This is a genomic window from Methanosarcina sp. 2.H.A.1B.4 (assembly GCF_000979385.1).
GTDB lineage: Archaea > Halobacteriota > Methanosarcinia > Methanosarcinales > Methanosarcinaceae > Methanosarcina.
In genome coordinates, this window is the sequence record NZ_JJOV01000081.1 from 1 (window position 1) to 57,671 (window position 57,671).

General features: G+C 45.4%; 45 protein-coding genes, 4 tRNA genes and 3 rRNA genes (1 of these 52 running past the window's edge). 38 read left to right on the top strand and 14 right to left on the bottom strand.

Annotated elements, in window-relative coordinates; translation table 11 throughout:
• Nucleotides 1-147: 147 nt before the first annotated feature.
• From EO92_RS12815 to tpiA, 9 genes are all read left to right on the top strand, one after another.
• A 16S ribosomal RNA gene (locus EO92_RS12815) occupies nucleotides 148-1,625 on the top strand.
• Nucleotides 1,626-1,814: 189 nt separating this feature from the next.
• Nucleotides 1,815-4,719 (top strand): 23S ribosomal RNA (locus EO92_RS12820).
• Nucleotides 4,720-4,794: 75 nt separating this feature from the next.
• Nucleotides 4,795-4,916, top strand: a 5S ribosomal RNA gene (gene rrf, locus EO92_RS12825).
• Together the 16S, 23S and 5S rRNA genes form the textbook arrangement of a ribosomal RNA operon.
• A gap of 522 nt (nucleotides 4,917-5,438) precedes the next feature.
• Entirely contained in the window at nucleotides 5,439-5,999 is a 561-nt protein-coding gene (locus EO92_RS12830) for a YIP1 family protein (RefSeq protein WP_048172140.1), read from the top strand.
• Nucleotides 6,000-6,174: 175 nt separating this feature from the next.
• Nucleotides 6,175-6,246, top strand: a tRNA-Cys gene (locus EO92_RS12835).
• Nucleotides 6,247-6,318: 72 nt separating this feature from the next.
• Nucleotides 6,319-6,390: transfer RNA gene (locus tag EO92_RS12840), tRNA-Cys, on the top strand.
• A 124-nt stretch (nucleotides 6,391-6,514) separates the two neighbouring features.
• Nucleotides 6,515-7,129 carry an endonuclease III gene (gene nth, locus EO92_RS12845; RefSeq protein ID WP_048172143.1) on the top strand — a complete coding sequence of 205 codons (615 nt, stop codon included), beginning with the start codon at nucleotides 6,515-6,517 and terminating at the stop codon, nucleotides 7,127-7,129.
• A 218-nt stretch (nucleotides 7,130-7,347) separates the two neighbouring features.
• Entirely contained in the window at nucleotides 7,348-8,526 is a 1,179-nt protein-coding gene (locus EO92_RS12850; RefSeq protein ID WP_048172144.1) for a bifunctional 5,6,7,8-tetrahydromethanopterin hydro-lyase/3-hexulose-6-phosphate synthase, read from the top strand.
• Between the two features lie 162 nt (nucleotides 8,527-8,688).
• Nucleotides 8,689-9,357, top strand: coding sequence for a triose-phosphate isomerase (gene tpiA, locus EO92_RS12855; protein WP_048172145.1), 669 nt, complete (start codon nucleotides 8,689-8,691; stop codon nucleotides 9,355-9,357).
• A gap of 158 nt (nucleotides 9,358-9,515) precedes the next feature.
• On the opposite strand, the gene EO92_RS12860 is transcribed toward tpiA, so the two are convergent.
• The 6 genes from EO92_RS12860 to EO92_RS12885 all read right to left on the bottom strand — a co-directional run bounded on the left by EO92_RS12860 (nucleotide 9,516) and on the right by EO92_RS12885 (nucleotide 16,232).
• On the bottom strand, nucleotides 9,516-10,967 hold the full coding sequence (locus EO92_RS12860) for a HEAT repeat domain-containing protein (RefSeq protein ID WP_235283328.1): 1,452 nt from the start codon (nucleotides 10,965-10,967) through the stop codon (nucleotides 9,516-9,518).
• Nucleotides 10,968-11,136: 169 nt separating this feature from the next.
• The gene (locus tag EO92_RS12865) at nucleotides 11,137-12,567 is read right to left on the bottom strand and encodes a prephenate dehydrogenase (protein ID WP_048172150.1); all 1,431 of its coding nucleotides are present in this window, start codon (nucleotides 12,565-12,567) and stop codon (nucleotides 11,137-11,139) included.
• A complete protein-coding gene (locus EO92_RS12870; RefSeq protein ID WP_048161277.1) occupies nucleotides 12,564-13,406 on the bottom strand; it encodes a shikimate dehydrogenase in 843 nt (280 codons plus the stop codon). Before EO92_RS12870 ends, EO92_RS12865 begins: the two co-directional genes overlap by 4 nt.
• Nucleotides 13,403-14,131 (bottom strand): type I 3-dehydroquinate dehydratase, encoded by a 729-nt coding sequence (aroD, locus tag EO92_RS12875; protein WP_048172152.1) that lies wholly within the window; start codon nucleotides 14,129-14,131, stop codon nucleotides 13,403-13,405. The genes EO92_RS12870 and aroD overlap by 4 nt, the downstream gene beginning before the upstream one ends.
• Before the next feature lie 55 nt (nucleotides 14,132-14,186).
• Entirely contained in the window at nucleotides 14,187-15,329 is a 1,143-nt protein-coding gene (locus EO92_RS12880; RefSeq protein ID WP_048172154.1) for a 3-dehydroquinate synthase II, read from the bottom strand.
• A gap of 105 nt (nucleotides 15,330-15,434) precedes the next feature.
• Nucleotides 15,435-16,232, bottom strand: a complete 798-nt coding sequence (locus EO92_RS12885; RefSeq protein ID WP_048132274.1) for a 2-amino-3,7-dideoxy-D-threo-hept-6-ulosonate synthase — start codon at nucleotides 16,230-16,232, stop codon at nucleotides 15,435-15,437.
• A gap of 494 nt (nucleotides 16,233-16,726) precedes the next feature.
• Between EO92_RS12885 and EO92_RS12890 the strand changes: the two genes are divergently transcribed.
• Nucleotides 16,727-17,296, top strand: a complete 570-nt coding sequence (locus tag EO92_RS12890; protein WP_048161274.1) for a GMP synthase subunit A — start codon at nucleotides 16,727-16,729, stop codon at nucleotides 17,294-17,296.
• A gap of 157 nt (nucleotides 17,297-17,453) precedes the next feature.
• On the opposite strand, the gene EO92_RS12895 is transcribed toward EO92_RS12890, so the two are convergent.
• The 3 genes from EO92_RS12895 to EO92_RS12905 all read right to left on the bottom strand — a co-directional run bounded on the left by EO92_RS12895 (nucleotide 17,454) and on the right by EO92_RS12905 (nucleotide 19,380).
• Nucleotides 17,454-18,785, bottom strand: a complete 1,332-nt coding sequence (locus tag EO92_RS12895; protein WP_048172155.1) for a signal recognition particle protein Srp54 — start codon at nucleotides 18,783-18,785, stop codon at nucleotides 17,454-17,456.
• 377 nt (nucleotides 18,786-19,162) lie between these two features.
• A tRNA-Met gene (locus EO92_RS12900) sits at nucleotides 19,163-19,237 on the bottom strand.
• Between the two features lie 68 nt (nucleotides 19,238-19,305).
• Nucleotides 19,306-19,380, bottom strand: a tRNA-Met gene (locus EO92_RS12905).
• Nucleotides 19,381-19,704: 324 nt separating this feature from the next.
• On the opposite strand from EO92_RS12905, the gene EO92_RS17245 reads away from it, so the two are divergent.
• Nucleotides 19,705-19,896, top strand: a complete 192-nt coding sequence (locus tag EO92_RS17245; RefSeq protein WP_048125054.1) for a hypothetical protein — start codon at nucleotides 19,705-19,707, stop codon at nucleotides 19,894-19,896.
• Between the two features lie 111 nt (nucleotides 19,897-20,007).
• Here the strand turns inward: EO92_RS17245 and EO92_RS12910 are convergent, their stop codons facing one another.
• Nucleotides 20,008-20,853 (bottom strand): protease inhibitor I42 family protein, encoded by an 846-nt coding sequence (locus EO92_RS12910; protein ID WP_048172156.1) that lies wholly within the window; start codon nucleotides 20,851-20,853, stop codon nucleotides 20,008-20,010.
• Nucleotides 20,854-21,429: 576 nt separating this feature from the next.
• On the opposite strand from EO92_RS12910, the gene EO92_RS12920 reads away from it, so the two are divergent.
• Nucleotides 21,430-22,377, top strand: a complete 948-nt coding sequence (locus EO92_RS12920) for a formyltransferase family protein (RefSeq protein ID WP_235283331.1) — start codon at nucleotides 21,430-21,432, stop codon at nucleotides 22,375-22,377.
• On the opposite strand, the gene EO92_RS12925 is transcribed toward EO92_RS12920, so the two are convergent.
• Nucleotides 22,359-23,141, bottom strand: coding sequence for a winged helix-turn-helix domain-containing protein (locus tag EO92_RS12925; protein ID WP_048172162.1), 783 nt, complete (start codon nucleotides 23,139-23,141; stop codon nucleotides 22,359-22,361). The genes EO92_RS12920 and EO92_RS12925 overlap by 19 nt on opposite strands.
• Complete coding sequence (locus EO92_RS12930) at nucleotides 23,134-23,328, bottom strand: hypothetical protein (protein WP_048172164.1); 195 nt, start codon at nucleotides 23,326-23,328, stop codon at nucleotides 23,134-23,136. The genes EO92_RS12925 and EO92_RS12930 overlap by 8 nt, the downstream gene beginning before the upstream one ends.
• Before the next feature lie 169 nt (nucleotides 23,329-23,497).
• Here EO92_RS12930 and EO92_RS12935 point away from each other — a divergent pair, with 169 nt between their 5' ends.
• From EO92_RS12935 to EO92_RS12950, 4 genes are all read left to right on the top strand, one after another.
• Complete coding sequence (locus tag EO92_RS12935) at nucleotides 23,498-24,223, top strand: phosphoribosyltransferase (protein ID WP_048172166.1); 726 nt, start codon at nucleotides 23,498-23,500, stop codon at nucleotides 24,221-24,223.
• Nucleotides 24,224-24,655: 432 nt separating this feature from the next.
• Nucleotides 24,656-25,114: a Zn-ribbon domain-containing protein gene (locus tag EO92_RS12940; RefSeq protein ID WP_048132260.1), complete on the top strand. Its 459-nt coding sequence runs from the start codon at nucleotides 24,656-24,658 to the stop codon at nucleotides 25,112-25,114.
• A 262-nt stretch (nucleotides 25,115-25,376) separates the two neighbouring features.
• The gene (locus EO92_RS12945; RefSeq protein WP_052734362.1) at nucleotides 25,377-26,135 is read left to right on the top strand and encodes a hypothetical protein; all 759 of its coding nucleotides are present in this window, start codon (nucleotides 25,377-25,379) and stop codon (nucleotides 26,133-26,135) included.
• Nucleotides 26,136-26,150: 15 nt separating this feature from the next.
• On the top strand, nucleotides 26,151-26,804 hold the full coding sequence (locus tag EO92_RS12950) for a hypothetical protein (RefSeq protein WP_048132258.1): 654 nt from the start codon (nucleotides 26,151-26,153) through the stop codon (nucleotides 26,802-26,804).
• 73 nt (nucleotides 26,805-26,877) lie between these two features.
• Here the strand turns inward: EO92_RS12950 and EO92_RS12955 are convergent, their stop codons facing one another.
• On the bottom strand, nucleotides 26,878-28,287 hold the full coding sequence (locus tag EO92_RS12955) for a nitrous oxide reductase family maturation protein NosD (RefSeq protein WP_156165826.1): 1,410 nt from the start codon (nucleotides 28,285-28,287) through the stop codon (nucleotides 26,878-26,880).
• A gap of 538 nt (nucleotides 28,288-28,825) precedes the next feature.
• Between EO92_RS12955 and EO92_RS12960 the strand changes: the two genes are divergently transcribed.
• The 16 genes from EO92_RS12960 to EO92_RS13045 all read left to right on the top strand — a co-directional run bounded on the left by EO92_RS12960 (nucleotide 28,826) and on the right by EO92_RS13045 (nucleotide 49,786).
• The gene (locus tag EO92_RS12960; protein ID WP_048172169.1) at nucleotides 28,826-29,518 is read left to right on the top strand and encodes an ArsR family transcriptional regulator; all 693 of its coding nucleotides are present in this window, start codon (nucleotides 28,826-28,828) and stop codon (nucleotides 29,516-29,518) included.
• On the top strand, nucleotides 29,515-31,779 hold the full coding sequence (locus tag EO92_RS12965; protein WP_048172171.1) for a CDC48 family AAA ATPase: 2,265 nt from the start codon (nucleotides 29,515-29,517) through the stop codon (nucleotides 31,777-31,779). The genes EO92_RS12960 and EO92_RS12965 overlap by 4 nt, the downstream gene beginning before the upstream one ends.
• Before the next feature lie 138 nt (nucleotides 31,780-31,917).
• Nucleotides 31,918-32,442, top strand: coding sequence for an archaeal heat shock protein Hsp20 (gene hsp20, locus EO92_RS12970; protein ID WP_048132251.1), 525 nt, complete (start codon nucleotides 31,918-31,920; stop codon nucleotides 32,440-32,442).
• Between the two features lie 34 nt (nucleotides 32,443-32,476).
• Entirely contained in the window at nucleotides 32,477-32,974 is a 498-nt protein-coding gene (locus tag EO92_RS12975) for an Hsp20/alpha crystallin family protein (RefSeq protein WP_048132249.1), read from the top strand.
• A 1,344-nt stretch (nucleotides 32,975-34,318) separates the two neighbouring features.
• Nucleotides 34,319-36,730, top strand: coding sequence for a hydrogen gas-evolving membrane-bound hydrogenase subunit E (mbhE, locus tag EO92_RS12985; protein WP_048172177.1), 2,412 nt, complete (start codon nucleotides 34,319-34,321; stop codon nucleotides 36,728-36,730).
• Entirely contained in the window at nucleotides 36,727-37,173 is a 447-nt protein-coding gene (locus EO92_RS12990) for a monovalent cation/H+ antiporter subunit B (protein ID WP_048132125.1), read from the top strand. Before mbhE ends, EO92_RS12990 begins: the two co-directional genes overlap by 4 nt.
• A complete protein-coding gene (locus EO92_RS12995; protein WP_048132127.1) occupies nucleotides 37,170-37,595 on the top strand; it encodes an NADH-quinone oxidoreductase subunit K in 426 nt (141 codons plus the stop codon). The genes EO92_RS12990 and EO92_RS12995 overlap by 4 nt, the downstream gene beginning before the upstream one ends.
• Nucleotides 37,592-39,160 (top strand): proton-conducting transporter membrane subunit, encoded by a 1,569-nt coding sequence (locus EO92_RS13000; protein WP_048172178.1) that lies wholly within the window; start codon nucleotides 37,592-37,594, stop codon nucleotides 39,158-39,160. The genes EO92_RS12995 and EO92_RS13000 overlap by 4 nt, the downstream gene beginning before the upstream one ends.
• A complete protein-coding gene (locus EO92_RS13005) occupies nucleotides 39,157-39,654 on the top strand; it encodes a Na+/H+ antiporter subunit E (protein ID WP_048172179.1) in 498 nt (165 codons plus the stop codon). The genes EO92_RS13000 and EO92_RS13005 overlap by 4 nt, the downstream gene beginning before the upstream one ends.
• The gene (locus tag EO92_RS13010; RefSeq protein ID WP_048141799.1) at nucleotides 39,651-39,926 is read left to right on the top strand and encodes a cation:proton antiporter; all 276 of its coding nucleotides are present in this window, start codon (nucleotides 39,651-39,653) and stop codon (nucleotides 39,924-39,926) included. The genes EO92_RS13005 and EO92_RS13010 overlap by 4 nt, the downstream gene beginning before the upstream one ends.
• Nucleotides 39,926-40,276: a monovalent cation/H(+) antiporter subunit G gene (gene mnhG / locus EO92_RS13015; RefSeq protein ID WP_048172181.1), complete on the top strand. Its 351-nt coding sequence runs from the start codon at nucleotides 39,926-39,928 to the stop codon at nucleotides 40,274-40,276. Before EO92_RS13010 ends, mnhG begins: the two co-directional genes overlap by 1 nt.
• A gap of 962 nt (nucleotides 40,277-41,238) precedes the next feature.
• Nucleotides 41,239-43,197, top strand: a complete 1,959-nt coding sequence (locus EO92_RS13020; protein ID WP_048172183.1) for a hydantoinase/oxoprolinase family protein — start codon at nucleotides 41,239-41,241, stop codon at nucleotides 43,195-43,197.
• Between the two features lie 273 nt (nucleotides 43,198-43,470).
• Nucleotides 43,471-44,784, top strand: coding sequence for a type III ribulose-bisphosphate carboxylase (gene rbcL, locus EO92_RS13030; RefSeq protein ID WP_255350349.1), 1,314 nt, complete (start codon nucleotides 43,471-43,473; stop codon nucleotides 44,782-44,784).
• Between the two features lie 81 nt (nucleotides 44,785-44,865).
• The gene (locus EO92_RS13035) at nucleotides 44,866-45,957 is read left to right on the top strand and encodes an L-threonylcarbamoyladenylate synthase (RefSeq protein ID WP_048172190.1); all 1,092 of its coding nucleotides are present in this window, start codon (nucleotides 44,866-44,868) and stop codon (nucleotides 45,955-45,957) included.
• A gap of 94 nt (nucleotides 45,958-46,051) precedes the next feature.
• Nucleotides 46,052-46,297 carry a hypothetical protein gene (locus EO92_RS13040; protein ID WP_048172192.1) on the top strand — a complete coding sequence of 82 codons (246 nt, stop codon included), beginning with the start codon at nucleotides 46,052-46,054 and terminating at the stop codon, nucleotides 46,295-46,297.
• A gap of 36 nt (nucleotides 46,298-46,333) precedes the next feature.
• On the top strand, nucleotides 46,334-49,786 hold the full coding sequence (locus tag EO92_RS13045) for a DNA polymerase II large subunit (protein WP_048172194.1): 3,453 nt from the start codon (nucleotides 46,334-46,336) through the stop codon (nucleotides 49,784-49,786).
• 229 nt (nucleotides 49,787-50,015) lie between these two features.
• Here EO92_RS13045 and mmp10 read toward each other — a convergent pair whose 3' ends face one another.
• Complete coding sequence (gene mmp10, locus EO92_RS13050; protein WP_048172197.1) at nucleotides 50,016-51,251, bottom strand: methyl coenzyme M reductase-arginine methyltransferase Mmp10; 1,236 nt, start codon at nucleotides 51,249-51,251, stop codon at nucleotides 50,016-50,018.
• 419 nt (nucleotides 51,252-51,670) lie between these two features.
• Between mmp10 and mcrB the strand changes: the two genes are divergently transcribed.
• The 6 genes from mcrB to EO92_RS13080 all read left to right on the top strand — a co-directional run.
• Complete coding sequence (gene mcrB, locus EO92_RS13055) at nucleotides 51,671-52,975, top strand: coenzyme-B sulfoethylthiotransferase subunit beta (protein WP_048172199.1); 1,305 nt, start codon at nucleotides 51,671-51,673, stop codon at nucleotides 52,973-52,975.
• Between the two features lie 24 nt (nucleotides 52,976-52,999).
• On the top strand, nucleotides 53,000-53,509 hold the full coding sequence (gene mcrD, locus EO92_RS13060; RefSeq protein ID WP_048172202.1) for a methyl-coenzyme M reductase operon protein D: 510 nt from the start codon (nucleotides 53,000-53,002) through the stop codon (nucleotides 53,507-53,509).
• Between the two features lie 6 nt (nucleotides 53,510-53,515).
• Nucleotides 53,516-54,136, top strand: a complete 621-nt coding sequence (mcrC, locus tag EO92_RS13065) for a methyl-coenzyme M reductase I operon protein C (protein WP_048172205.1) — start codon at nucleotides 53,516-53,518, stop codon at nucleotides 54,134-54,136.
• 1 nt (nucleotide 54,137) lies between these two features.
• Nucleotides 54,138-54,884 carry a coenzyme-B sulfoethylthiotransferase subunit gamma gene (mcrG, locus tag EO92_RS13070; RefSeq protein WP_048172207.1) on the top strand — a complete coding sequence of 249 codons (747 nt, stop codon included), beginning with the start codon at nucleotides 54,138-54,140 and terminating at the stop codon, nucleotides 54,882-54,884.
• A gap of 10 nt (nucleotides 54,885-54,894) precedes the next feature.
• On the top strand, nucleotides 54,895-56,610 hold the full coding sequence (gene mcrA / locus EO92_RS13075; protein ID WP_048172209.1) for a coenzyme-B sulfoethylthiotransferase subunit alpha: 1,716 nt from the start codon (nucleotides 54,895-54,897) through the stop codon (nucleotides 56,608-56,610).
• Between the two features lie 285 nt (nucleotides 56,611-56,895).
• A protein-coding gene (locus tag EO92_RS13080; protein ID WP_156165827.1) for a type IV pilin N-terminal domain-containing protein crosses the window boundary here: on the top strand, nucleotides 56,896-57,671 show its 5' portion. 193 nt of this gene lie beyond the right edge of the window; only the first 776 of its 969 coding nucleotides appear in the window; the start codon lies at nucleotides 56,896-56,898; its stop codon lies beyond the right edge, outside the window.

The following is a 57,671-nucleotide window of genomic DNA, read 5'->3' on the forward strand; positions in this document are numbered from 1 at the left end:
TTTTTCTGTCTGACGAGGATTTGTCGGTTCGGTTAATTCTGGGTGATAGATGTTTCAACATCTATCGCGAAATGAACTAACTGAATTGCTAGTTGTTAGTGCAAGTTTCTGCGACCAAGACCTTTAAGGAACAAAGTGTGTATAACAATTCTGGTTGATCCTGCCAGAGGTTACTGCTATCGGTGTTCGCCTAAGCCATGCGAGTCATATGTTCTTCGTGAACATGGCGTACTGCTCAGTAACACGTGGATAACCTGCCCTTGGGACCGGCATAACCCCGGGAAACTGGGGATAATTCCGGATACCGCATATATGCTGGAATGCTTTATGCGTAAAATGGATTCGTCTGCCCAAGGATGGGTCTGCGGCCTATCAGGTAGTAGTGGGTGTAATGTACCTACTAGCCAACGACGGGTACGGGTTGTGAGAGCAAGAGCCCGGAGATGGATTCTGAGACATGAATCCAGGCCCTACGGGGCGCAGCAGGCGCGAAAACTTTACAATGCGGGAAACCGTGATAAGGGGACACCGAGTGCCAGCAACATTTGCTGGCTGTCCAGGTGTGTAAACTACACCTGTTAGCAAGGGCCGGGCAAGACCGGTGCCAGCCGCCGCGGTAACACCGGCGGCCCGAGTGGTGATCGTGATTATTGGGTCTAAAGGGTCCGTAGCCGGTTTGGTCAGTCCTCCGGGAAATCTGACGGCTTAACCGTTAGGCTTTCGGGGGATACTGCCAGGCTTGGAACCGGGAGAGGTAAGAGGTACTACAGGGGTAGGAGTGAAATCTTGTAATCCCTGTGGGACCACCTGTGGCGAAGGCGTCTTACCAGAACGGGTTCGACGGTGAGGGACGAAAGCTGGGGGCACGAACCGGATTAGATACCCGGGTAGTCCCAGCCGTAAACGATGCTCGCTAGGTGTCAGGCATGGCGCGACCGTGTCTGGTGCCGCAGGGAAGCCGTGAAGCGAGCCACCTGGGAAGTACGGCCGCAAGGCTGAAACTTAAAGGAATTGGCGGGGGAGCACAACAACGGGTGGAGCCTGCGGTTTAATTGGACTCAACGCCGGACAACTCACCGGGGGCGACAGCAATATGTAGGCCAAGCTGAAGACTTTGCCTGAATCGCTGAGAGGAGGTGCATGGCCGTCGCCAGTTCGTACTGTGAAGCATCCTGTTAAGTCAGGCAACGAGCGAGACCCGTGCCCACTGTTACCAGCATGTCCTCCGGGACGATGGGTACTCTGTGGGGACCGCCGGTGTTAAATCGGAGGAAGGTGCGGGCCACGGTAGGTCAGTATGCCCCGAATCTCCCGGGCTACACGCGGGCTACAATGGATGGGACAATGGGTCCCTACCCCGAAAGGGGTTGGCAATCTCACAAACCCATTCGTAGTTCGGATCGAGGGCTGTAACTCGCCCTCGTGAAGCTGGAATCCGTAGTAATCGCGTTTCAATATAGCGCGGTGAATACGTCCCTGCTCCTTGCACACACCGCCCGTCAAACCACCCGAGTGAGGTATGGGTGAGGGCACGGACTCTGTGCCGTGTTCGAACCTGAATTTCGCAAGGGGGGTTAAGTCGTAACAAGGTAGCCGTAGGGGAATCTGCGGCTGGATCACCTCCTAAGCATAAAAACACTATCACCCAGATGCCGATAAACCGAACAAATCCTCAACCCATTAATCTCATAAATCATCAAATGCACCCGGTAAGTAGCTTACCGGGGAAGGATGGATAGCCTGCGCGGAACCGCAGGCATATGAAGTCGTGTATAGGTGCTGTATATTGAACGCTAACTGGACCTGGTTAGGTGTAACAGGAGTTATGCTATCAGGTGGATGGCTCGGCTCAAGAGCTGATGAAGGACGTGCCAAGCTGCGATAAGCCCGGGGTAGGTGCATGGATCCAATGAACCCGGGATCTCCGAATGGGACCTCTCCATAGTGATCAGTAATGATCGGGAACGCTCCGAATTGAAACATCTCAGTAGGAGCTGGAAAAGAAATCAAACGAGATGCCGCTAGTAACGGCGAGTGAACACGGCACAGTTCAAACCGAATCCCTTCGGGGAAATGTGGTGTTGTAGGGCTGTTCAAACGTTTGGCGGCGAAACCGAACTTGCCTGGAACGGCAGACCATAGAGTGTGACAGTCACTTAGGTGCAAGCCAATAAACCGGAACATGTCCCTGAGTACCGTGCGTTGGATATCGTGCGGGAATCTGGGGGGCACCAACCTCCAAAACTAAATACTACTTGAGACCGATAGCGAAATAGTAGGGTGACCGAACGCTGAAAAGTACCCCGAGAAGGGAGGTGCAAAGTGCCTGAAACCTGATAGTGATGGAACGATACGGCATGAAAGGATCTTTGACATGAAGGAATCATTCGCGAGGATGTAGTACGAATGTCACTGCCAGTGTCGTATCTTACGTTTTGAAGAACGGGCCAGGGAGTGTATCTTGGTGGCGATGGCTAACCTTTTATCTGGGCAGCCGAAGCGAAAGCAACATGTGCGCAGCCTTCGGGCGAGGCACGACGTATACAAGTGCGTGGAGTCACCGGGGTACGACCCGAAGCCGGGTGATCTAGGCGTGGGCAGGTTGAAGCGTGGCGAAAGCTACGTGGAGGACCGCAAGCGGTTTTGATCTGCAAATCATTCGTGTGACCTGCGTCTCGTAGTGAAATGCTAATCTAACCCGGCATCCGCTGGTTCCTTCCGAAACATGTCGTAGCATGACCTGACTGGAGATCGTCGGTGGAGTAGAGCACTGATTGGCGGTTCCGGGGGAGAAATCCCTCGCCCGCCTGTCAAACTCCAAACCCACTGTCATCTGAGAAAGTCGGAGTCCGGACTACTGGGGTAAGCTTGTAGTCCGTAAGGGAGACAACCCAGCCCGTGGTTAAGGTCCCCAAGTGTCGACTAAGTGTTAACACTAAAGGGCGTCCCAAGCCCAAGACAGCTGGAAGGTTAGCTTAGAAGCAGCTACCCTTTAAAGAGTGCGTAACAGCTCACCAGTCGAGGTTTGGGGCCCCGAAAATTGACGGGGCTCAAGTCGACCACCGATACCACGGAGTACCGCAAGGTAATCTCGTAGGAAGGCGTTGTGTTCGGGCTGAAGCAGGGCTGTAAAGTCCTGTGGACCGTTCACAAACGAAAATCCTGGTAATAGTAGCAGCAAAGCAGGGTGAGAATCCCTGCCGCCGAAGGGGCCAGGTTTCCTCGGCAATGATCGTCAGCCGAGGGTTAGTCGGTCCTAAGACGTACCGTAATTCGAGTACGCCAAAAGGGAAACAGGTTAATATTCCTGTACCATTTAGCACTAAAGTCTGACGTTTTCGGGCAGGCCGAGCGGCGTTGTCGCGCCGTCTAAGCAGCGAAACCTGTGGAGAGCCGTAATGGCGAGAAGCGGGCGAATCTGTAATGGCGTAAGTCGGCTGCACCCAGGAACCCGTGAAAAGGACAGCTAAATGTCCGTACCGAGAACTGACACTGGTGCCCCTAGCTGAAAAGGCTAAGGCGTGTCGGAGTAATTCAGTTAAGGGAATTCGGCAAATTAGCTCCGTAACTTCGGGAGAAGGAGTGCCTGCTGTGTAGACAGCAGGTCGCAGTGACCAGGGGGCTCTAACTGTCTAATATCAACATAGGAGATTGCAAACCCGTAAGGGCTAGTACAATCTCTGAATCCTGCTCAGTGCAGGTACCTGAAACCCCGGTTCAACGGGAAGAAGGGCCTGTAAACAGCGGGGGTAACTATGACCCTCTTAAGGTAGCGTAGTACCTTGTCGCTTAATTGGCGACTTGCATGAATGGATCAATGAGAGCCCTACTGTCCCTAACTGGAGTCCGGTGAAGCTTACATTCTAGTGCACAGTCTAGAGACCTCTAGGGGGAAGTGAAGACCCCGTGGAGCTTTACTGCAGCCTGTCGTTGGGTTGTGGTTCTGGATGTACAGTGTAGGTAGGAGACGTCGAAGCGGGTGCGCCAGCATTCGTGGAGTCGCAATTGGGACACTACCCTTCTGGAACTACGACCCTAACTCTGCGAAGAGGACCCCGATAGGTGGGCAGTTTGCCTGGGGCGGGACGCCCTTGAAAAGATATCAAGGGCGCGCAATGGTTGACTCAAGCGGGTCGGAAACTCGCTGAAGAGTGCAAGAGTATAAGTCAGCCTGACGTTATTCAGCAAAGCAGTGGATGACGAGACGAAAGTCGGTTCTAGCGAACTTTTGAGCCTCCTTGGTGGGGGCCAAAAATGACAGAAAAGTTACCCCGGGGATAATTGAGTCGTTGCCGGCAAGAGTACATATCGACCCGGCAGCTTGCTACCTCGATGTCGGTTCTTTCCATCCTGGCCGTGCAGCAGCGGCCAAGGGTGAGGTTGTTCGCCTATTAAAGGAGATCGTGAGCTGGGTTTAGACCGTCGTGAGACAGGTCGGTTACTATCTACTAGAGGTGCCAGAGGTCTGCGGGTAAGCTGCTTTTAGTACGAGAGGAACCAAGCAGCGGCGCCACTGGTGTACCGGTTGTCTGACAAGGCATCGCCGGGCAGCTACGCGCTAAGGAATAAGAGCTGAATGCATCTAAGCTCGAAATCTGACCTAAAAAGAGACCTCTTTAAGGATTCCGGTAAAAGACCGGTTTGATAGAAACGGGATGTAAGCACCAAGGCAACGAGGTGTTCAGTCCGCGTTCACTAACTATCCGTTCCTTTCACCTAATTCAGGTCCAGGCGAAATTCAATATGCAGCACCCCTATACATGACTTCTTTCATATCCCATTTATAAGGTAGAGCTTGGCGGCCATAGCGGCAGGGCAACTCCTGTACCCATTCCGAACACAGAAGATAAGCCTGTCCACGTTCCTTACTGTACTGAAGTGTGCGAGCCTTCGGGAACTCTGGATCGCTGCCAAACTCACCCTATATTACTTTAAATCTATTCTGAATATTGTTTTTTCTAAAATTGTTTTTCGATACTGATTTTTTTATATTACTGTTGTTTTACTTCTTTGAAGCTGCTATTCTTCTTGATCTTGTTACTTTATTCTCTTCTGGATTATTTTGTCTGTTTATCTGGTTCTTTTACACGGCTTTCCACTATCTTTTGATATGTTTATTCTTTTGAAACCGTTTTCTAAGTTTTATTATTCTTACCTTTTTTCATCCCGTTATTTTCATCTGTTATTTTTATTACTTGATTTTTATGTTCCGGCTCTCTTTTAGCTCTGCTTCTCTAAAAGCGAGTTCGAATCCATTTGAATTGCTGGATTTCTATTCCGGCACCCTGTCTAAGTTCCGAAGGGTGCGCTCACCTTTAATAACTGAAGCCGGACTCTTGCTGTAAGACAGAGTTATTTTAACGGAACTTCAGACTTTCACTTTTTTCCTCACAAATCTCTTTAAATAAGGCTCGTGCATATTTTTAATGGGGGAAACTATGGATTACATCGAAACATGGAAAGAAGTTATACAAAGGCCGTCTGATTTTTACAGGAAAATGCCAACGACCGGAGGATATAATGAACCGCTTACCTTTGCAGCAATCAGTTATATCATATACGGGCTTTTAACTGGACTTTTTGGCCGCGGAATGATGAGAGGTATGTATGGGTACGGTGGTATCACTGAATTTGGCTTTTCCACTGTACTTATGACTGTGATTATGGCACCTATTGTAGGTATCATCTCTATCTTTATCGGAGCCGGAATATTCTATATTATTTATAAAGTGCTTGGAGGAACTGGAAGTTACGAAGGCACTGTCAGGTTCATATCTTATGCATCTGCCGTGATGGCGCTTTCCTGGATTCCTTTAATCGGCTGGTTCTTCGGGCTTTATGAGATATATCTCTATATTGTGGGCGGCATGATTGTACATGATGTAAGCATGGTGAAATCGGCGATAGCTGTACTCCTGCCTACTTTCGTAGTCATCTTACTGGCTATAGTTGCGGCAATGTTTGTTTTATCCAGTGTTTTTTCCAACATTTTTATCTAACTCGGTTTAATCTAACTCGGTTTAATCTAACTCGGTTATCTCTTTCGGGGGATAACATAACACATTTTTTACCAAACAGTTGTAATATTCTTTCAGAACTGTTGCATCCAGCTAAATATTTATATATTAGAAATTACTTTAATTGCATCTACACGACTAATCCGTGTTCAATAATGCCAAGATGGCGGAGCGGCTACGCAATCGCCTGCAGAGCGATACCATTCCGGTTCGAATCCGGATCTTGGCTTTTTCTCTTTTAATAATCGATTTAACCTAAAACTATATATTCAATAAAGTGCTTTAAGAAAATCCACTTTGTGCCAAGGTGGCGGAGCGGCTACGCAATCGCCTGCAGAGCGATACCATTCCGGTTCGAATCCGGACCTTGGCTTTTTAAATTACTTTTAAAATCTCTTCTCAAAGCTTTTTAATTTCCCATTTTTTACCTTTTTTAGCCTGTAATTTAGAATCTGGATTTTTATAATTTTTATATTAAGAGAATACTAACTCTGGGCATGGACATTGATGAACTCATGCGGAGGCTTTTCGAACTTTATCCGGAGGGCTATGCTGATGGCTCGAGAGACCCCTTTTTTGTGTTAATCTCCACTGTCATGTCTCACAGGACCCGGGACGATGTAACCTATCCTGCAGCAAAGAGGCTTTTTGAGAGATTCTCTACTCCTGAGGAAATGGTTGAGACTGATGTTGAAGAGATTGAAGCGCTTATAAGAGATGTGGGCTTCTACAGGGTCAAAGCCGGAAGGATAAAGGAAATCTCCGGAATTTTACTGGAAGAATACAATGGCAGGGTTCCGGATGAGATGGAAACTCTCCTTAAACTACCCGGAGTCGGCCGAAAGACAGCTAACTGTGTACTTGCGCATGCATTCCTTAAAGATGCCCTTGCAGTTGATACACACGTTCACAGGATTTCTAACAGGCTCGGTCTAGTTGAAACAAAAGCCCCTGAAGAGACTGAAATAGAATTAAAAAAGATATTTCCTCAGAGGTACTGGAAACATATAAATCTCTTGCTTGTAAAATTAGGGCAAAATATTTGCCGGCCTATTTCTCCCAGGTGCGGAGTTTGCGTCCTGAACGACACGTGTCCTAAAATTCTCCTTTGATAGGGAGTTTTTGGAAACTCCGTAATTATGAAATCAAAGTGCAGAGAACCTGCAGGCTGTCGAAAAACTGTTTGGGATGATACAAGATTATTTATATCAGGCTGGCGTTTAGCAGGCAAAAGGGTTATGCTATCCCTCGGTTTAATGACAAATTCATTCTCAAGCAACTAACTATCAAACATTCTAATATTACTTTCATAGCATTTACGAGGTTAAACATGTTTCAGATAGGAGAAGCATTAATGGGGCAAGGCGCAGAACTTGCCCATGTTGATTTGATGATAGGAGACAAGGAGGGTCCTGTAGGACAGGCTTTCGCAAACGGCCTGACCCAGCTTTCAGCCGGGCACACCCCTCTCCTGTCCGTTATAAGGCCAAACCTGCCGGCTAAACCTTCAACCCTTATTATCCCGAAGGTTACTGTAAAGAATATGGAGCAGGCATCAAGAATTTTCGGACCTGCCCAGTCAGCAGTTGCAAAGGCAGTAGCAGACTCCGTAGAAGAAGGCGTAATCTCAAAGGCCCAGGCTGAAGACCTTGTCATTGTAGCTAGCGTCTTTATTCACCCTGATGCCCAGGACTATAACAAGATCTACAGGTACAACTACGGCGCCACAAAACTTGCGCTCAAGAGAGCACTTGAAGGCTTCCCGGACATCGACACTGTGCTTGCAGAGAGCAACAAGTCCACTCATGCTATTATGGGCTTTAAAGTAATCAGGCTCTGGGACCCACCCTACCTGCAGGTTGCCTTTGATAACCCGAACCTCGAGTTCGTGCTTTCAGCTATTTCCCAGATCCCTAACAGCGACCACGTAATTATCGAGGCAGGGACACCCCTTATCAAGCGCTACGGCATAGATGTGATTTCCAAGATCAGAGAGGTCAGGCCAGATGCCTTCATTGTTGCTGACTTAAAGACTCTGGACACAGGGAACCTTGAAGCTAGAATGGTTGCAGATGCTGCAGGTGATGCAGTTGTGGTCTCAGCTCTTGCTCCTATCAGCACCATTGACAAACTCATTGAGGAAGCCCACAAGACAGGTATCTATGCGGTCATGGACACCCTCAACCAGCCTGATCCAATTTCTGTCTTAAAGCAGCTTAAGGTCATGCCTGATATCATTGAGCTCCACCGCGGAATTGACATCGAAGGTACAGAACACGCCTGGGGCAATATCGCCGAAATCAAGAAGATCGCTCCAAAGACTCTGGTTGCAGTTGCAGGTGGAGTCCGCCTCGACAAGGTGCCTGTAGCCCTTGGCCAGGGAGCCGATATCCTTGTGGTCGGAAGAGCTATTGCAGGTGCAAAGGACATCAGGGAAATGGCTGAGCAGTTTATCAACAGCCTTAACAAGCCGGAAATTGACCAGTTCAGGGTCATGACCGACTTCTGAGCAGTCCTTGAAAACTTCCCTAAAAAAGCTGCCGGAAAACTGCTAATAAACCGTTATAGCAAAATTACGGCGAAACCTCCGGCAGAAACCATCGGAGAAAGTGTGGATTTTCCATGCTTTTTCCCTTCCATTTTCTTTTCACTTTTCAGGAGGGTATCTTCCTTGAATTCACCATTCATTTTACTGAACTATAAGACCTATACACAGGGCACAGGCCAGGGAGCAGTTGAGATTGCGAAAGCCTGCAAAGCCGTGTCCGAAGAGTCAGGTATTGAGATTGCAGTAGCTCCCCAGCTTCCGGATATTTACAGGGTAGCCTCTGAGGTTGAACTTCCAGTTTTTTCCCAGCATCTGGATGGGGTAGGAGCAGGAAGTTTTACGGGGCATGTTTTTGGAAAATGTATAAAAGAAGCGGGAGCTGTTGGGACTCTTATTAATCACTCTGAAAGGCGTCTGACCCTTGCAGAAATTGAGGCCTCTTTGAAGGCGGCAAAAGAATTCGGACTCAGGGCAGTTATCTGTACTAACAACGTTCCCACAACTGCAGCAGCCGCAGCCCTTGGACCCGATTATGTAGCAATCGAACCGCCGGAGCTTATAGGCAGCGGAATTCCGGTCTCAAAAGCCGACCCTGAAGTTGTTAGCGGTTCGGTTGAAGCAGTTGCAAAAATCAATCCCGGAGTAAAAGTGCTTTGCGGCGCCGGAATTTCAAAAGGCGAAGACCTCAGGGCAGCCCTTGACCTTGGCTCGCAGGGTGTACTCCTGGCTTCGGGAATTGTTAAAGCGGCAGATCCCCGGGCGGCGCTGGAAGATCTTATCAGCTTGATTTAATTTATCTTCTTATATTTTTTTCTTCTTATATTTATTCCCAAACAAAAGAACATTTAAATCAAACACTGATTCTCCATAAAATAAGTACATCTGAATAAAAAAGAATGCGGCTTTTTCAGCCGCTTTTTTCTTTGCAATTTCTTTTCAAGATTTTTGAATCACTGATAAGCCAGAATAAGAGGTTCAACTGCCCGCGGATCCCCAATTTCAATAAGAATCAGGGCGGTCTCACCCTTAACTTTCTTATCTTCAGTTTTCAGGTTTTCTATAAGAGGATTAACTGCCGTTTCTCCCATATCTACAAGGGCTTCTCTGGCACTAACTCCAAAGTCTTTATCTCCCAGTTTTTCTACAAAAAACCCTGCAGTTTCCTGGTTTTCGGTTTTGCCAAGACCAAGGAGGGCTCCGTTTCTGATGCCCATATCCATGCCCGGGTTGTCAAATACCGTTCTAAGGGTACTTACAGCTTCAGGGCTTCCTATGTTCCCAAGAGCTGAGGCTGCAGCTATCCTTACCTCAAGAGTTTCCTTATTATCGTTTAGTACGCCGGTTAATGCTTCCGTAGCCTCAGCGCCTCCTATTCCTCCAAGGGCAAGGACAACGCTTTTTCGGACATCTGCATTTGTGTTCACGGTATCTTTTCTTCTTCCTTCAGCTTCTTTTCCGCTTTCCAGGACGTCTATCAGGGGTCCTACCGCTGATTCGGTTCCCATTTTACCTAGTGTGAGGGCGGCAGTACTTCTTACCGAAGCCTTTGTGTCTCTCAGTCTCTCGATAAGATAGGGTACAGCTTCTTCTGATCCTATTTTCCCAAGGGCGACTGCAGTGCTGCTCCTGATGTAATCTTTCTCATTATTTTTCAATTCCATCATCAGGTTATCTACAGCTCTTTCATCTCCGAGTTCTCCAAGTGCCATAGCTGCACTGTGTCTCGCCAGAGGATAATCCTGAGTAAGCATCTTCAGTAAGGGATCTGTTGCGGCTTTTTCCTCCTTTTGTCCAAGAGCCATCGCAGCTGCAACTCTTACGTATCCTTTTTCGCTTTTAAGAGCCTTAAGAAGTATTTCGGTTTCGTTTCCGTTTTCTCCAGATTCGAAATTTGAAAGTGCAAAGGAAGTATAAAGAGTGGAATTCTGTTCTTCTGCCTTAAGGGCTTCTTCGAGAATATCCGTGTCGTTTCCATATTCACTGGTTAAGGATCTTGCAAGGCTCTCTCGCATGGCTTTATCTTTTGCTTCTATAGCCCGTACAATATCTTCTGAAACTTCTTCCGGTCTCTGCCCGTCGACTGCATTTTCGGCTGCAGTCATACTTGAAGCCTCTTTTTCCCCAAGGTTTCCTGAAAGAACAGTTTCCGCTCTTTCATCTCCGGTTTCAAGAAGTGCAAGAAGCAGATAACTTTTTATTTCTCCTGAACTCGAATTTCCGGGTTCAATCTTTTCAATAAGAGCACTTGCTGCAGGTTCTCCGAATTTTCCAAGTTCGGTTACTGCGTTTAATCTTGTTTCATGGTCACCAGTTTCCAGCTTATTTATGAAATTTATGATCATATTTTCGCGTGAAACTCCAGCTAGGGCTGTGGGGTTTGTTGCATTCCCACTGCTTTCCATGAACTTATCACCGCTTAAAAGAAGCGAAACAAATATCGAAAGAGTGATAAGTGCAAATAAAAGAGAAATTTTCCATTTGACCTGAGACATTATATTCCGTATCTATTTATTTATTGTTTATATTAATTTCTCTGCGATCAATATACAACTCTAAGGTAAAAGTTCTTTTTCATTCCTTCAGCCTCAGGTTTTTTTCCCTTACCCGGCATCCTAGTCCACAGAGAAGGGTTGTCACCTCAGTTTCGACAGAATCTGCATTACAATCTCCAAAAATAGTTATCCTATAAGTTACTCCGAGTCGTTCCGTCCCTCTTTTCTCATTTTCAGTTTCTGTCCCCTTAGTCCCATTGTAGGTATCACTGATCTGACAGGCTACAAGATGGTTGTTTGTGGTTACTGCGCCCAGGATGACTTCAGGATCGGCGTCTTCAGGGATCAGGACTGAAATATCCCTTATCGCATGCTTCAGGTTTTCTTTTCTCCACTCCCTCAATTCAGATTCTGAAAGAAGGCGAAGGTTTTCAAGCTTGAGTCTTATGAATTTGTTCTTTATATGGGGAGCTGTGCCTTTTGAGGCAAGTTTTGTAATTATTATCTCATTCGGTCCCACTTTTTCCAGTGTACCTACATGGACCTTTCCGGAATAAAAGTGAGAAAAGCCGCAGACTTTTCCTACCGAGTTCATGATAGTCTCATACTCGGTTATTCTGGAATTAATCAGCTTATCCGATCTGCGCAGGGCATGGGCTGTATCATCATATTTTCGGGCAGCAGCTTTCATTTTCCTTACAAAGCCTTCCTCATCATGAGCCCGCACAAGGCTGGAAAGTTCCTCACATTCCTTTATAAATGCCTCATGCACCTCCGGAACACCCGGGTTTTCCATCTGGATAAGGGCGTAGAGGTAGGGGTTCTGGCCCAGAATCCTGCCCACAAAGTCAAGCATTATACTGTAAACCGGACTTACGAATTTCCTGGATTTCTTGATATCAAAGTCAAGCCTGTCAATGGTCGTCCCTATTGCGATATAAGCAAAATGAGTAAGCCCCTGTACTACTGAGACCAGACGGTCGTGTTCGGCGGCTGTCGTGATTTCAACATGTGCGCCGCTTTCCTCAAAAAGTTGCCTGATTCCTGGAAACCATTTTTCCGAGCGCCCGTTTACCGGGACAAGGATTACTGTTTGCCCCCTGATGGTGGGGATCGTGGGCCCGAACATTGGGTGTGTCCCAAGAATCTCAACATTCGCAGGTGCAAATCTCCGCATGGCTTCAACAGGCTTTACTTTGGTGGAGGTGAAATCCATAAGGAGGCTTCCTGCTTTCATCTTCGGGGCGACTTCTGCAATAGTTTCTTCCGTTGCGTTGATTGGAACGGATACTATTACTATATCATTTTCAGGGATAGCTGCCTCAAGGTCCGAAGCAAAAGGTACATTCAGTTTCCGGGCGACTTCCACCTTGCCCCCCCTTCCCCAGACTGTAACCTCATAGTCCCTTTCTTTAAAAAAATGAGTGAACCACTGTCCCATCTCTCCGGTTCCGCCAAGGATCAGAACCTTTGTTTTTCCGGAACTATGTTTCTCAGGGTCTGTGTTCAAGTCTGTAGAGCCTCCAGTACGGTTTTTTTCATGATTTCTACTGGAGGTTCAACACCTGTCCAGAGTTTGAAAGCTTCTGCTCCCTGATAGACAAGCATTAAAACTCCACTTACGGTTTTTGCTCCTGCAGCCTTTGCTTCCTTTAAAAGCCTGGTTTCAAGTGGGTTATAGACTATGTCAAAAACAGTAAGGTCGCTGTGAAGTTCTTTTGCTGTTGCAATAGTTGCATCTGTGTTCGGGTGCATCCCGAGAGTTGTGGTATTGATCAGGATATCTGCATCCTGCAACAGTTCTTTTAATCCTGAAAGCCCGGTCCCGCTTATTTTTCCCGGAAGGGCTGCAGCTGAAATCTCTTTTGCAAGTTCTACTGCCCTTTCTTCTGTCCGGTTTATTATGGTGATTTCAGCTCCGTCGGCTGCAAGCTGAAAAGCAACTGCCCTTGCTGCTCCTCCTGCCCCTGCAACCACCACTTTAGACCCCTCCATTTCCACTGCAGCCTCTCGAAGGGCCTGCCTTGCTCCCAGTCCGTCAGTGTTGTACCCCCGGATTTCTCCTGTTTTTCCGAAGACAACAGTATTCACTGCTCCAATTCTCTCTGCAAGGGGGTCAGGCTTGATGAATTCCAGTTTCAGGGCTTCTTCTTTTAATGGGACTGTCAGGTTAAGCCCTCCAAATCCCATAGCTTCAGCTCCAAGGATTGCTTTTTCCAGTTTTTCCGGCCTGACCCTGAAAGCGTGATAGACGCAGTCCATGCCAAGGGCTGAAAACGCTGCATTATGCATGGCAGGGGAAAGGGAATGACCTATAGGGTCTCCAAATACACCAAAAACTCGCTTCATTTTAGCATTTCCATTATCTTCTTTACTTCGTCTACCGGAAGCTGACCAGGGGCTGCGGCTGCACCGCTTTCTACTGAACCGTATGTCAGGACCGAACCATAAAGAGGGGCAACTACCCTTGTATGTTTTCCGGGTTTGCCCATTGAGATGGTGCATACTGATTTTCCTTCTTTCCTGAGGTCCAGTGTAATTCTCAGCAGATTAAGAACGTCTTCCATTGACTGAGGCATCACTGCAAGTTTGGCAATATCTGCCCCTGCAAGAAACATTTCTGTAAGAATTGCTTTCATTTCCTGAGGAGAAGGAGTTTTTGAAAAGTCGTGGGAAGAAACGATTACGGTTTTTCCGTGATCTTTAGCCGCTTTTATAACTTTATCTCTCTCTTCCCTGCTGGCAGAGAGTTCGATATCAACAGCATCCGGCCCGTCTTTAAGGGAAAGGGAATCTGTAAGAAGCCCTGTTCGGTCTTCCTCGGTCCCCTCCCATTTTCCTCCTTCTGCCCTGGAGCGGTTGGTAGCGATTACAGGAAGCCCGGCTTCGGATTTTATTTCCCTTATTATTTCTGCGGCTCTCTCCAGATCCCTGATTCCCAGCAAATCCAGCCGGATTTCAAGGATATCAGCTCCTTTTTCGGCTGCCTTTTTTGAAGTTTCAAGAGGCTTTTCAAGGATTACTGCAACAACTGCAGTTTTTTTTTCAAGGTCAAATGGGCCTATTTGCGTCATTGCTCGCTCCGGGTTGGGAGTTAGGGAATCTGGTTATTATTCTTTTTTCCCTGGTTCACTTCTCTATAATCGTTTCTTCTATTTTTTTGCCGAAATGTCTGGCTCCTTCCTCGAGGCGGACCAGGACCTCATCTCCTTTCTTGAGTTTTGCAACTGAGATAGGGTTTCCATCTTTTCCTACCAGTTTGATGGTTTCGGCATTTTGCAGGATTGCAGTTAAAGTTCTGTCTCTGGCTTTTGCTTCTATTAGCATGAGAGGGCGGCTTTCTATCTTGACTCTGCCAACTATACCTTCCCGCTGTTTCCCTTTTGAGTCTACAATAGTTACGGCATCTCCGGTCTGGAGTTCCGAAAGATAGCGGGTTTTATCCCCGATTTTGATGTAAGAGTGAACCGCACCTGCATTTACCCTGAAGGGACGGGCTGCCACGTAAGGGCTTTCATCGGACTCCGAGTTTACCAGGAACATCCCGCCTGCCTGCGAACCTATGAGCATGCCTTCTCCGCGCTGCATGAGGTTGCATGTATCCACGCAGACCCGGTCTCCCATCCCAAGGGGTTCTACCCTGGTTACAACCGCAGCCTCAAGTTTGGCACTTTCGCTTTCCAGTTCTCTTGCAGCCTTGATCGTATCTTTTATTTCCTGCGGATTTCCACTATCCAGAAGGACTCCATCAGCTCCTGTTTCAAGAGTCTGGAAGGCGAGTCTTGCTTCCTCTGCACTTTTTACTCCGAAAATGATCTTTACTTTCTCTCGCTGGAGATCAGCTATAAGGTTCTCGAGAGGGATGACTTTCCAGTCAGTGCCTGTAACAAGCAGATAATTGCAGATTTTTCCCATTTCGGCTGCGAAGCGTTCATAATGTTTATCCTTTATGATTACGTATCCGCCTACGGTTAAGCCTTTGTCCATGAGCAGGGTTGCTGCGTTTACGTCTAAAGAACCCGGAATTTCCAGGGGCAGGGGTTTTGTCCCGTCACCTTCTCCTCTCTTTCCCACGACTACGATGTCAGCTCCTGACTTATTGTCGCGGGCAAAGGCTGCTACTGTAATGTTTCCCAGTTCCCGGACTTTTTCTACCACTTCCGGGTTTACCAGTATACAGTCGGCTCCGGATTCCAGGCCTGTCGTGATCCTCTCTTTCTGTTCTTCCCATCCGCCTTCATCGGCTTTTATCCAGACGCTTTTCTTTTTCAAAGGCTTTCAACCCCGTTCATAAATCTGTTTTTTACTCCGGCCTTTAATCCGGCATTTTTTTTTGTTTTTTACTTCGGGCTTGATTTTTGCTTCTCAATATCCTTTTTACTTTAACTGCTCCAGAGCTTCTTCCACAGGCCTTCTATGGTGTACGATTTCGCAGATAGCCCGGGTCAGCCTGACAGGGTCCCGGTGCTGGAATACATTCCTTCCTATTGCAGCTCCTCTTGCACCCGCTTCCATTGCCCCGTCAATCATTTCAAGAAGTTCCAGGTCGGTTGAGGTCTTCGGTCCGCCTGCAATTACTACAGGCACAGGGCAGCCCCTTACCACGTCTCTGAAACTGTCAGGATCTCCGGTGTATACGGTTTTTACAACGTCAGCTCCCAGTTCAGCTCCAATCCTTGCAGCATGTGCCACATTTACAGGGTCGTGGGGGTTTGTGATCTTTTTACCTCTGGGGTACATCATAGCAAGAAGAGGCATCCCCCATTCCGTGCAGTCCCTGGAGATTGTTCCGAGCTTTTCGAGCTGGTCGGTTTCTGTATCAGACCCTATGTTGATATGCATGGAAACTGCATCAGCTCCCATCTTTATCACTTCTTCAACAGTACATACCTGCACCTTGGCGTTGGGGTCAGGGCTCAGAACGGAAGAGGCACTGATATGCACAACAAGCCCGATGTCATGACCGTATCCTCTATGCCCGTACTTGACCATGCCTTTCTGCATGAGAACTGCGTTTGCTCCTCCTTCGGCAACCTTATTAACTGTATCTGTAACGTTGATAAGCCCTTCAATAGGTCCGTCGGAGAGCCCATGATCCATGGGAATAATGACCATGTTTCTGCTCTCCCGATTCATCAGCCTTTCTATGCGTATTTTTTTGCCAATTTCTGACATCGTGGTTCCCCTAAATTCTGAATTGATTTACTTCATTTGTAAATTTTATTGATTTTTATTAATTGATTCTTTCTAGCGTGCTAGTATGTCACATACTAACACGCATCTTATATTTAAACCTATTCAAGCCCTGATTCTGATCCAGTTTTCCAGTCACTATGGATTTTGATAATGTCAATTGAACTACTTTGTACATCTATGTACTAGAATGTTCAGTTCTTAAAGTTTTCTCTTATTTGACAGTTTATTATGGTTAGATGTTTATTCCTTATTTCAATTCCTGCGATAGTTGCTCTGGCATATCTTCTCTTTTTGAGGTAGCTGTATGAGTCTGAAAACTGTGGATTTGAAAAGTATGAAATAGCTGAAGCAAAGCCAAAAGGATACAAGAATTAAAATAGGATAACATGGGCTAAAATAGGATAACATGGGCGAAGAGAATAAGCCCAGAGCTAAGAATCATTTCATATTTGTAAAAAGGAACGGAAGACACTATGAATGAATTAAAAATCCTTGTTGTAAATAATTACGGACAATTTTGTCACCTTATTCACAGGGCTGTCCGGGATCTTGACATGGATACAAAAATTATTCCCAATATAACCCCAATCGAGGATATTCTGGCAGAAGAGCCTGATGGGCTGATCCTGAGCGGAGGGCCGGATATGGAAAGGGCAGGCCTTTGTTTTGACTATGCCCGGGAAATCGATATCCCTATTCTTGGAATCTGCCTTGGGCACCAGGCAATTGCCCTGGCTTACGGGGGGCATGTCCACGCAGGGAAAAAAGGCGGGTATGCCGAGATTGAAATAGAGGTCCTCGAAGAAGACGACATCCTCAGGGGACTTGGCCCAAAAACAACTGTATGGGCTTCCCATGCTGATGAGGTTGCTATTCTTCCTGAAGGCTTTATCCATCTTGCCCGCTCAGATGTCTGTGAGATTGAAGCCATGCGTCACCCAACAAAACCGATTTATGGCGTTCAATGGCATCCTGAGGTTTCCCACACCAGGCAGGGAGAAGAGTTACTGATGAACTTCTTTGAGGTTTGTGATCAGTACTGAAATGTGGTCAGTACGGAAGGGTTTCTCATTTTTTTAAATAATGTGTTAAAAGAATCAGGTTTCTCTAAAAGAATCCTGCAAGTTTTTAGAATCACAGAAAAAAATGAGATGTAAAGATAATAAAAGTATAAAACGACAGAAAAGAGTCCCGGGATTATTACATCCCGAGTTTTTTCTTCATCATTTTCTGAATATTGAATTTCCCGCCTCTAAAGCCTTTCAAAGCCGTTTGCATGGTTTTGTGGTACTTCAGAAGCTCTCTTATATCTTCGGGGCTGCAGCCTGAACCCCTTGAGATTCTCTTGATCCTTGAACCACCTATGAGTTTGGGGTCTGTCATTTCCTCTTCTGTCATTGAGTCCATGATGACCTTGTAGTTTTTCATCTTGTCACTGGTAGCCTGGAACATCTCGTCTGATAACTTCATGCCTCCCATTCCTCCCATGCCCATCGGGAGCATTGACATGATTTGTTTCAGAGGCCCCATCTTATTCATTGCTTCGAGCTGCTTGTACATATCCTTCAGGGTGAAGCGTCCCTGCATCAGGGCTTCAACATTTACGTCTTCTTCACTCAGGCTTTCCTCTGCCTTTTCCATCAGGCTCTTAAGGTCTCCCATTCCGAGAAGCCTTGAAATGAACCTGTCAGCTTCGAACTTTTCAAAGTCTTCCGGGGTTTCCCCAACCCCGATAAAAGCAATCGGAGCTTTTGTTTCGGAAACTGCTGAAAGGGCTCCACCACCTTTTGCCGTTCCGTCCAGTTTTGTGATAATAACTCCTGTGATCCCCACAGAGTTATTGAAAGCATGAGCCTGCTGGCTTGCCTGCTGCCCTATGCCTGCGTCCAGGACCATGAACTTGTGGTCGGGTTTTGCAACAGCATGGATCTGTTCCATTTCTTCTATCAGGTCGGCTTCAAGGGCGTGCCGTCCTGCAGTGTCCACTATTTTTATATCGTATTTTTCAAGCGCTTTAAGCCCATGTATGGTAATCTCAACAGCATCGGGATTTCCTTCTTCTCCGTAAAAACCAACATTGAGCTTTTCACAGAGGGTCTTGAGCTGGTGGTAAGCCCCGGGTCGGAAGGTATCTGCGGCAACAACACCTGTTTTGAGCCCTTTTCTCTGGAAATAGCGGGCAAGTTTTGCAGCGCTTGTAGTTTTTCCGCTCCCCTGCAGCCCCACCATCATGATGGTCTGGGGTTTGAGCTGTATCTCCGCTCCCTTCCCGATGATTTCCATCAGTTCCTGATACACAATGCGGATTACATGCTCCCTCGGATTCACACCCGCAGGAGGTTCTTCTTTCATTGCACGTTCTTTGATTCTCTGGGACATCCCCATGACAAGTTTTACGTTAACGTCGGCCTGGAGCAGAGCCCGCTGAATATCCTTTACTACTTCGTTGACCGTGCGCTCATCAATTCTCCCTGCGCCGATCAGCTTCTTGAGTGCCCCCTGTAAGGAGTCTCCGAGTTTTTCCATTACCATATGAGAATCGTCCTGCTTAATTTTGAGAATGGATAAAAAGATAGTTTAAGTTCCGTTTATTAACCTGTGCAAGAAGGTTACTTTTTCTTGCGTTTATTTTTACCTTATATAAGAAGGTGATCTTTTTTGAATTTATTTTAATCCTGTTAATCCTGTATAAGAAAGTGATCTTTACTTAATAAGCCTTTGAGTTTTCGACGCTTTAAAAAGGTACGATAGAACGCATAAGATAGGATTGATTAATCAAGATAGGATTGATTAATCTGGATATTAATGAGTGCCCGGATATAAAAAATAGAGGTACGGTACAAAACCTGAGCTAATGCAAAATTATTAAGTACAAAAAAATGAAACCAATTCCTAAAAAAATTGTTTGATAGCGGGGGATGGATTCGAACCATCGGTCTACGGGTTATGAGCCCGTCGGGATCTCCTGGCTACCCCACCCCGCTACGGGGCTTTTCGCTTTTTTGATCAAAAAGATATACTTCAGGATAAGAGTTATCTGATAGTTTTCCGATAGCGGGGGATGGATTCGAACCATCGGTCTACGGGTTATGAGCCCGTCGGGATCTCCTGGCTACCCCACCCCGCTACGGGGCTTTATAGGTCAGGCATCTTGCCTGAGACAACTACCTGAACATACTAACGATTACTTATATACTTTTCGCTTGACCCCCCGGTCTTTCCGTATAGTCTGGAAAATTTATCTCTGCAGGTGGGAAGACTCCTTCCTCAAAAATCTGAGCCGTTAGGCAAAGATTTTAGGGAGGGGTAGTTCACTTTTCTGTTTTAGAAGCTTTACGGTTTCAACCCAACTTTACCAGGTTTTAGTTCAAATTTCATCTCTGGTAGCTCTTCGGGGTTTTTAGGGTCTTTTCGGGAAAGATATTTGAAAGCCTGAGTCCCATATTATATTATGACCAGGTGTTTGTTTTGCGGAGCCTATTGTGAGGTAAAATGCGGGGTCTATTGCGAAAGCTATTCCGGAAACCCGGAAGAAATAGAACACAAGGAAGATGTAAATATACTTGGGTGTACCCAGATAGGCACGTCGCATGTCTGCGATAGTTGTCTCAAAGACTTAAAACAAGCTCTGGGACTCCTGTGAGGTCGCTGGAAAAAGAGGCTGCATCTTACCTAAAATATTTTTTTTCATGCCCCGGCTCTCTTACATGAATGAAAAAAAGGTGGGGGGAGGCATGAAAAGCGAGACTGCAGTTCAGACCACTTTGACATTAAGTGTAAATTTGTCTTCCGTGCCAGTTTCATTTTCCCAGGATCTTTTATATACCGCTGTTATCTGCTGGTTTCCCTCTGAATCGGCTTTGATTTCCCACTGACGAACCCCTCCGGCCCCAACAAGAGGCTCTTCGCCTTCTTTAGATTCCGGGGGATAGTATTTGTCCGAAATCCGACTGAGTCCCTGGCTCAGGTTGAGTTCCCAGGAATAGCCTGTAGTCGGGTTTTCCTTAAGTTTCAGGTAAAAAGTCTCTCCTTTTTTGAGACTTATGGTCGTTCCGTTGCCAGACTCGGTTATTTCCTGCTGTCCAGATGGCGCAGGACCTGGCAATTCATCTAACGTGTTATCAACCGCAAGTTCGAATGACCCGTTTACTCCGTTAACGTTTACAGTATAGTTTCCGGCGCTGAGGTCCTGTACATCAAGAGGAATCGTTGTTGTAAAGTTCTCTATAGCCTGGGTACACATTGCATCTTTTGGACGCTTTGTAGTGATATTGATATTGAAATTATTTCCTTCCCTTTCAGTATTTATTTCGTCAATCTCAGTGCATCCGTCAGGCAGATAGCCTTCTGATATCACTTTTATCTGCACGGGGAAAGATTCCAGAGTCAGAATTTCAATACTTTCTACGTTTGCCATACCATATATGTATTCTTCATTACTTGTATTCTGACCCTCGTTTGCTGGACCTTCTGTCTGGTTATCCGTCGTATTATTCTGCTCGTCCTCAACACAGCCGGAAAGAGCAACTGTAAATATCATGAACAGGACTGCAATCAGTCTAATAGTTTTTACAGAACTGCTATTTATCCTTCTTTTCATTTATCTCCCTCTTGTTTCTTCGAATTTATATATGGAAGGATAAGACTGTTTGGATTTATCCTTTGCTTAAACTTCAGTTCTGTTCGCAGCTTTAAAAGTAAGTTTATTTTTTCTTTTGAATAGCAATAGTCCTGCCACTTTTTCGAGTATACATAGTCCTGTAAAGATTCTAATAATCGATAGCAACAGATAATGTTATAGAACTCCACTCATTTTTTCACCTTAATAAATAGGGAAATTGAAACACCCGGGTTTACAGCATTAAGTTTTCTCATATTTTTTATTGTATTAACTACATTCCTCTCTTTAAGATGAATTGTTTTTGTAATAATCTAAAATAATATACGGAACTGGCTCAGGCAGGCTTTTAATTTGAGTCCACAAAACATAGATAGCTAAAATCTGCTTAAATAATCTGCTTAAATAATCTGCTTAAATAATCTGCTTAAGTAATCAGCTTACGGTTCGAGTTGGCTTAAGGTGGGAATTAAAGGAGGAGTTAAAAAAAGTGCCTTTAGCAAGCTTTACTTTTTTCCGGTGTCAAATGAAATTTTTGGTGGGATTTGATTGAGGGTTGTGGTTATCACACAGGGCATCACGCAAGTTTTACAATCAGTTATAGACTCGAAACACGAAGTGGTGGGAATTGTTGATTGTGCCCCAACAAACGAACCAAATAAATATCTCAGAGCAACAGGAAGGTTTCTTACAGGTATTCACTATTCGTTTACCTCAAATCCTTTAAGCTTAGAACTGTTCTCCAGAAAACTGCAGATCCCTTATTATTATCTCAGAAAAGGGGACAGAAAGAATCTGGAAAAATGGGTCCGGTGTGTGGAACCTGATCTTATCGTTATATATTCTATGTCTTACCTGTTGAAGGAGAATATCTTCAATATTCCTTTATATGGTACTATTAACCTTCATTATTCGTACCTTCCGGAGTACAGGGGACCAAATCCGCTGTTCTGGGAATATTATGATTATATACTTGATCCCGGTATAACCCTCCACTATGTGGATAAGGGAGAAGATACAGGGGATATCATCTGCCAGGAACGTGTCTTTATAAGTTCTGGGGAGAAACTCGAAGAAACCGGTCAAAAGTTAGTCTCTACCGGAATTAAACTGCTCTCAGAGGCGATGGAGGCTCTTGAAAACGGGAGTGTTGGGATTAAACAGCAGCCAGTTGACACTCCAACACGAAGAGCCAGAAAAATCAAACCCGAAGAATATAATAAGCTAATAAAGTGGGAGGATTGGAGTGTCGAGAGGGTCTTTCATTTTTTAAACGGCACTCCGAAGTATCATTCTACTCTGTTGAAGAAAAACAGCCTGTACAGGCTGGGGTTCAGTATCAGGGTTCTTGATTACGAAAATTGCAATACTTCCGGATATAATGTCGGTGACCTCTATAAAGAAAAATCAGGATCTTTTTTCGTCTGTAGAGACGGAAAAATATATGTTGAGATAAAGCCTTCTCTTGATAACCTTTTTACCAAAATTTATCCCTTTATCTCCTGAGCCTGATCTTTATAATGGAGAATCAGATCTTCAGCCCATTTCAAAGGAGCAGGTTCAAAGCTTATGACACTCTCTTGATCATAGGCTCCTTTCCATGTAAGGAAATCAGCCATCATGAAATGTTCGGTTTTTGTCAGCATGGCTATTTTTACTTCGTCAGCGCAGACAAAAAGTCGCTTCTTTTCCTGGTTCAGATAAAGTTTTAGTTCTTTTTCAAAGTCGTTTTTTAGCCGTTCATAAATTCTTTTTGTTACTATAAGGGTAATTTCAGCATCGTTATTCTCAGTCCGCAGAAACGTCTCCAGAAATACCGGATGGAATATCGAAGATAGAGATAGTATGTTTGTTGATTTTTCCATATTTTCCAGAAACACTGCAGGAGTCTCGAAAATTTTGTCGGGATCGGGTTTTACAAGAGAATAAGGTTTTAATTCGTTAAGCCTCTTAAGAAAGGCTGGTGACAAACCAGTCAGATCACGCTCCTGCCAGAAATCCTTATGTTCCTCAATAACCTCCAGAATGTCAAGCAGGGGTTGCATTTTTTCGACCAGAACTTCTGCCAGAGGGGTGAGCCTGTATTCCCTATCCTCCTGCAAAACTAGAAACTCCTCCTTTAATTTTTTGATCTGGGGAAGCATCCCTGTCGGGGTAACATTAAGAATATCTACGATCTCTTCTAGTGTTTTCCCTCCGTCTCTTAGAAGGAGTAAAAGGTCCTTTCTTTTCTGGGACATAAAGAGCAGTTCTATCAGCATTTTATCCATTGGTCTCACTTTCCAGATTCCTTTTTCTACTGGAGAATTTATTTTTTACTCCTCCTGAACTCATAAAGTTTTCTAAAAGGAGTCTGTTCTTTCCGGAAATAGTATTAAGGGTCTTTAATTTAAGGGTCTTTAATTTAAGGGTCTTTAATTTAAAGACTTCTTTAAAATAATAGTTTAACTGCGTCATATTAAACAGACAAGGCTTTTAAATTTGTTTTTAAAGCATTTCTTTTTTAGTCTTTTTCTGAACTATTTTTTTAACAAGATAAGAAAACTTAAAGTCTATGGTCTGAATTATATAATCTCGAAGGTAGAGTCTGGAAACAAGTGCTCCTTGATCAGTAAATTTCCTTACAATGTACCGGGTTCCGGATCCGGGAGGGTTTTACATAGAATCGTTTAGATGTGTGCTTACTAACTGGGATTACATTTACAACCTGTGCCGAAACATTTCAAGAGAAATCAAAAGTTCGGGGTATGAGCCGGACGTCATTATCGCGCTTGCCAGAGGAGGCTGGTTTGCAGGACGTGTGCTGTGTGATTTCCTGGGGCTTGATGACCTGTCCAGTCTGAAAATCGAGCACTACATCGGGACTGCAGCTATTGACACTGGTGAACCCTATATACGGTACCCCCTCTCAAACAATGTAATGGAAGGCAAAAAAGTGCTTATCGTAGATGACATTGTAGATACCGGGGAAAGTATGATCAGTGCTAAGGCTTACGTAGAATGCAGGAACCCAAAAGAGGTCCGAACCGCTTCCTTACAATACCTGGGAAGCTCGAAAATCGAGCCTGATTATGTAGGGGAGCGGCTTGAAGACTGGGCCTGGATTGTCTATCCCTGGAATTTTATGGAAGACATGATAAGTATTCTGGCAAAAAGCATGAGAAAAAATCCTCAAAAACTCTGGAGTCTTGAAGAGCTTAAACACAGCCTCTACGTAAACCATGCCCTTGACCCCGTAGTTTTTGAAATCACTCAACCTGGCAGGCTTCCGGAAGTTCTGGAAGAAATGGTTCGAATCCATAGAACCAGTTCTGAGGTTATTGATGGGAAGGAGTACTGGAAACTTCTATAAAAAGGTCTACTATTTGTTTGTGCATAGTTAGTTTGGGTATCATCAATTTGCATATTAATGGCTTACATTAGATACCAGGAAAACTAAGAATTATGCCTTCTACTGAAAAAAGGAGGTTTGCAGCCGGTAAGGGTAAAACGCCCCCCTTTTCAAAAGCAAATCTTTCGTTTAAAACTACTACTAAAAAAGTCGTAAATACAAATATACATATTTATTAAAGGTATTTATTCAAGAGACCATTTAAGGTATACTGATATAAGTGCCAATCTCGTATAAAGAGTAAATCTCATATTTCGTTAAGGCACCCATTTAAGTCACTCATTTAATATAAATTTAAGACATGTACCTAAGACATGTACCAAGTAAGCTATTTACTGTACGGTTATAAGACTTGCAGCAATTAAGTTCATATTATTGATTACCGGTGAACTCATGCCCCATAGATGTACCAGATGCGGAACCATTTTTGAAGACGGGGATTCTGTAATCCTCAGCGGCTGCCCGAGCTGCGGCTGGAATAAGTTCCTCTATGTGAAAATAGAACCAGAAGGTTTGGAAAACCAGGGAAGGCCCGCTCTGGAAGAACAAAAATTGGATCTGGAAGCCTCTCTGGACGAGGCTGTCAGGAATATTGATGAGGCCCTTGCATCTGGAGAAATAGACAGGGGGCAGCAGTCCGAAAATGAAAACAAAACTGAGGAAGAGAGGGTGGAATCTGTCAGGATTCTCGGGCCTGGCTCTTATGAACTTAATCTGGATTCCCTTTTAGAGCGAAAAGAACTTGTTATGGCAATCAGGGAAGAAGGTTCATATGCCCTCCACCTGCCCTCTGTTTTTAACCAGCAGAAGGAAAGACAAAAAGATAAATCAAAAGCAAAAAAGCATAGATAATTCTGATCATTTTCTTTTTTGTCAACCTTTCCATTTTAATCTCATCTTCAAAACTTTTTCACGTTCTTTAATGCTCGATCTTTTCAGTCTCACTTTTTATACTTATTTCTCTTGTCCTGAAGTGTTTTTATTTCTTTTATTGGCGTCATAGTGCCAATGTACAAAAGTATGAACTAAAAGAACAAAGTTCTTCTAGGAAGAGCGCAGATCTATTCTTGGTTGGAGTGTTTGTTATTTATTATCTCCAAGTTGGGGGATTCGAATGAAATTAAGTAGTACAATAGTACTTACAGCCTTCCTTACTCTGGCTGCTTTTTCAGTATTTCTGGTTTTAGCTGATGACAATAGCAAAGCTAAAACTTCTGAATATTCTGGAACGCAGCTTGATGAAATTGTTTTTAATGAAAGCTCCTTCAAGGAATTTTCAGGAATCCCTGGAGACAATATCGTTCAGAAGATCGAGATTCAGGATAGTTCGCTTGAGTTCCAGGGACACTGGGATGGGTTTGAAACTGTTACAATAGATGTTCAGGAATTCGAGAATGCCGCTGCAAATGGGGATGTTAATCTCAGGTTATTGGAGAGAGATTTTGAAGTAAAAATCGAGGAGATTTCCAGACTTAACGGAGGGAATTCATATCGTTATTCGGGGTATGTTAAAGGAATCCCTCAAAGTAAGGCAACTTTCTATGTATACGGTGAGCTATTTAGCGGTTCCATAGAGTTTGAAGACCTGATGTATAATATTGCAGTCACCTCTGAGCAATATAATGGGAAAACTGTTCATTCTGTATTTATAATTGACTGGAAACAAGATCATGAGAGGCTCATACACTCGTTGAATCCCATCAGGCTCATTTTTATCTCTGGTTCAGCAGGAAGTTTTTCTGAGATTGAAAAATGTATGGTCGATGAAGACTGCATATTCGAAGAAATAGCGCCCGGCTCATCTAAAATACTGCATATCGACCTAATAGACCACCCGGAATCTCCGATGGCAACCGGGATTGAATCTGCCTGAGGAGGTTTAATACATATGCAGGAAAAAGCAAAAAGTGTAATTGCAATCATCATTGGCATGGCAGTATTATACTGTGCTCTTCCTCTATTCTATGAGACTTTTAATTATTATCCTCCTATGAAAGAGGATACGCCTTACAGAAGGACTGTACAGATATGGAACACTCTTACAAATCAAAGAGTAACCCTTGACACTGAAATTCCTTCAATACCTGTAAATCAGCTTCCGGTGTATCAGGGGAAATCTTCCTCAAGCACCCTGAATGTCAGTTTTATTAGCTCCAGCGAGTCTTATAATAACAGATCTACCGGGGAAATCTATTTCCTCGTCACGAATAATGAGATTGCGGAAAGCAGGTTTAACTTAACCGATAGTGCTACTGATCTGGAATCCATACAAATAGCCAGTTTTCAAACAATGGGTTTCAATGACTCCGGTAAATACATAATCCAGCAGGTAAGAAACAGAAACTTCGTCACTCAGAAGGGTAATCTGCCGATGTTTTCACTGGGAAGGATCAGGATCACAGATGTCAAATTTGTTTATTTCAACGGTTTTGACACTTATCCCTACAGATATGACGGGCAAACTACATATTACCCGACCTGGAAAGTCACGGCTGAAACCTCAAATTACGGGGATGAAGTTTTGATGATTAAGGCATTTTAACGACCGGGTAATAAATGTTGCCCGGTATCTCATACCTTATAGCCATTTATCCTGCTTTTCCAGATCAGGTATCTTATCCCTGTTTTCTTTTCATGATGATTGATGCCATACCAACAGTGGCTATTGTCATAAAGCAACCGATGAATGGCATCTCTCTTAACCGCGTCCCCGGCTCTTTCCCCATTTCCTGTGAACTGCCTTCGGGTGTGCTGAGTTCACTGGAGCCAATAAGAGTATCATCGGAACTGACCAGAACCTTTCCCACCTGGTTTGAATCTATACTATTATCTTCAAGCTCATTATTGCGGCTTGCTTCCGCAAGAAAAATTCCGTATTTTCCGTTTGAGTATATCGAATTATTCTTCAGCATATTGTTGTCACTTGAAATGCCGATGTAGATGCCGTAAGCCGTGTTATTTGAAGCGGTGTTGTTGCTCAGGATATTGTCACCTGACCCTCCCCATTCAAAAATAGCATCATCATCAATTTCAGTTCCCTCATTCCAGAGATGAATGCCGTTTGCATTATTCCGGTTCACGAAGTTGTTATTGAGAATATTATAGTCACAGTCCATCAGGCCAATCCCGTGGTTTACGTTATTCGAAGCATTATTGCCGTCCACTGTGTTATTATTAGAGTAAAGTAAAAAGATACCATCCATGCCATTAAAGTTTATAGTGTTGTTTTTCAGGGCGTTGTTCTTCGAAAATCCAATCAAGATGCCGTTTCTTTTGTTCAAGTTTACTTTGTTATTGCTTATTGCATTGTCAGCAGAAGATTCAATGCCTATTCCGCATTTCTCATTATCCAGTATGGTATTGTTCCTTATGGTGTTGTTATTTCCCTGGATTTCAATGCCTATTGTGTTTTCAGAGACTGTATTTCCGTCTATCGTGTTATTGGCGGAAGAATAAATTATTAAAATTCCTGCGATATTGCCTGACGCATGATTGCTCCTGACCGTGTTGTGGTCCGAAGAGCTGAGTATAATGCCAGCGTCGTTGTTCTTCGGAAGCTTGTTGTTAATAAGGGTGTTGTTGCTGGAATCAATTAAAAGAATACCTTCCCTGTTGTTTGAGATGTAGTTGCTATCAATTATGCAGTTCTTTGTCCCGTCAAGATAAATCCCATATTTATAGTTCCCCGGAACTCCCGAGGCATCTTTTATTTTAAATCCTCTAATTGTCACATTATCCGAAGCAACTTTGAAAACATGCTCTTTTTGAGTGGCAGCCAGGACGATGGTATCTTCCGGATTTCCGGATTTTGATATGATTCTTAATTCCCTGTCGACGACAATATTCTCTTTGTAAGTGCCGGGATAAACGAGAACTGTGTCTCCTGGATTTGCATTATTTATTGCTTTCTGTATTGATTTGTAATCCCCTTCCCCACCGTTGTCCACTGCAATGGTATCTGCTGATGCTGGGCCTGTCAATAACAGAAAAATGAGTCCGATGAAGATGCAAATTTTGATTTTCACATTCCGGTTTAGATACAACAGAATCCTTCCAACCAAGCTCCCTTTTTCAGTCAAAATAAGTTTCTTATGTTATTTGTTTATTGTGGTTTTTTGCTCTTCGCAGTTTTTTTCTATCTTCTTTTTAGCGATTTTCATACAAAGCGCGGGTCTCAATAACATCTATATACTATGCATGCTAACTAAAGGTTACTAACTAATCATTACTACTTCACGGTTAGTTCAAATTCATTATTAAGATAAGATCTCCCTTAAAGGGGGTTTTCAGTAAAATTCTACTTTGGGGAATTTACTCAATCTCCGAGCCCGGGGATCAACGTATACAGGAATGCAACTGAAAAACGGGCAAGGAAAAAAAAGCACTGCAGGAACGTAGCCGAAAATCGTTGTTAAAGGTGTGATGGCTGTAATGATTATACCTCATAAACATCATAATCATTTATCAGAAAGACGCAGAATAATTTAAAAGCCAGAACCTGTTGCTTTGGCATTCGTTGCTGGAATACATCATAACATTTCAGGAATCACAAGAGGGAAAAACATGGACCCGGCAAAATTACTTGACATCCTGGGGAATGAAAACCGCAGGAAGATAATTCAGCTTCTTGCAAACCGCCCCTGCTATGTCAGTGAAATTTCAGGCAGGCTGGGGGTAGGACCAAAGGCGATTATCAGTCATCTGAGCCTGTTAGAACAGGCAGGGCTGATCGAGTTCAGTGTGGATGAGCAGAGGCGCAAGTACTTCAATATTGCAAATAACATGAGGCTTGAGGTTTCCGTATCACCTTATGCATATACAATGTCTCTTCAGGACATTCATTTTGACAGGGAGAATAAGGGGGAAAGATCTGCTGTCGAGAAGAATGAAACTGTTGCTAGAGATGAATCATCCTGCTTCTTTCTGAAACTGAGCGACAAGCTTCGGGAACTTAAAGCAAGGCAGGAAGAGCTTGTGCAAATGCAGAAACATCTACAGGTTGAATATACGGAACTGATGGACAGATGCCTGGACTCAATTGAAGAGGTTGCCAGAAACCCTGTAGAATGTGAGCTCCTGTTCGAGCTTCTGAAAAATGAGGCTACATCGGCTGTCCTCTGCTATAACCTGCGTCTTCACCCTAGCATTATAATGTCTAACCTTACGGACCTTGCAGAAAGGGGTTTTGTTGAATATACGATTAAAAATAACCAGCAGTACTGGAAAGTATGTGAGACCGGGGTTGAAAATAAATGACTGAAGAAATGAATCTGAGAGTAGCTGAGGCGTATCATAAAGATGTGGGCAGGGGAATTGCAAGAATCGATATCCTTCTGATGCAGCAAATGGATCTTGTGAGCGGAGATATAATTGAAATCTCAGGTAAATCCAGGACTTATGCAATTGTCTGGCCTAACGTCGAGCGCGGTCAGGAGAACAGGATCAGAATAGACGGAAACCTGCGCAGCAATGCAAAGGTTGGAATTGATGACAGAGTTACGATCCAGAAGATCCAGGCAAAGCATGCGCAAAGGGTCACACTTGCTCCATCCCAGCCTGTCAGGCTTGTGGGCGGTGCCCATTACATCCTGAGAATAATTGAGGGCAGACCTCTGAACAAAGGTCAGCAGATCAGGGTTGAAACTGTAAATAACCCCCTTACTTTCATTGTAGCATCTACAAGACCCGCAGGACCGGTTGTTGTCACTAAAGACACTGAAATTGTTATCAAGGAAAAATCATTTGAGGAAATCAAGGCTCCGGAAGGCATCTCATACGAGGATATCGGAGGGCTCAGGCGGGAAATCCAGCTTGTCAGGGAAATGATTGAGCTGCCAATGAGGCACCCTGAACTCTTCCAGAAGCTGGGAATCGAGCCTCCTAAAGGGGTTCTTCTTCATGGGGCCCCCGGAACGGGAAAGACCATGATTGCAAAGGCAGTCGCAAGTGAAACTGATGCCAATTTCATTACCATAAGCGGTCCTGAAATCGTTTCCAAATATTATGGGGAAAGTGAACAAAAGCTCCGTGAGATCTTCGAAGAGGCCGAGAAGGATGCACCTTCTATTATCTTCATAGACGAAATTGATTCCATTGCTCCCAAACGCAGTGAAGTCACCGGAGAAATGGAACGAAGAGTAGTTGCTCAGTTGCTCTCCCTGATGGACGGGCTCAAGTCCAGGGGGGAAGTTGTGGTCATAGCTGCCACAAACCGCCCGAATTCCATTGATGAAGCTCTCCGCCGCGGCGGAAGGTTTGACCGGGAAATTGAAATTGGAGTTCCTGACCGGAACGGCAGAAAGCAGATTCTCCTGATCCACACCAGAGGGATGCCTCTTGAAGATGAAGTGAACCTTGGTGAAATTGCAGATGTGACTCATGGTTTTGTGGGAGCGGACCTGTCCTCTCTCTGCAAGGAAGCTGCGATGCACGCCCTTAGAAGGATCACTCCTGAAATCAATATCGAAGAGGAGATCCCACAGGAAATCATTGACAACCTGGTGGTTACGAAGGAGGACTTTAGGGAAGCCCTGAAGAACATCGAGCCTTCGGCCATGCGAGAAGTCTACGTTGAAGTTCTGCATGTGGGCTGGGATGATATAGGCGGCCTTGAGAAAGCAAAACAGGAACTTATCGAGTCTGTGGAATGGCCCCTTAAGTATCCCGAAATGTTCAGGGCTGTCAGTATAAAGCCTCCGAGAGGTGTACTGCTTTTCGGGCCTCCGGGGACAGGCAAGACTTTGCTCGCAAAAGCTGTTGCAAGCGAGAGTGAAGCCAACTTTATAAGTATAAAAGGCCCCGAACTGCTCAGTAAATATGTGGGTGAATCCGAGCGTGCAATCAGGGAAACATTCCGAAAAGCAAAGCAGTCTGCTCCGACTGTAATTTTCTTTGATGAGATTGACTCCATTGCTCCGGAAAGAAGCTCTGTTTCCGATACCCACGTCTCCGAAAGAGTGGTAAGCCAGATCCTTACAGAACTTGACGGGGTAGAGGAACTCAAGGACGTTATCATAGTTGCTGCTACAAACCGGCCGGATATGGTAGACCCTGCTCTCCTCAGACCTGGCCGTTTTGACAGGCTCATTTACATCAAGCCGCCCGAAAAAAAAGGTAGGGAGAAAATCTTTGAGATCCACACAAAAGAAAAACCTCTTGCAGAAGACGTAAACCTCTCAGAACTTGCTGATCTGACCGAGGGATATGTGGGTGCGGATATCGAAGGAGTCTGCAGGGAAGCAGCAATGCTCGCCCTCAGGGAAATAGTTGCCCCGGGTATCAACCGAAAGGACATCCAGGAGAAGATAGGGGACGTTAGGCTTTCCAAAAAACACTTTGAAAAAGCAATCTGCCGTGTAAAGCCTACAAGATCCAGAGAAAACCTGAGTGCGTATGAGAAGAGTGCCGAACTCTTTTCCAGGTATGCAACTGAGTTTGAGGAAGAATCTTCCGAAGCAAAAGAACAGGAAAAGGAAAGCGAGGGAACAGAAGTTCCGAGTTTTCCGCAGTCCGAATGAGGCTTTGCCTGACATACCGGTTAATACCGGTCTTTTTAATTTTAGTGGAAAATAACCATTTCAATTAATAACCTTACTGATTTGGGTAATACTCACTTAAGAAACTCAAGACGCATAACTTAATAATGATGTGATGAGATGGACAGAGACAGGAGAAAAAGAAGTTTTTTCGATGAAATATTCGGAATTGATCCCCTTAAGGACATGGACGAAATGTTCGAGCGCCTTAGCAGGGCTATGGGCATGAGTATGGATAACTTCGGGCAGCACCCTTTTGTTTACGGTTTTTCCGTAACCCAGCGGGCAGGGGAAGAGCCTGAAATCCGGGAATTTGGGAATATCCCTATGTTTGAACAGATGGAAACCGGAGAAAAACGCTATCTTGACATAAGAAAACCCCTTATTGATGTACTGGAATCCGAGGAAAAAGTCCACGTGGTTGCCGAGATGCCGGGCATCGAGAAAGAAAACATTCAACTGAACGCAACTGATTTAATACTTGACATCGAAACATTAGATGGGAATCCAAAATACTCCGAACGTGTGGAACTGCCCGTAAAGGTGGACCCCCAGAGTGCTAAAGCCACATATAAAAATGGTGTGCTGGAAGTTACCTTTAACCGGCTGGAGTCCAGTTCCCGAACTTCAATCGATATAGAGTGATTTTTCGGGAGCGAGAGGAAAATCAGAGGTAATAATGGTGGGCATAAGAAAAAGAAAGGATTTCTTTGAAGATTTTGGGTCTGAACTTTTTGACAACCTGGAAGAGATGATCGAAGCCCTCCTGGAAGAAATGGGAGAGTCCGTTCCCTTTGTTTACGGATTTTCTATCATTCATCGCCCGGGGGAAGATACTGAACTCCGGGAATTTGGAAACGTTCCGGAATACTCTCAAAAAGAAGAGAACTTCTTTGCCTCAGAAACAAAAGAACCTTTAATTGATATATTTGAAAACGAGGACATGGTGCACGTACTTGCAGAATTTCCGGAGGTTGAAAAGAAAGATCTCCTGCTGCACGCTACCGCTCAGCACCTTGAAATTAAAGTCATTGGGCTTTCTGAATATTCGGAAGATGTGGAACTCCCTGTCCTTGTGGATCCGAAGAGTGCAAAAGCAAGTTACAAAAATGGAGTGCTTGAGGTTACCTTCAGGCGCTGCCCCGAGGAAAGTCCTGTAGCAATAGAGATCAATTAATTCGAAAAGACAGAGGACCGTTTCAGGGCGAAGGACAGGAAACAAAAGCCTGAACCCTGATAAATATGTTGAGTATAGAATCAGCATATAGAAGAATTATTATTTTTCTTCTCTTATTATAGAAGAGAAAATAATTCTGAACCTTTTTTCTCATATTATAGAAGAGAAAATAATTCTGAACCTTTTTTCTCATCAGGCTCGTATTTACTGGCGTTTTACGGATCTTTGTGTTTAGTTTGCTGTACCTTTTTAACTTAGCATGGGCAGTTTTTAAATTATCCGTCCTTTTGCAATGCTCTTGAAATTTTTTAAGTATGCCCTGTATATTTTTTAATTTTTATTCTTTTATCGAGAATCCATTCCTTAACACATTTCTAGAACATTTCTCTGACCGTTTCAAAACCAGAAGGTTTCGAATAATTATGTTAGATATACTCTTTTCCTTTTTGTGACCTTTTTTTGCCCGCTGTTTCTTTTTTTTGACAAAATACTTTCGTTCGAGTTTCTTTCTATTTAGATTTTTTTTACTTTCAATGCACATATTTCTCTTTTTTATCTATTTGATTCATTTTATACGTAAGTTTCAATTTTTTGATATATACTCATATATATTTTAAAACTGACTTAATTTCACTGAACCTGCTACTGAATCATTCTCTATTGCTTTCTCAAATTAGATTTACTGATTCACAGTTTTAGTGAGCTAAATAAATTATACTGATAAAGGGGGTTACTTATTAACTAATTTCATTAATTATTCTGATTAAATTGCTACTCCAAAATGAAATTTTTTTCTTCTGACCTTTATTTTCATATTTTTTTTCCTCGAAATTGCTCTTTTCTTGATAGTGTTTTTTGGAAATATTCAAATATTTGAGAATCCACATGGAAATTAGTAAACCAGATGCTATCGGTTTTATACCTTTATATTTATTTAGTTCTGATTTGGATTATTGTACATCGTTCCATTAAACCCCTATTATGATAAAATCGGTAGCGTTAAGAACTGAGAAAAGCTAAAATTTCAATGAGAAAAGTGGGATGTAATTTCAATTACGTAAAAATCTGCAGTTTTGAAAGGGAGGTATTTGCTGTAATCAGGGAACAATTTGGCAAGATTTAGCGCGCAATTTTGACGCAAAATAGTTTGCTTGATGCTGAAGATGCATCCAGTAAAAACCGAAACATTTTTACTATATGACAAAAGAGTATACGCGAGGAAAATATAAGATTACATTATATCTTTATTTTCTATGTGGATTGAATTCTGGATTGAAACTTTTGAACCTGACTAGTGTTCACTATTAAATAACCAAAAAACTACAGAGGTTGGGTTGATGATTCATGGATCCATTTAATGCAATAGTAATAGCTGTCTTTTTACCATTTATACTTGCATGGACATTACCTGTATTATATAGAGTATTCAAACAGAGGATTGGCTGGATTTCGGCACTTATCGCATTTACGTGTTTTGTGTTGAACGCCCAGGTAATCCCGTACGCTATGGCAGGCACTCCTGTTAAGGGTTCGTGGGACTGGTTACCGGCAGCTGGTCTATCCTTAGACTTTTACGGAGACGGCATGGCCGTTCTCCTGGCATTAATCGTTTCAGGCGTTGGTGTTATCATCATGTCCTATTCAAACGGTTATATGTCCACAAAGGAAGACCTGCCAAGGTACTACCAGTGGCTCTTACTCTTTATGGGTGCAATGCTGGGCATTGCCTATACAGATAATACTATCCAGATGTTTATTTTCTGGGAACTGACTAGTATAACATCTTTTATGCTTATCGGATACTGGAGAGAAAGACCAGAATCCGTATACGGCGCAACCAAAGCCTTTCTGATAACTGCCGGTGGCGGACTTGTCATGTTCGCAGGCTTCCTGATGCTCAGGGTTGTTACAGGCACCTATGGTATCTCTGAAGTCGCTCAGAGTTCAGAACTCCTTTCAACATTACACGGAAGTCCGTTTTATGTTGCAGTCCTGGTTCTGATCTTCATTGGAGCTGCTTCCAAATCTGCACAGGGCCCATTCTATATATGGCTACCCAATGCTATGGAAGCTCCGACCCCTGTGAGCGCCTTCCTGCACTCGGCTACAATGGTCAAGGCTGGTGTCTATCTGGTTGCAAGGATGCACCCTATCCTTTCGGGAACCCCCGAATGGCTGATCCTGGTTTCAGGAACAGGGATGTTCACCATGGTTATGGCGGGCTTCCTGGCTTTCCGACAGACCGATATCAAAGCCATCCTGGCTTACTCGACAATCAGCCAGCTGGCCTACCTGATGACCATGTATGGTTACAGTACGGCTGAACATCCGGGACTGGGTTTTGCTGCAGCAACCTTCCACCTGCTGAACCACTCCACCTTTAAGGCTACCCTCTTCCTGGTGGCAGGTATCGTGGCTCACGAGGCGACAACCCGAGATATCAGAAAACTGGGTGGTTTGCGTAAGGAGATGCCAAAAACGTTCATAGTTGCGGTGATCGCAGCAGCTTCGATGGCAGGTGTCCCTCCCCTCAACGGGTTCCTGAGCAAGGAAATGTTCTATGAAACATCCCTTGAAATCGGAGCACTGGTTTCAGAAACTTATGGAGGTCCGTGGGCTATTATCTTCCCCGCTGTTGCAGTGGCCGGTGGTGTGTTCACCCTGATGTACTCTATCAAACTGATAGACGGGATCTTCCTCGGAGAGAGGACACACGACCACGATGTCCCTCACCACATTCACGATGCCCCCTGGGTTATGCTGGCTCCGGCAGTCTTCCTTGCAGGTCTGATCATCTTCTTCGGGCTCTACCCCAAGTTCCCGGTTGATTATCTGATCCAGCCTGCCTACAGTGGACTTGTCCCGCATGCTGATACTCTGCACATCAAGCTCTGGCATGGGATTACCACGCCGCTTTTGATGACGATAGCAACTTTTGCCATCGGTCTTGTACTCTACAAGTTCTATGACTCAATTGCTGCCTGGCAGAACAGTTTCAATGCCAAGCTCCCCTGGATCAGCGTGAACTACTGGTATGATGCAACAGTAAACAATGCAAAGGGTATAGCCGCCAAGTTCGGAGCAGTTACCCAGCCAGGACCTATCGGAGGTTATATCAAAGCTGCAATGCTTTTCATGATCTTCCTGATCCTGTGGCCAGTGTACACCCAGGGTATAAGTCTGGGAAGCATCTTCCCTGAAGGACTGAACTTCAATTCACAGCCTTATGAGATCGTGCTTTATGCTCTGATGATTGTGGCAGCGCTTGGTGCTGCGATAATCCCCAAATATCTGCCTGCGGTCCTGTCTCTCTCGGCTCTGGGTTTCCTGGTATCCCTGCTTTACATGTACCTGAAGGCTCCTGACCTTGCAATGACACAGGTCTGTGTGGAAACGCTGTCAACCATTATCTTCATCCTGGCAATCATTAAGATTCCTCAGAAATTCAAGGAACCTATGCCAGCGGGTAAGGTTATGGTGAATTTCGCAATCTCGGCAGTGGTTACATTTGCAGTTTTTGCCTTAATGGTAAACGCAAACGCCGGAATGCTTGCACCGTTTGAGTCCTTCTCTCACTACTTCATGGACAAAAGCCTGCAAATGACAGGTGGGCTTAACGTTGTCAACGTGATAGTCGTGGACTTCAGAGGGTATGATACCATTGGAGAAATTTCGGTTCTTTCCCTTGCAGCTCTTGGTGTCTATAACCTGATCCTGAGCAGAGCAGGAAAAGCTGAGGGAGGTGAAGAAGAGTGACCACGGTAATTACCAAAACGATTGCAAAGATCTGCCTGATGGTGGACATGCTGTACTCTATCGATCTTTTGTTGATTGGTGGAAACAGGCCAGGCGGCGGTTTCATTGGTGGTGTGCTGTGTGCTTGTGGAATCGGACTTATCTACGTGGCATACGGCTTCGATGACATCAAGAAAATCTGGAACCCCGACTGGCACACATGGTTTGGCTATGGGCTCCTGTTTGCAAGTATTACGGCATGGTCTCCTTTATTTGCAGGCCACAACTACTTCAGAAGTGCCTTTGATTTCATTCCTGTAGTAGTAGGAGGCATTCACCTTGGTGAGATTGAACTGGTTTCTTCCATGTTCTTTGACCTTGGTGTGTACTTTGTAGTGGTCGGAGGACTGCTATTTATTGTGACTAAAGTAGGAACTGACAAAGCTTCGGAGGGTGGAAAATGAATAACACTCTTCTCGCACTTACCATTTCCCTGCTCTTTGGAATAGGAACTTTCCTGATTTTCCGCAGGGATATGATGAAAGTCATCATCGGTTTCGGGATCATATCCCACTCTATAAACCTTTACATAGTTGCCGGCGGAGTCTTCAGTGACGGTACGCTTGTACCGATTCTGGAGCACCATCAAGCTGTTGAGGGCCTTAACCAGGGCCTTATCTATAACGATAACCTGGCAGCTGGAATAATCGGGCCAATAACAACCAATCCGTATACAGCATTCGTGGACCCTCTTGTGCAGGCTCTTGTGCTCACGGCAATTGTGATCGGGCTTGCAACCACTGCTTTCATATTGACCCTTGCGTACCGCATTAATGAAGAATATGGTACTGTTGATGTAGGGGAACTCAGGAGGTTGTGGGGATGAGCTTCTTAATGCAGCATCTGCCCATGTTCCTGATCGCCATACCTTTGCTAATGGCCCCTCTTACTATCCTCAGCAAGAATTACCCTGGATTCCAGAAAGCTCTTGATATAGTAGTGAGCATCGGCTTACTGGCTTTAAGCGGGCTGCTTATCTATACGGTCTGGAACGATGGAATAATAGTATATGAGGTAGGTGAGTTCGGAAAGTACGGAATCGTGCTTGTAGCCGATCTTTTGAGCTCAAGTATGGTTGTCCTGAGTTGCCTTATAGGCTGTATGGGTCTGATTTATTCCTACGATTATATAGAGAGTAAATCCCTGAACCTGACCTATCATTCCCTGTACAACCTGATGCTTGCAGGTATCAACGGAATCTTCCTGACAGGCGATATTTTCAACCTGTTTGTCTTCTTCGAGATCATGCTGCTCTCTTCAGGAGCTTTGATCGTTGCAAACGAAACCTCAAAGGTTACGAAGATCTCGGATAAGATGGAAGCTACCATGAAGTACATTGTACTGAACATGCTCGGTTCAAACGCGATGCTGCTTGCAGTCACTTCTCTGTACGCATCCGTTGGTTCTCTGAACATGGCTGACATTGCACTTAAGGTCAGGATTCTTGCCGATGCAGGTACAATGCCCTGGCACATGTACGCTATTGGTCTGCTTTTCATTATCGTATTCGCTGGAAAAGCAGCAGTCTTTCCTCTGCACTACTGGCTTCCGGATGTTCACCCCACAGCTCCGTCCCCAATCAGTGCGATGCTCAGTGGTGTGATTATCAAGATCGGAGCCTATGGTATACTCAGGGTCCTCTTTGTTATCTTTGCACCTCTCAAAGGAGTGTACGGACCGATCATTCTACTGCTCGCTCTCGTCACTATAGGACTTGGAGCCACAGCTGCAATAGGACAGAACGATGTCAAACGTTTGCTAGCTTACTCCAGTGTATCCCAGATAGGATATGTTTTCCTGGGTTTTGGAATGGGAGCGATTGCACTTGAAGCAGGTGAAATTGCAGGTGGGACTTTAATCGTTGCGGCATCTTTTGTCTACCTGGTAAACCACGCCATTGCCAAGAGCATGTTGTTCCTTACTTCGGGTGGAATTATTCACCATGCGGAAACCAGGGACATGCGTAAGATGGGAGGCATGATCAACAGCAATCCCTTAATGGCTTTCTCCTTCCTTGTAGGAGCCATGTCCATTGGTGGAGTACCCCCGATGGGCGGATTTATTGGTAAGTTCTCCCTCTTCGATGCAGGACTCAGATCGGCATTCTATCTCCCTATAGCTATTGCGTTATTATTTGCATTCTTTACTCTGTTCTATATGTTCAGAGGCTGGATGCTTATTTTCTGGGGAGAGAGAGACCCGCAGTACGGGGATTATTCCCACCACAAACTGTCCATGTTGATTGTAGGTCCGATCATGCTGCTGGCAGCTCTTGTGTTCATTCTCGGAATATTTGGCAACCCGATCCTTGAAATTGCACAGACCATAGCGATGCAGATCACTGATCCGCAGCCGTATATTGATGCAGTATTATTGAGGGTGATTAGATGAAGCGTCGTTTGATTACTTACATGGCACTCCCGGTCGTCTGGTGTCTGGTCAGTGGGTATGTAACCATCGGCAGTCTGTTTCTTGGCCTCATCTTCGGAATGATAGTTGTAGAGCCTTTCAGCAAACTGTACAGGCTGGATGAAGTGGTACACCCAACAGGGGATTGGCTGGCAAAGATTCCTAAGAAAATCAAGTACTTTTATGTGCTGATTAAGGAGATTATAAAAGCCAACATTGTTGTCGCAAAGATTGTTCTCAGCCCCACAATCAACATCAAGCCCGGAATTATCGCGGTTCCTATAAGGACCAAGACCAATATAGGCATCACCGGGATTGCAAACACTATCACGTTGACTCCAGGAACCCTGACCGTGGACATTTCGGATGACCAATCCATTCTTTATGTCCATTCAATCGATGCAACCGATCCGCAGGGAGTTCGTGATTCCATCAGGGATGATCTTGAAAAATATGTGCTGGAGGCATTCGAATGATTATCTCACTGGAACAGGCAGATTTCCTGGCGTTGATCGTGATGGTCGTCGCAACAGCTCCCTGTATTTACAGAGTGCTGTACGGTCCGACCCTTGCTGACAGGATTGCGGCAGAAGATGCCATGGGTAATGCTCTGTGTGTTATTTTCGCGCTTTACGCTTATCAGGCAAGTTCGATCTTCCTGATGGACGTAGCCATGCTTCTTGCAATCATTTCCTTCGTAGGAACGGTTATAGTGGCAAAATACCTTGATAAAGGGGAGGTGCTCTAATGGCTGGCGAATTGGCACTTGTTGCAGATATTCTAAGTATCCTCAGTCTGCTTATAGGGATCTTTTTCCTCTCTCTGGGTATGATTGGTCTCCTTCGCCTGCCTGATGTCTATAACAGGTTGCATGCAACTACCAAGGTCGGCACCCTGGGAGCTTTCGGGGTTCTCACGAGCATTATTATTCAGGAGGGTGCCTCCCCGATGGGTATTAAAGCTCTTACCGTCGCGCTTTTCATCCTCCTTACCAACCCGATCTCCGGGCACATGATCGCCCGGGCGGCCTACAGGATGGGAGTAAAATGCTGCGAAGGCACTTGCTTGGATGAATACGCAGGAAAGAGAAAAAAATAAAGATGAAATAAGAGAGAAGAAAATAAAGATGAAATGAGTGTGTTTCCCAAACACATTCATCCTTTTGTTTTTTATCGGGTTTTTATTTTTCCGATTTGTAACTATTAGATCAGGTTTCTGCTTCTTTTTTATCCAGTTCTGATTCGGTTTTTTATTCAATAGAATTCCTGTTTTCAGATTCTTTTTTGTTTTTCCCATATAATTATCTGTAAAAAATTATGCGGCTTCAAATTTGAGGGAACGAGTTTATTTCAGCAGGATGAAAATCAACCTCGATGTAAAAAAGGCTTATTTTGAAATTGAAAGTCTAATGTTTTTTTGCAAATAATAAAATTTTTTTTGCCTTCTAAAAAGAGAGTCGGTTATGTTATCTATTTTCATATCTCATTTATATATACCAGTAAATCCCGGTGAAATTAAGGCTTCCTTTGTCAGATACGCAGAATCTTGACTCTTTTTTAGGAAGCAACTTGAAAGCGGGTCATAACGGGGTCTGAAAAGAGGTCTGAACAGGATTCTACAGGAAATAAGACCAAATTTGAATCGGAAAAGTCATGAATCAGGAAAGTTCTGATAAAGGACAGAAACGGTCTTAAAAGAGTCTAATTGGATCGAAAAACGAATCAGAGCCACCTTTTAACAAGTGATCCGCCATTGAAGAAGATCCCTTAATTAAAATCATGGATGGAATATTGCCGGGATTCAAACTGGCTTTTTTAAGGGATTATTCAAGACCCTGAGTTCATAAAACCTCAGCAGGAAACCCGTTAAATCTTTAGATTTAGCGGGCAGTTGACAGGATATTTTCCGAGCAGCCTTTATTATTTACCTTTTCTTCCTTTCAATATTTCACCCCCTCTATTATTTCGTACCCCTCAATATTTTACCACCTTGCAGAACCTTATACTCCTGCAAAATCCTGATCGGCTATGTTATATTTTTTTGGAAATAAATTATAAACTATGAAACTAGGTTTAGGAATCGATACTGGTGGAACATACACTGACGCCGTTTTAATGGATCTTTCAGAAGGCAGGATTCTTGATTCTAATAAAGCACTAACGACGCATTCTAATCTGGTCGAAGGGATCGAAAACGTAGTGGCAGGCTTAAAACAGGAGTATCTGAAGGATATCAGACTGGTCTCAGTATCCACAACTCTTTCTACAAACTCCACACTGGAAGGCAAGGGTCATCCAGCAGGCCTGATCCTGGCAGGGTATACAGTCAATGGAACTATCCCGGCGCGTGAGACAATTTCCATAGATGGCGGCCACGATTCAAAAGGAAATGAAGTTAGCTGCCTTGACCTTAAATCTGTGGAGCAATTCGTTAACGACACCAGAGGCAGGCTCTTTTCATATGCCGTATCTTCTTACTTTTCCGTACGGAACCCGGAACATGAACTTTCTATAAAAAAAATAATCGAACGGCTGACCGATAAACCCGTGGTCTGCGGGCACGAACTTTCCCTGAGCCTGGGAGCTTACGAAAGGGCAGTAACCGCAGTTCTGAACGCTCGCTTGATCCCGATAACTTCCCAGTTCATCCGGGCCGTTCTATCGGTAATGGAAGCAAGAAATATCAAAGCTCCTATGATGGTAATGAAATGCGACGGCTCCCTTGCACGCATAGAAGAGGCTCTTGAAAAGCCTGTGGAGTCTATTTTTTCAGGCCCTGCCGCAAGCCTTGTAGGGGCTGCCCATATCAGTGGCTTGAAAACCTGCGTGGCTGTGGATGTAGGAGGCACGAGCACCGATATCGCTCTGATAGAGGATGGAGTTCCCGAGATCAGTGAAAACGGGGCTGTAGTGGGAGACTGGAAAACTATGGTCAAGGCGGTCAGGATAAGAACCTCAGCTATGGGAGGAGACAGCCACGTCTGGGTGCAGAGAAAACTCTATATTGGCCCTAACCGGGTTATTCCTATCTGCCTTGCGGCTTCAGATTATCCTCTCCTTGAAGACAAGTTGAGGAATGCTGAAAAAATTTCTGATAGGATAATGGATGATATCTTCCAGCCAGCAAGCTTCTTTGTCAGGAGTGGGAACTCGAGGTCTGATGATGACATACAGGCCCTTAATTACTCTATCGAATTTGAACTGGAAAACCATGAACGTCAGATCTTTGACGCTATAGGATATGAGCCGGTTTCAATATCCGATATTGCAGAAGCAATTGGAAAACATCCCCTGCAGTTTGTAAAGGTTCTGCGTTCCCTGGTCCAGAAACGCTGCATCTGCCATATAGGTTTCACACCTACGGATGCCCTTCATGTGCTTGGAGAGTATGAAATGTGGAACAGTACCGCCTCCTGGCTGGGAGCAAAACTTCTTGGCAGCTACCTCGGGCTGGATCCTGAAAGTTTTTCCAGGGAAATAAAAAGAAGTTTTGCAAAAAATATTGCTCTTGACCTGCTGGCATTCTTTGCAAAAGACCTCAAGCGGGAAGACCTTGAAAAACTGCTGGCAAGCTCACGTTTCACAAAGTTCAAGATCAATATTCCGGTCATAATGATCGGGGCGCCTGTCAAAGCCTATGTGCCCGAACTCAGAGAATTTATCGATGCAGATATCCGTATTCCGGAATTCCATGAGGTCGGTAATGCTGTAGGAGCCCTGGCTGGCAACATCGTCAAGAGAAGTGAAATTCTAATCCGCCCGGCAGGTTCCGGAACCGAGCAGTATCATGTGTTCTCTGAAGTCGAAAGGAAGGTTGCAGATAATTATCTCGAGGCTGTGGACTATGGGCTGGAGCTCATAGAAAAACTGATTTTCGACCATATGGACGGTTACGGACTTCAGAAAGAGCAGGTCCGGTTTGACCTTGAAAGAAAGGATTTCACTCCAGGTTTCGGAGCCCAGAAAGAGACCCGCCTGATGGGCCTTGGTATCGGAAACCCTTTGAAGCTGGAGCAGTAAAGAACCTTAAAATTATTTTCCAATTAGAGAACTGATCTCATTAGGGGGCTGTAAAAGACTTCCGAATAGAACCTCAGTTCTCATAATATTCTTTTTGTTTCCCTCCCCTTTTTTGGAGATTACAGGAGGTCCCTCTTTTTTTCTTCTCCTCCAGTCCCTTTTTCTGGTCCAGTCAGGTTTTTCGGTTCTGATAAACAAATTTTTATTTATGTTCAGTTACCTCCTTCAATCAGAACTATTATTATTCTATATAACTGGATTTTATTCTGCAAAATTGCTTATTCCAAAGGAGTGACGAAAATGCGCAGGGACTACATCGACATGGGCTACAGCCCAAAAGACACAGATATGGTCTGTGAATTCCACATTGAACCGTCAGCAGGAGTAAATTTTGAGGAAGCTGCCACCCACATGGCAGGGGAAAGCTCTATAGACTCCTGGACTGAGATTTCCACATTGAGTCCCGAACTTGCAGCGAAATTAAAACCTCACGTTTTTTACCTGGACGAAGAATCGCAGACCGTAAGGGTGGCTTACTCGGAAGATCTTTTTGAACTGGGTTCGGTCCCCCAGGTGCTGAGTGCTGTTGCAGGAAACATTTTCAGTATGAAAATCGTTGACAATCTCAGGCTTCAGGACATAACCTTCCCAGAGTCAATGCTTCGCGAGTTCAAAGGTCCGAACTTCGGGCTGCAGGGGATCAGGAAACTTGTAGGTGTGCAGGACCGGCCCCTTATTGGGACTATAGTAAAACCGAAGGTCGGCCTGAACTCTGAAAAACATGCGGAAGTTGCTTACAATTCTTTTGCCGGCGGCTGCGACCTCGTTAAAGATGATGAGAACCTTACCGACCAGAAGTTCAATGGCTTTGACAGAAGGGCTGAACTCACCCTGAAAATCGCCGAAAAAGCCGAAGTCGAGACCGGGGAGAAGAAGATGTACCTCTGCAACATCACAGCCCCGACATGTAAGGAAATGTCCCGGCGCTTAAATGTCCTCAAAGACCTGGGTGCCAGCTATGCAATGATCGATATCGTGCCTGTGGGCTGGACTGCCCTTCAGACCCTGCGGGAAGAGGCTGAAGACGCGGGCCTTGCCCTTCATGCCCATCGCTGTATGCACTCGGCCTATACCCGGAACCCCCGCCATGGGATAAGCATGGTTCTCGTTGCCAAGCTCTGCAGGTTGATAGGGCTTGACCAGCTCCACATAGGCACGGTTGTAGGGAAAATGCACGGAGAAAAACATGAGGTACTGACTCTGAGAGATGAGTGTGTGCTAGATAAAGTGCCTGCGGATGAGAGCCAGCATGTCCTTACCCAGGACTGGGGAGGATTAAAGCCAATGTTCCCGGTCGCGTCCGGAGGGCTTGCTCCTACAATGATTCCTGACCTTTACTCTATCTTTGGAAAAGATGTTATTATGCAGTTTGGCGGTGGAATCCATGCGCACCCAATGGGCACGGCAGCCGGAGCTACTGCCTGCAGGCAGGCACTTGAAGCAAGCCTTGAAGGAGTCAGCATGCAGGACTATGCAAAGGACCACAAAGAACTTGAAGTTGCTCTCGAGAAGTGGCTTAAGAAATAATGCTGCATAATGAGAACAAGTTACAATCTGTAAAACACAGAAACAATAGCATGATAATAATCAGTAAGGAGTTTACCTTCGGTGCAGTCAGAAAACGGAAATAAAACAAAGACCCGACTTTTCCGGGTCTCCGAAGAGAACGTTGACGCCATTCTTGACGAGGCTGCAGCGATTATCAGAAGGGGCGGGACAGTCGCCTTCCCCACGGAAACCGTTTACGGGCTTGGAGCTGATGGGCTGAACCCTGATGCCGTCCGGAAAATCTTTGAAGCAAAGGAACGCCCGCCTGGCAATCCTCTTAGCTTGCTTGTCCATTCCAGGGAAGACCTCGGAAAGATCGCAAAAAACATCCCTGAAAAAGCTTTCAGGCTTATGGACGCTTTCTGGCCTGGTCCCCTTACGATTGTTCTTGAGAAAAACGACATTGTCCCGGAAATTACCTCGGGAAACCTGACGTCGATAGGGCTCCGCATGCCTGACCACAGGATTCCTCTGGAGCTTGTTAAGAGGGCAGGCACTCCTCTGGCTGCTCCGAGTGCGAATCTTTCGGGAAAGCCCAGCCCCAGTCTGGCATCTCATGTCCTGGCTGACCTTACAGGCAGGATTGATGCGGTCATTGATGGAGGGGGCGCAGCTATAGGGCTTGAGTCAACTGTTATCGACATGACGGTCGAACCTCCGGTAGTGCTGCGGCCCGGAGCCGTGGGAATTGACGAGCTTGAAAGGGTCATAGGTAAAGTCAGGTCCGCGTATGGGGAGTCTGAAGCCAGGGCTGGAGAGGCTATGCCTGAAAAGAAGGCGGGTCAGAAATTCAGTCATTATGCCCCGGATGCGCAGGTCGTGCTTGTGGAAGGGGAACTAAAAAAGGTTTCCGAAAAGATTGACACCCTGCTCGAAAATTACCGGCGCGAAGGTAAGAAAGTCGGGCTTCTGCTCAGCGATGAGACCGCAGGCTTTTTTGCTTCTGAAAGATTGAGTGCACATGAATGCTTTTTACTTGGGTCTCGCGAAGGGTCGGAAGAAGCTGCCAGAAGACTTTTTGAAGGGCTCAGGGTTCTGGACACGAAGGGCCTGGATGTGATTCTGGCTGATGGCTCCTTTAACCCTTCAGGACTTGGAGCTGCACTCCTTAACCGGTTAAGAGAAGCTGCCTCCGTAAGGCATGCTGTTTAAGTCGGTTGTACCGGTTAAATTGCAATATTATAAGTGAGAGTTTGACAGTCAGATTTGATAGTTATTGGTTGTTCAGGTACCTGGAGAGATCTTCTTGAAAGCAGAAAAAAGAGAAAGGATGGAAAAAATGCGGGCTTATAAAAAAGTCCGGGCGCAGAACAATAAAACAACAGGAGTAAGCCTTGCGATCCTGGCAGTAGGCTTGCTTTTGAAGACTCTTAATATAACTATTCTTGGTATTGATATCGGGTACTATCTTCTCTGGGCAGGGGTTTTTGTCTTCTTTGTGACTTCGATGTCAGGTCTCTTCGCTGCGGGATCCCTGCGTAAGCAGAGATAATCTTTTTTCATTTTTTCCAAAAAGGGACTTTTCAATATGGGTGAAACAATCGCAAGTGAGGAAATGCATGAATACTTCAATGAGCTTGAGGCAAGGTTAAAAGAGGCAATTGAGGTTGCAAATAGGGCTCGGGCCCGGGGCGGAGATCCGAAGCCCACTGTAGAAATTCCACTTGCCAAAGACCTTGCAGATAGGGTCGAAAACCTTATCGGAGTCAAGGGGGTTGCTGCAAAGATCCGGGAACTTGAGGTCAATATGTCCAGGGAAGAAGCTGCCCTTGAAATCGGGCGCCAGGTCGCCGAAGGGATAGTAGGAAGCTTTCCAACAAAGAAAGATGCCGTGGAAGCCGCTATCCGTGTTTCTATGGCAGTCCTGACCGAAGGGGTAGTTGCAGCCCCCATTGAAGGAATCGATAAGGTAGATCTCGGGAAAAATGACGACGGCTCTCAGTATATCCGGATATTTTATTCCGGGCCCATCAGAAGTGCAGGAGGGACTGCGCAGGCTCTTTCCGTGCTGGTTGGCGACTATGTGAGGCGCGGAATAGGGATTGACCGCTACAAGCCAAGAGATGAGGAAGTAGAGCGCTATGTAGAAGAAATCCTGCTTTACAAGAGGGTTGCAAGCCTGCAGTACATGCCTTCCGAAGATGAAATCCGCCTGATTGTCCGGAACTGCCCTGTTTGCATTGACGGGGACCCGACTGAAGAAGCCGAGGTCGAAGGACACAGGAATCTTGAGAGGATAGGGACAAACCGTGTCCGGGGAGGAATGTGCCTTGTGCTTGCCGAAGGTCTCGCCTTAAAGGCCCCCAAGGTCAAAAAGCACGTCAACAAGTTGAAGATGGACGGGTGGGATTGGCTGGAGATACTTATCGGGGGTGCTAAAAGCGGGGAGAGCGCTGAAGATGAGCACAAAAACAAGATCAAGCCAAAGGATAAATATATCCGTGACCTGATCGCCGGAAGGCCTGTTTTCTCTCACCCTTCAAGGCCAGGAGGTTTCAGGCTGCGGTACGGGCGGTCAAGAAATACTTCGTTTGCTTCGGCAGGGATCAGTCCTGCCAGCATGGTCTTGCTTGACGATTTTATAGCTAACGGGACTCAGCTCAAGGTTGAAAGGCCCGGTAAAGCTGCAGCCATGTCTGCCGTGGACTCCATAGAGGGACCTACGGTAAGACTTTTTTCTGGAGACCTTATCCGTATAGATGATCTAAAGGAGGCATATGAACTCCGCCCACAGGTTGAGGTTATTGTCGATATCGGGGAAATTCTGATCAATTACGGGGACTTCCTGGAAAATAACCACCCTCTAATGCCTTCACCTTATGTTTTCGAATGGTGGCAGTATGATTACCAGGCCGCCTGTCCTGAAAAAATTCCCGAGGAAGAGCTGAAAAATCCATCTGCTGCCCTTGCTCTCAGGCTTGCAGAGGAGTTTAATGTGCCATTGCATCCGAAGTTCACCTATCTCTGGCACGACATAAACCGGAATGAGTTTGAAGCTCTCAGAAAATTTGTGGCTGAAAAAGGGAGCTTTCTGGCAGGTGAGGTGGCTGGGGCAGGAGTCCTTAAACTGCCCCTGGAAGCTTCTCTTGAAGAGAGAATAAAGCCGGTGCTTGAAAAGCTCCTTTTACTGCACAGGGTAAAAGATGACGAAATCCTTATCGAAGAGGCTCTTCCGTTTATTTTATGCCTCGGGCTTGACCATTCCCTCAAAGAAAAAGCCAGTATGCCAGACATAGATGATATGGTGGAAGCTGCAGGTGTTTTGAGCGGGTTTAAGGTTTACCCGAGAGCTCCTTCAAGGATAGGGGCACGGATGGGAAGGCCGGAAAAATCCGATCTGCGCAAGATGTCTCCTGCAGCCCAGGTTCTCTTCCCGATAAACAATTCCGGGGGAATTACGCGAAATCTTGTCTCTGCCTCCGACTACACATCCTGCATGAATGGGAAGATAGGGGAAATTGAAGTTGAATTAGGGCTGAGAGAATGCCCTGCCTGCAGGAAAGAGACTTATTTCTGGCGCTGTGAATGCGGGGAATTCACGAATTCCAAACTTTCCTGTTCTCGCTGCAAGATCGATGTAAGGGGTGCTGAGATCTGCCCCAAGTGCGGGAGAAAGCCGACTTCCGTTGCAAATGTAAATCTGGATTTCCGTTCCATTTACAAGCAGGCTTTTGAGAACTTAGGGGAAAGGGAAAAAATGGATATGATCAAGGGGGTAAAGCGGCTCATGAACGGGCAGATGACCCCCGAGCCTCTGGAAAAGGGAATCCTGCGCGCAAAACATAATGTTTACGTTTTTAAGGATGGAACTATACGCTACGACATGTCAGATATTCCCCTCACTCATATCAGGGCTGATGAACTCGGAATTACGGCAACCAAACTCCTGGAACTCGGTTATGTGGAGGATATTTGTGGAAAACCCCTTGAGAGGGATGACCAGGTTGTCTGCTTGAAGGTTCAGGACCTTGTGATATCTTATGACGGGGGTGAGTATATGCTGCGTACTGCAAAATACGTGGATGACCTTCTTGTGAAGTATTATAAGATTGAGCCTTATTACAATGCCGAAACTATTCAGGACCTTGTGGGGGCATTGCTCATAGGGCTTGCTCCTCATACTTCCGCAGGAGTACTTGGGCGCCTCATAGGGTTTACGAAAGCTTCCGTAGGCTATGCTCATCCTTTTTTCCATGCTTCAAAACGCAGGAATTGCGATGGGGATGAAGATTGCATAATGCTCCTTATGGATGGGATTCTCAATTTTTCGAGGTCATATCTGCCCGATAAAAGGGGAGGAAAGATGGATGCTCCTCTGGTGCTAACTACCAGGATCGACCCCAAGGAAGTGGATAAGGAAGCCCATAATATCGATGTTTCTGCGCGCTATCCTATTGAGTTTTACAGGGCTACGCAGGAGATCAAAAGCCCCACAGAACTTGAACGTATTATGGATCTGGTTAGCAGTCGGCTTGGGACGCCTGAGCAGTACGAACATTTCATGTTTACACATGATACCTCGAACATTGCTGCCGGCCCTCTTAATTCTTCATATAAGACCCTTGGGAGTATGATTGAAAAGATGGAGGCTCAACTCACTCTGGCTAATCGGATAAGGGCAGTAGATGCGCCTGATGTAGCTGAAAGGGTTCTCAAGTCCCATTTCCTTCCGGATCTGATCGGAAATCTTCGTTCTTTTTCCAGACAGCGGATGCGCTGCATCAAATGTGGTGAGAAATTCAGGCGCCCACCCCTTACCGGTACTTGCCCGAAATGCGGAGGCAATGTGATACTGACTGTGCATGAGGGATCTGTCCGCAAATATCTTAAAATTTCAAAAGAGATCGGAGAAAGGTATGGGGTCTCCAGCTATACCAGACAGAGGATCGAGCTTCTTGATTATGATATCTGCTCGTTGTTTGAAAACCACAAGGTTAAACAGCTGGGACTTTCAGATTTTATGTCCGGGTCTGCGCGCTGAGGCAAGAACAGAACGTGTTAAGAATATGAAAAGACTTCTTACTGCCGGTAGGGAGGAGATAGGGCAGTCTAAAAGTCGGAGGAAGTTGGAATTTTTACTCAAATGCCTCCAAGCTTTCCTGCCGATTTTTTTCTTCTGGAAAAGAGGCTTTTCATTTTCTGGCTCTTTTTTTATTAATGTTTGGCTCTCTCCAGGGCACACTCTTTAACTTTTTATTTTGGGTGGGGCTTTACTTTACAGGCAGCCCCAGGGCGTTAATCTGGCTAATAAGCTCTGTGAAGTTCTCTATTTCCAGTTCCAAAACCTCTTCCCTGGTCATGCCTATGGACATTTCCCCGTCCACGGAAAGATGCTCGGGTCCTCTGCGTACAAGTCTGTCTACCCCGTCTCTTTTGAGGGCTTCTTTGATTTCCAGGTCATGGGCAAAAGCCCTTCCCGGAATAAAGACAGTTTCAGTTACCTCAGAGAGGTCCAGGGTTTTGAAATCGTCAATAGTAATGAGGCATCCGATATCCTTTTTTAGTGGAACTACGTTTACAGTCCCCCCAAGGGCTTCAAATATTTCCGTAAGCCTGGGGGCTGCAACCTGACCTGTGATGACAGTTGCCTTTTTGGTTACTCCGGGAAGTTTTGAAAGGGCTTCAGGAACGTTGCGGATTGCAAAAGGTGAGCCAATTAATGGGTCTTCCAGTGGCGTTCCTGTGATTCTGATTGAAGGATGCTTTTCTGCGGAACTGCGCACAATTTCAGTAAATTCAGAAACCGTATGTGGAGTTATTCCGGGAATGATAGGAGAATTATTGAGAATCAAACCGTTTTCCTGAAAGTTTGCAAATCTCATAAGAATAGCTCCCTTTGCACCCATTGTTTCCAGGTCACTCAGGGTCTTTTCAAGAACCTCTCCATCATTTATTCCAGGGAGGAGAACTATTGCCCCGTAGACTTCACAGTGGGCACAGAAGTCCCGAAGAACCTGAATTGAAGCTTCGGGCTCAGGATCTTTCATATATTCGGCTCTCAAAGCCGGGTCTGTTGCAAAGACTGTGAAACTTACTTCTGTAACTCCATTATCGATGTAGAATAGGGCGTCATCAGGCTTACTGAAGCCTTTTCCGCTGGTATATCCCAGATGTATTGGGGTGTTGAACTGAGATAGAAAAGTAACAAGATTCTTCAGTTCGGGGTAACAGCTTAAGTCCCCTCCTCCACTGACAGTGAACTTTTTTACCTCTCCGCTTGTGAAGCAAAGTTTTCTTGAAGTCTCTTCGAGTACCATCTGGAGAGACTTGAAGCCTGAGTACGATTCTTTCACACTGCGAGTACAGTAATCACACCCTTTTTTAAAAGGGAGACAATACTTGCAGCCCAGGGGCTGAACATCTTTTACCTTCTTAAAATAACAATATTTGCAAAAGCCTTTGCAGTCTACCCCGGGATTTCCGCCTACGTCGACAACTACTTCCATATTAAACTTTCGTATTACGAGGATATTACTAAATCTTTTTGGTATGATTCTTTTGATTGGATATGAACATTTTAATAAAAATTAAGTTATATTAGTCTCTACTCGGAAAAATAATTAAATAAGTGTTCACGGCTATTATCGGCAGTTTTAAGTAATCTCGAAATTTCTTTTTTCCATTGATACCGTTTTTTTATATAATCTCAATATAATATATGTCTTCTTAATAAAATTAATTTTAAAAAAATGTACTAATTCATCTAGCGGAGAACACAAAAGATTTAAGTACCTTCTAAACGAATGAGATTTCATTGGGAAAGTGGACACTTAAAAACGAAGCGGTACTTGATTTGTGAGTGCTTTTGCACTCGAGTAGGTGACCAGTCCCAAAATGATTTTAATAAATTAAGGAGGAAATTAAAGTGTCTGACACAGTAGACATCTACGACGACAGAGGAAAACTGCTCGAGAGCAATGTCGATATCATGAACCTTGCTCCAACAAGAAACGCAGCAATTAAAAAAATCATATTGGACACCAAGAGGTCCGTTGCAGTCAACCTCGCAGGTATTCAGGGCGCACTTGCAAGCGGCAAGATGGGTGGCAAAGGCCGTCAGATCTTAGGCCGTGGACTCAACTACGATCTCGTAGGCAATGTTGATGCTATTGCAGCAAGCGTTAAGAGTCTTATCCAGGTCGATGAAGGCGACAATTCAGATGTAAAGGTACTCAAGGGCGGAAAGAGCTTGCTCGTTCAGGTCCCAGAGTCCAGGATAGTCGCTGGTGCTGACTACATGTCCGCAACCACAGTAGGTGCAGCAGCAGTCACCCAGACCGTTCTGGATATGTTCAAAACCGATATGTACGATGCACCCATAGTGAAGGGCGCTGTCTGGGGAAGCTACCCGCAGACAATGGACCTCATGGGTGGAAACGTTGCAGGTATCCTGAACATCCCTCAGAACAACGAAGGTCTCGGCTTCTCCCTCAGGAACATCATGGCCAACCACGTTGCAGCAATCACCAACCGCGGTGCAATGAACGCAGCAGCACTCTCCTCAATCTATGAGCAGGCCGGTATCTTTGAGATGGGCGGCGCAGTTGGTATGTTCGAGAGGCATCAGCTCCTCGGTCTTGCTTGCCAGGGTCTTAACGCCAACAATGTCGTATACGACACCGTAAAGGAAAACGGCAAAGACGGTACCATCGGAACCGTTATTCAGTCCATTGTCGGCAGGGCAATTGAAGACGGTGTAATCTCCGTTGACAAGACCGCACCATCCGGATACAATTTCTACAAGGCAAACGACGTCCCAATGTGGAACGCCTATGCAGCAGCAGGTACCCTTGCAGCCACTCTCGTGAACTGTGGTGCAGGCCGTGCAGCCCAGAACGTATCCTCAACACTTCTGTACTTCAACGACATGCTTGAGAAGGAAACCGGTCTCCCCGGCTGTGACTATGGTAAAGTACAGGGTGTCGCAGTAGGATTCTCATTCTTCAGCCACTCAATCTATGGTGGCGGTGGACCCGGTGTCTTCAACGGTAACCACGTCGTTACCAGGCACTCAAGAGGCTTCGCAATCCCCTGCGTATGTGCAGCAGTAGCCCTTGATGCAGGTACTCAGATGTTCACAATCGAATCAACATCCGGCCTCATTGGTGACGTGTTTGGTGGAATAAAGGAATTCCGCGAGCCGATTAAGGCAGTTGCAGGAGCGCTCTAAACATATAACTCGAAAGGTCTAACGATGTCAGACTCTGCTTCAAACACGGAAGATTCTATCCAAATCGAAATCTTTCCCAGTAGAATCCTGTCCCCTGAAACCGCTCAGAAGCTTATTACTGAGCTCTATCGGATTGACGGGATAATCCGCGTTATAGTCCAGGGCTCGAGACTCCCCGAAAAGGTGTCTTCAGGCCCTGGTACTGGAGAAAAGGTGGAACACCCCCTAAGGAAGCCTATTCAGATCGGAGATCAGGTTATTGAACTTAAGATCAGTGTAGGCAGGATCAGGCTTGAAATCTCAAATGCCGAAACTAAAGAAAAGGTCAGGTCAGTATGCGAAAAAGTGCTCCCGTTCTCTTTTGAATTCAGGGAAGGATATTTCTTCAGGAAACAGCCTACCGTGACTGACTATGCAAAATTTGGTCCTGATACTGATCCTCGCATGCTTGGTATGGTAGATCCCAAATCCAAGGGAAACCAGCTTGTCTTCATCGAGAAACAAGAAGAAGATTTCAATGATACAGATGAGTGAAAAGGTATGATGATCGATCGGGAAACACAGGTAGTTGACTGCCGATGCGGCGGAGGACTAGGCAAAGGAGGAGGGCTTGCTCAAAGAGGCACTCTTTCGGAAGCTGGTCGTGCCGATGTGGTAGCTATTGCTATGAGTCCCGGCCAGAGACATATCACAAAACCGGTATGCGAGATTACATACGGAATGAGGAAAGAAAACATTCAGGTGAGTGTGCTCGTACTTTATTCAGGTTCAGGGATTCCCGAATCAGGCATGAGGACAGGATCATTTGTACTGAGTCCGGTAGAAGTCGCACAGATTGAAATGCACAAGCTGGCTGTTATTCACCTCGGAAATATTAAGGACCATGTAATTAGGAAAACAAGGGAGATACTGAGCCAGGCTGATATTCCGGCAATTGTTGTCAGCCAGATCCCGGTGGATTTTGAGGATTTTGCAGAAGCAGGGATAAAGACGAGATTAGTGATGCCAGGGGATGAAAATATTCGTACCAAGGGAATTGTAATGGATATGGTAAGTGGAGTTACACGTGGTGACTTCTGTCCCAGGGATAAACTAAATCTAATCGTAAAATACGTCAAGACGACATTAGACCAGTTAGAAAATCATAAAGGAGTTGCATGAGATGGCATACAAACCACAGTTTTATCCAGGCGCGACATCAGTTGGCGCTAACCGCAGAAAGCACATGTCTGGGAACCTTGAGAAACTCAGGGAGATTTCAGACGAAGACTTAACTGCAGTCCTTGGACACCGTGCACCAGGGAGCGACTACCCAAGCACCCACCCACCACTTGCAGAGATGGGAGAACCCGCATGCTCGGTCCGCGAGGCTGTAGCAGCAACACCCGGTGCAGCAGCAGGAGACAGGGTCAGGTACGTTCAGTTCGCTGACTCCATGTATAATGCTCCGTCTACCCCTTACTTCAGATCATACTTCGCAGCAATTAACTTCAGAGGTGTAGACCCAGGTACCCTTTCCGGTCGTCAGATTGTTGAAGCCCGTGAAAGAGACATGGAACAGTGCGCAAAGGTCCAGCTGGAAACCGAAATGAGCTGCCCTGCACTTTCAGGTATGCGCGGCGCAACCGTTCACGGACACTCCGTCCGTCTTCAGGAAGACGGTGTAATGTTCGACATGCTTGACAGGAGAAGACTCGAAAACGGCACCATCATCATGGACAAGGACCAGGTTGCAATTCCACTCGACAGGAAAGTAGACCTCGGCAAGCCTATGTCTGAAGAAGAAGCCGCAAAGAGAACCACCATTTACCGTGTGGACAATGTGGGATTCAGGAACGATGCAGAAGTCGTTGAATGGGTACACAGAGTATTCGATGAGAGAACTACCTACGGATTCCAGCCGAAATGAGGTGACCACAATGGCAGCAGATATTTTCTCAAAATTCAAAAAGTCAATGGAAGTCAAGTTCACACAGGAATACGGGTCAAACCAGCAGTCCACCACGGACATCACTGGCAAGACTGAGAAGTTCCTGAGACTTGGACCTGCACAGGACGCAAGAAAGGCCGAAATGATTAAGGCCGGAAAGGAACTCGCAGAGAAGAGAGGCCTTGCATTCTACAACCCAATGATGCACACCGGTGCACCACTCGGTCAGCGTGCAATCACTCCTTACGTCATCTCCGGTACTGACATCGTTGCCGAACCTGACGACCTTCACTACGTGAACAACGCTGCAATGCAGCAGATGTGGGACGACATCAGGAGAACCTGTATTGTCGGTCTTGACATGGCTCACGAGACCCTCGAAAAGAGGCTGGGTAAGGAAGTTACTCCTGAAACCATCAACCACTATCTTGAGACCCTCAACCACGCAATGCCCGGTGCAGCAGTGGTTCAGGAAATGATGGTCGAAACCCACCCCGCCCTTGTCGACGACTGCTACGTCAAGATCTTCACAGGTGATGACGAGCTTGCAGACGAAATTGACAAGCAGTACCTCATTAACATCAACAAGATGTTCAATGAAGAACAGGCAGCCCAGATTAAGGCCTCCGTCGGCAAGACAACCTGGCAGGCAATCCACATCCCAACAATTGTCTCCAGGACAACTGACGGTGCTCAGACCTCCAGGTGGGCAGCCATGCAGATCGGTATGTCCTTCATCTCCGCATACAACATGTGCGCTGGTGAAGCAGCAGTAGCTGACCTGTCCTTCGCTGCAAAGCACGCAGCTCTCGTCTCTATGGGTGAAATGCTCCCCGCAAGGCGTGCACGTGGTCCCAACGAGCCCGGTGGATTATCCTTCGGTCACCTCTCAGACATCATCCAGACAAGCCGCACAGTGACTGACGACCCCGCAAAGGTTGCCCTTGAAGTCGTCGGTGCAGGCTGCATGCTCTACGACCAGATCTGGCTCGGGTCCTACATGTCCGGTGGTGTCGGGTTCACACAGTATGCAACAGCTGCATACACCGATGACATCCTCGACAACAACGTGTACTATGACGTAGACTACATCAACGACAAGTACAACGGTGCTGCAAACCTCGGCAAGGACAACAAGGTAAAGGCCACCCTCGAAGTCGTAAAGGACATCGCAACCGAGTCCACACTCTACGGTATCGAGACCTACGAGAAGTTCCCAACTGCCCTTGAAGACCACTTCGGTGGATCCCAGAGAGCAACCGTGCTCGCAGCTGCAGCCGGTGTTGCAACTTCCCTTGCAACCGCAAACGCAAACGCTGGTCTCTCCGGCTGGTACCTCTCCATGTACCTGCACAAGGAAGCATGGGGCCGTCTCGGCTTCTTCGGATACGACCTGCAGGACCAGTGCGGTGCCACAAACGTTCTGTCCTACCAGGGCGACGAAGGTCTCCCAGACGAACTCCGTGGTCCAAACTACCCCAACTATGCAATGAACGTAGGTCACCAGGGTGGATACGCAGGTATCGCTCAGGCAGCCCACGCAGGCCGCGGCGACGCATTCACCGTCAACCCACTCATCAAGGTCTGCTTCGCTGACGATCTCATGCCCTTCAACTTTGCAGAGCCCAGGAGAGAGTTCGGCCGCGGTGCCATCAGAGAGTTCGTGCCTGCTGGTGAGAGATCCCTCATCATCCCGGCAAAATAAACTCAATAACTTAAACACTTTAAAACAGAGTAGGCCTTCGGGCCTGCTTTTTCTCTTTTTTCTTACCTTCTAAACCCAATAGTTTTTCCAGGCTGCTTTTCAGGCTTTTTGTTTAATAAAGTAGTTATAATCAAATCTTTTTCTATTTTTCTTATGGCTGGGGTTTTTATTCCTGTGATGGAGGAATATTATTTTTCCACTTATAAAAAATAATTCGAATGATCAAACACTCTAAATACGACTTATTACATAATTATATCCAGTTAGCTGCGGGGAGTGTTACCTGTGTGGAATTTTCTCAGCCTTTCCAAAAATTGTCATGCGGTTTCAGAGGTCATGGGCCAGGTGCTCATAGCAGGAATTACGTTTGCAGCGCTTGCAATAGTGGGGGTGGTTCTTTTTGCTCAGGAAGGTCCTGAGTATACCCCACAAATTGAAATTCAGCAGCGGGTTAATGCTTCATCGGATATCCTTTACCTGAAGCATAGCGGGGGCGAGTCCCTATCTTTTAGTGATCTGGATCTCATTGTAATAATTGATGGAAACAAGAAAGTATTGACAGAAGAGGAAATCCAGGGGTGTACGGGTAAAAACTCCTGGGGCCTGGGGGACGTTATTGAAATTGATCTATACAAAACATGGGGAGTTCACCTGGATAGTGATAACTGTGTTGATGTATTCCTCGTCGATCGGGGTTCAAAGCAATTGATTCAGAAGGCGACGATGCCCATTGAGGGCATGTGCAGTCCACTGATGAAACCGGGCAAATGGTATTTTTTTACCACCGTAGAAGGGGATGATAGTGACAAGGTGAACCTCAGGTATCTGCATGACTGCGATCCAGCAGTTAACTTTTCCGCAGTACCGGATGAGAAATACAATGACACGTTCTTGGGGATTGAAGGAAAGGAGTATAACCCCAAAAACAACTTCGCTCACGAACTAAAAGGTGAGACCGTTGGCCTGACTTTTGGTTTTTGTGAGAACGATTTCAAATGGTCTGGTGCCCATAATGCAACCATTTTGATGATTTATAGCCTTCAGACTCAACCTTCGGAATT

Bases quoted from the DNA above. Each gene is read 5' to 3' on its own strand.
- EO92_RS12830 (WP_048172140.1), top strand. From the start codon at position 5,439: ATGGATTACATCGAAACATGGAAAGAAGTTATACAAAGGCCGTCTGAT.
- nth (WP_048172143.1), top strand. From the start codon at position 6,515: ATGGACATTGATGAACTCATGCGGAGGCTTTTCGAACTTTATCCGGAG.
- EO92_RS12850 (WP_048172144.1), top strand. From the start codon at position 7,348: ATGTTTCAGATAGGAGAAGCATTAATGGGGCAAGGCGCAGAACTTGCC.
- EO92_RS12860 (WP_235283328.1), bottom strand. From the start codon at position 10,967: ATGGAAAGCAGTGGGAATGCAACAAACCCCACAGCCCTAGCTGGAGTT.
- EO92_RS12870 (WP_048161277.1), bottom strand. From the start codon at position 13,406: ATGAAGCGAGTTTTTGGTGTATTTGGAGACCCTATAGGTCATTCCCTT.
- aroD (WP_048172152.1), bottom strand. From the start codon at position 14,131: ATGACGCAAATAGGCCCATTTGACCTTGAAAAAAAAACTGCAGTTGTT.
- EO92_RS12885 (WP_048132274.1), bottom strand. From the start codon at position 16,232: ATGTCAGAAATTGGCAAAAAAATACGCATAGAAAGGCTGATGAATCGG.
- EO92_RS12890 (WP_048161274.1), top strand. From the start codon at position 16,727: ATGAATGAATTAAAAATCCTTGTTGTAAATAATTACGGACAATTTTGT.
- EO92_RS12895 (WP_048172155.1), bottom strand. From the start codon at position 18,785: ATGGTAATGGAAAAACTCGGAGACTCCTTACAGGGGGCACTCAAGAAG.
- EO92_RS17245 (WP_048125054.1), top strand. From the start codon at position 19,705: ATGACCAGGTGTTTGTTTTGCGGAGCCTATTGTGAGGTAAAATGCGGG.
- EO92_RS12910 (WP_048172156.1), bottom strand. From the start codon at position 20,853: ATGAAAAGAAGGATAAATAGCAGTTCTGTAAAAACTATTAGACTGATT.
- EO92_RS12925 (WP_048172162.1), bottom strand. From the start codon at position 23,141: ATGGATAAAATGCTGATAGAACTGCTCTTTATGTCCCAGAAAAGAAAG.
- EO92_RS12930 (WP_048172164.1), bottom strand. From the start codon at position 23,328: ATGACGCAGTTAAACTATTATTTTAAAGAAGTCTTTAAATTAAAGACC.
- EO92_RS12935 (WP_048172166.1), top strand. From the start codon at position 23,498: ATGTACCGGGTTCCGGATCCGGGAGGGTTTTACATAGAATCGTTTAGA.
- EO92_RS12940 (WP_048132260.1), top strand. From the start codon at position 24,656: ATGCCCCATAGATGTACCAGATGCGGAACCATTTTTGAAGACGGGGAT.
- EO92_RS12945 (WP_052734362.1), top strand. From the start codon at position 25,377: ATGAAATTAAGTAGTACAATAGTACTTACAGCCTTCCTTACTCTGGCT.
- EO92_RS12950 (WP_048132258.1), top strand. From the start codon at position 26,151: ATGCAGGAAAAAGCAAAAAGTGTAATTGCAATCATCATTGGCATGGCA.
- EO92_RS12960 (WP_048172169.1), top strand. From the start codon at position 28,826: ATGGACCCGGCAAAATTACTTGACATCCTGGGGAATGAAAACCGCAGG.
- EO92_RS12965 (WP_048172171.1), top strand. From the start codon at position 29,515: ATGACTGAAGAAATGAATCTGAGAGTAGCTGAGGCGTATCATAAAGAT.
- hsp20 (WP_048132251.1), top strand. From the start codon at position 31,918: ATGGACAGAGACAGGAGAAAAAGAAGTTTTTTCGATGAAATATTCGGA.
- EO92_RS12975 (WP_048132249.1), top strand. From the start codon at position 32,477: ATGGTGGGCATAAGAAAAAGAAAGGATTTCTTTGAAGATTTTGGGTCT.
- mbhE (WP_048172177.1), top strand. From the start codon at position 34,319: ATGGATCCATTTAATGCAATAGTAATAGCTGTCTTTTTACCATTTATA.
- EO92_RS12995 (WP_048132127.1), top strand. From the start codon at position 37,170: ATGAATAACACTCTTCTCGCACTTACCATTTCCCTGCTCTTTGGAATA.
- EO92_RS13000 (WP_048172178.1), top strand. From the start codon at position 37,592: ATGAGCTTCTTAATGCAGCATCTGCCCATGTTCCTGATCGCCATACCT.
- EO92_RS13005 (WP_048172179.1), top strand. From the start codon at position 39,157: ATGAAGCGTCGTTTGATTACTTACATGGCACTCCCGGTCGTCTGGTGT.
- EO92_RS13010 (WP_048141799.1), top strand. From the start codon at position 39,651: ATGATTATCTCACTGGAACAGGCAGATTTCCTGGCGTTGATCGTGATG.
- mnhG (WP_048172181.1), top strand. From the start codon at position 39,926: ATGGCTGGCGAATTGGCACTTGTTGCAGATATTCTAAGTATCCTCAGT.
- EO92_RS13020 (WP_048172183.1), top strand. From the start codon at position 41,239: ATGAAACTAGGTTTAGGAATCGATACTGGTGGAACATACACTGACGCC.
- EO92_RS13045 (WP_048172194.1), top strand. From the start codon at position 46,334: ATGGGTGAAACAATCGCAAGTGAGGAAATGCATGAATACTTCAATGAG.
- mmp10 (WP_048172197.1), bottom strand. From the start codon at position 51,251: ATGGAAGTAGTTGTCGACGTAGGCGGAAATCCCGGGGTAGACTGCAAA.
- mcrD (WP_048172202.1), top strand. From the start codon at position 53,000: ATGTCAGACTCTGCTTCAAACACGGAAGATTCTATCCAAATCGAAATC.
- mcrC (WP_048172205.1), top strand. From the start codon at position 53,516: ATGATGATCGATCGGGAAACACAGGTAGTTGACTGCCGATGCGGCGGA.
- mcrG (WP_048172207.1), top strand. From the start codon at position 54,138: ATGGCATACAAACCACAGTTTTATCCAGGCGCGACATCAGTTGGCGCT.
- mcrA (WP_048172209.1), top strand. From the start codon at position 54,895: ATGGCAGCAGATATTTTCTCAAAATTCAAAAAGTCAATGGAAGTCAAG.